The following is a 54,213-nucleotide window of genomic DNA, read 5'->3' on the forward strand; positions in this document are numbered from 1 at the left end:
CCAGCTCAGCCTTCGGTCGGCCTGTTCTCATAGCCCCGCCTCCGCCCCTCAATACACTCGATTAATAGTAGTTATTTGAGGGACGGAACACTAGCCCGTTTCAGGTCCATACCCATGCGGCTCAAGATAAATAACCCGCAGTGTGCGCGGCCGACTGGTAAAGCCACGCAGCTCGGTTAACATGCGCACCTTTTTAGCGCGAACAAGGTTGTTGTGAGATGTTCTGCACCCGCCCTCTTCCCTCTGCGCCGGCTAACTGGATTAGCGGCCAGCAAGCTATCGGGTCGCGAGCCGTTGCCTGGCAGAACAATCACTGCGACGAGCGACACCTGTTGTATCTCGGAGCGGAGCTAGAGTTCTAGGATGCGTTGTAATCACTCACGGAAGAGTTCTTCGCGAGGCCCATGGATGTGCCATTGGCGCTTATTCTGCTGTTTACTCTGCGCAGCCCCTCTACGTGCCGCCGAGATCATCCTCAGCAGCGCCGACGACAACCCGACCTTACGCGCATTCTCGGTCGCCCTGGCGCAACGTCGCCCACAGGACCTGGTGCGTTTTCAGCCGTTAGCGCAGCTGCAACGAGCGGACAAACTGCCGCCCCACGCACGCCTGGTCCTGTTCGGTGCGAAAGCGCTCGAGTGGCGCCTGACCCGCCCTGCGGGTCCAGCAACCCTGGTTTACCCATTACCCGCGTATACGCCAACGCGCGCCTTGGCGATCGAGCTGGCCGATGACGCCATGTTGGCGCGACAAATTGCTCAAGGAGAGACGCCATGAACCTGCGCCTTAGCGGGGATATCCATACCCGCACGCAGTTAATCAGCCTGGGGCCTGCACTGCTGATAACCCTGTTGCTGAGCGGTTTCTTCACCTTCACCCGGTTGCAGGACCTGCGCCAGGAGGTCAACCACACCGGCCAACTGATTGCCAACCAGCTGGCCCCGGCGACCGAGTACGGGGTGATTTCCGGCAATCTGGACGTGCTCGACAACCTGTTGCAGGCCACTCTCAAGACCTCGCACGTGCGCTTTCTCGAGGTACGCGACAGCAAGGACAACATCCTGGTCTACGTCGAGCAACCCAACAACCAGGATCAAGGCAGCGCCCAGGTCGAGGTTTTCCAGGCACCCATACGACTGCAACGGATCGAGCTGAGCAACGACTTCTTCCTAGCACCCAGCACCCTGCATTCACCACCCGAAAATGCCGATCTTGGCCACGTCGTGGTCGGCATGTCCGCTGACGCCTTCAACACCCGCCAGCAGGAAATCCTCCTTAAAGCCACAGTGCTGGCGCTGCTTGCCTTACTTCTGACGTTCATGCTTGCGCGCCGCTTGGCGCGGCGCTTATCGCAGCCGCTGAGCGCTATGGCCAATGCGGTTGCGGCGATTCAGGCCGGCAACTACCGCACCGCCTTACCCGAGCTGGGCGAGGGTGAGCTGGGCGCACTGGCACGGCACATCAACGAGCTGGCCAACGGTCTCGACCGCGCCAGCCATGAGCAACAGCAAGCCATGGCATTACTGATCAAGGCCCGCGAGGAATCTGAGCAGGCTAACCGTGCCAAATCAGACTTTCTCGCCATGATGAGCCATGAACTGCGTACACCGATGAATGGCGTACTGGGCATGTTGCAGCTGCTGGAAACCACTGAGATGACCCAGGAGCAGGAGGAGTATGCCGCGCTGGCCACTGAATCAACCGAGCACCTGTTGAAGGTGATCAACGATATTCTCGACTTCTCGCGGATCGAACGCGGCGCCTTGGAGCTGGAAAGCATCCCCTTCAATCTGTTGGAATTACTTCAGGGGTCGGTGCAAGTGTTCCAGCACAGCGCCCAGCAGCGTGGCCTGGCCCTGGAACTGGAGGCGCAAAATGACCTGGAGCAGCTGGAGGTTCAGGGCGACCCGACGCGCATCCGGCAGATTCTGGTAAACCTGATTGGCAACGCCCTGAAATTCACCGAAGAAGGCGGCCTGCGTGTAGAAACCCACTGGCAAGAGCTGGACGATCAGGTGCTCTGGTTCAGCTGTGCGGTACACGACAGCGGCATCGGCATCTCGCCCGAGCGTCTGGAGCATATGTTCGACGCCTTCCGCCAAGCCGACAACTCAATCTCACGGCGTTACGGTGGCACCGGCCTTGGCCTGCCAATCGCGCGCACCCTGGCCGAACGCATGGGCGGCACTCTGCGCGCGGAAAGCCAAGAGGGCCGCGGTTCGATCTTCACCTTGGAAGTGCCACTACCCTTCTCCCGCCAACCCAGACCGACGGCGCAGGGTGTGCCGGCAGAGGGTGGCCAGGGTCAGGGCCAGGAGGTGCTGCTGGTCGAGGACAATCCGGTGAACCAGACAGTGATCGAGGCCATGCTGCGCAGCCTCGGCTACCAGGTCAGTCTGGTCGGCGATGGTGCCCAGGCAGTGCATAGCGCCGAACGTCAGGACTTTTCCGCAATATTGATGGATTGCCGTCTGCCGATCATGGATGGCTATGAAGCCACTCGACAGATTCGCCGGCTCGCAGGCCATGCCGATGTGCCGATCATCGCGCTCACCGCCAACGCCCTGCAGGGCGACCGCGAGGCCTGCCTGAATGCGGGGATGAACGATTACCTGGCCAAGCCCTTCAAACGTGCCGATCTGCAACGAATACTGCAGCGCTGGCTGCCCCCCCGACCATCGACGACTGTTCAGACTGGTTAAAGTGCTGCACCCTTGCTTGCAGCGCACAAACAGGGCATTTATGACAAGCTAGCGCGAGCGGAGTACAACTGTATTTATCGCGCTGTGACTTTCACCACAACGCAACAGTCTATGACTAGGCTGTTGGCAGGCGCACAGAGTGCGCCGCCGGCCAGGACGATTTGCCCAGCCTTGGCGCGTGGGGATTAATTAGGAGCTCGCATGACCAAACAAAACGCCTTCACCCGGGAAGACCTGTTGCGCTGCAGTCGCGGTGAACTGTTCGGCCCAGGTAATGCGCAACTGCCCGCCCCGAACATGCTGATGATCGATCGCATCACCCATATCAGCGATACTGGCGGCAAGTACGGTAAGGGCGAGATCGTCGCTGAACTCGATATCAACCCGGATTTGTGGTTCTTTGGCTGTCATTTCGAGGGTGACCCGGTAATGCCGGGTTGCCTCGGCCTCGACGCCATGTGGCAGCTGGTCGGTTTCTTCCTCGGCTGGCAAGGTAACCCCGGCCGCGGTCGCGCGCTCGGTTCGGGCGAGGTAAAATTCTTCGGGCAGATACTGCCGACTGCCAAGAAAGTCACTTACAACATTCAGATCAAACGCACCATCACCCGTTCGCTGATCCTGGCCATCGCCGATGGCACCGTTAGCGTCGATGGCCGTGAGATCTACAGCGCCGAAGGCTTGCGCGTCGGCCTGTTTACCTCTACCGACAGTTTCTAAAGGATTTTCTCCATGCGTCGCGTCGTGATTACCGGTCTGGGCATAGTTTCCTGCCTAGGTACTGACAAAGAAGCCGTCTCCGCCAGCCTTCGCGCCGGCAAGTCGGGTATCCGTTTCAACCCGGAATACGCCGAAAAGGGCCTGCGCAGCCAGGTATCCGGTTCGGTCGACTTGAATCTGGAAGAACTGATCGACCGCAAGGTCTACCGGTTCATGGGCGACGCCGCAGCGTTCGCTTACCTGTCCATGGAACAGGCTATCAAGGATTCAGGCCTCAGCGATGAGCAAGTTTCCAATCCGCGCACCGGGCTGATCGCCGGCTCCGGCGGCGCTTCCACGCTAAACCAGATGGAAGCCATCGATACCCTGCGCGAGAAAGGTGTCAAGCGCATCGGCCCATACCGCGTCACCCGCACCATGGGCAGCACGGTATCCGCGTGCCTGGCCACTCCGTTCAAAATCAAAGGTGTGAACTTCTCCATTTCCTCCGCCTGCGCCACCAGTGCTCACTGCATTGGCCAAGCCATGGAGCAAATTCAGCTGGGCAAGCAGGACATAGTCTTCGCTGGCGGCGGTGAAGAGGAGCACTGGAGCCAGAGCTGCCTGTTCGACGCCATGGGCGCCCTCTCCACCCAATACAACGAGACCCCGGAAAAAGCCTCGCGGGCCTACGATGCCAAGCGTGACGGTTTCGTCATCGCCGGTGGCGGCGGCATGGTGGTGGTCGAGGAACTGGAGCACGCACTCAAGCGTGGCGCCAAGATCTATGCGGAAATCGTCGGTTACGGCGCCACTTCCGACGGCTACGACATGGTCGCGCCGAGCGGTGAAGGTGCAATCCGCTGCATGCAGCAGGCGCTTGCCACGGTCGACACGCCGATCGACTACTTGAATACCCACGGCACCTCCACGCCCGTCGGCGATGTCGCGGAAGTTCGGGGTATACGCGCAGTATTCGCCGACCAGGCACCGGCTATCAGCTCGACCAAGAGCCTGTCCGGGCACTCGCTCGGCGCGGCTGGCGTGCAGGAAGCGATCTACTGCATGCTGATGATGGAAGGTAACTTCATTGCCGGCTCGGCCAACATCGAAGAACTCGACCCTGAAGTCGCCGACCTGCCGATCCAGAGCCAGACTCTCGAGAACGCCAAGATCGACACTGTGATGAGCAACAGCTTCGGCTTCGGTGGCACCAACGCCACGCTGGTGCTGAAGCGCTGGGCCGGCAAGTAAGCCTCCCCCGCACACGACAAGGGCGCCTAGATGGCGCCCTTGTCGTTTCTGGCCTCACAGCTTCGCGCAGCGTTAGGCCACTTCACCGCTGACCCCTGGCTTCTCTCGCCGGGTGATCCGCGGCACCAGCATAGGTACCTGGCGACGATAGTCACGATATTCTGGGTGTACTTCAGTCAAATCGCGCTCCTCCAGCTGAATCGCGATCAGGATATACAGACTGGTCAATACGGCGAACACAAAGTGCGCCCAGGACATGCTAGGCGTCGCCCAGAAGCACAGCAACCAGCCGGCGTACAGCGGGTGACGGACCAGTTTGTAGACCGCCGGCGTCTTGAACTCCAGGCCGGTGTAAGGCTTACCCAGCAGTTGCAGGCACACCTGGCGCAGACCGAACAGGTCGAAGTGATTGATCAGGAAAGTGCTGTACAGCACCAGCGCCCAGCCAAAGCCAAAGACTGCCGCCATCAGCAAGCGTCCGGACGGGTTGTCTATCCGCCAGACCTGCCCTCCCAGCGGCTGCCAAAAAACGAACAGCAGGAGCAACGCCAGACTGGAGAACAGCACGTAGGTACTACGCTCCGCTTCGACTGCGATATAGCGCGTCCACCAGCGCTTGAAAGCCGGGCGTGCCATCACGCTGTGCTGCACGGTGAACAGCCCCAACAACAGCACATCGATGAGCACAGCCTGCCCGAGCGGCATCTGTAGCGGACCATCGAGGGTATTGACCGCGAACGGCAGGTTGCCGACGAAACCGATCGCATAGACGAAGGTGGCGAGGAAAACCGCGTAGCTGAGAAGACCGTAGAAGAAGATCCCGATGCGTTTGAGATAACTGTTCATGATCCGATCCTGCCCAAGGAGACTGAAGGGGTGGCTGCAGAACGCTGCAGTCATGGGCAGGTTGCGCTTGGTCTGTATCTGAACGATGGCAAGTGCCGATCAGTTTGTATCGGCGCTGTATCAGTCCGTTCCGCTTGTCGCCAGATTGCTGCACAGCAAAGCATGCAGGCGCGACTGATCCAGCGGTTTGGTCAGCAGCGCCTTGAGCCCCTGCGTCATCACCTCGGCTTCCACCAGCGAATCACTGAAGCCGGTGTAGAGCACGATTGGCAGGTCAGTGCGAGCAGCCAATACCCGCCTGGCCAGTTGCAGCCCACTGAGCCGCGGCATGCTCTGGTCGAGAATGGCGAAGTCCCAGGCGTAAGGATCCGCCACCAGTAGCTCGCTGGCTTGCTCGGCATCGCAAAACGCCTGGGCTGACAGGCCCCAACCCTCAAGCAGCTCGACCATGAACTCGGCGACTTGCTGATCGTCATCGACCACCGCCACACGCCCGCGTAGCGCACTGCGCGGCATCGGCGGTAGTCGGTTGGCTGGCCGCTGTTGCTCGTCACTGTTCAGGCCATTCAATACCGGAATCAGAATGCGGAAAGTGGTGCCCGTGCCGGACGCCGTCTCCAGCAGGATATGCCCACCGTATTCATGGACGATGCCGTGCACCATCGACAGCCCCATGCCACTGCCCTGACCGCTGGGTTTAGTGGAAAAAAACGGCTCGAACATATGCGCACGCACCGTTGCGGCGATTCCCGGCCCACTGTCGCTCACGGTAAGCGCCACGAAACGCCCCTGAATGGGTTGCTGGCAGGACGCACAGGCATCCACCTGACGATCCTCAAGTCGCAGGCTGACGCGCAGCCTGCCGGTACTGCCCATGGCATCGCGCGCATTGATGCAGAGATTCATCAGCACCTGCTCCAGCTGCACAGGGTCAACCAGCACCTGCGGCAGCTCGTGGGTCAATTCGGTCTCGAGCTCAACACTGGCCGGCAGGGTCGACTCAACCAACTTGATGAAATCGCCCAGCACCAGGTCGAGCGCTACCACCTGCGGTTTGCCGCGGCTGCCCCGACTGAAGGTGAGCATCTGCTGGATCAGGTCACGGGCCTTTTCCGCCGAGCGCTGCACCCGCGTCAAGTATTTGTCGAGCCGTTCATTATGCAGTTGCTCAGCCTGCTCCTGAGCCATCACGGTGTACCCGAGCATGCTGGTCAGCAGGTTGTTGAAGTCGTGGGCGATACCGCCAGTCAAATGGCCTATTGCCTCCATGCGCTGAGCCTGGCGCAACTGCTGCTCCAGACGCACGCGCTCGGTCTCGGCCTGCTTACGCTCGGTAATGTCACGCAGGTAGCAAATGAACCGAGGCCCCTCATCGCCTCGCACCACCGTCAAGGCCAGCTCGGCGGGAAACTCCTCGCCGCTGACGCGCTTCGCGACCACCTCCATGCGTTTACCGAGAAATGAACCTTGTCCGGTCTCCAGGTAATGTTCGATGCCTCGTTCATAGGTCTCGCGAAAGCGCTCGGGGATAAACAACTCAAGAAACGGACGGCCTAACACCTCCTCCCGGTTCATACCGAAACACTGTTCGGCCGCCGGGTTGAAGGCCAGCACCCGTCCCAGCTCATCCATGCCGATGAAGCAGTCCAGCGCGGTATTGGCGATCGCCCGGTGCTGCATCTCGCTGGAGCGCAGGGCTTGCTCGGCCTCTTTGCGCTGGGTGATCTCGCGGGCAAAGGCGAGAATCCGCTCGACCCCGCCGATGGTGGCACGCTTGAGCAGCACTTCATCCCAATGCAGGCTGCCGTCGCGGTTGCGCCTGTGCCATTCGAAACGCTGAGTCTCACCCGCAGCAGCGCGGGCCAGATAGGTGGTGGCCTCCTTGCCGGTATAGGGCGAATCGCCCGCGCTGAAGTCGTCGATGCTCAGTTTGAGCATTTCCGCATGGCTGTAGCCATAGGATTGACAGGCCTTGGGATTGACGTCGACCAGAGCCCTGCTATCCAGATCGTGGACGAATATCGCGTCTTCGGAGCTGTCAAAGATCGCCCGGTAACTGGCCTCGGCTTCCAGTCGCTCGATTTCCGCCGCCGCGCGTACCGAGAAGATCCTCAGCACCGACTCGATACGACCGCGATCCTCCAGCGGCCCACAACGACCGGCGGCGATCAGGCCCAGCGGCCGACCATCGCTGGAGAACAACGGATAGCCCGCGTAGCTGTCCACACCGAAAGCCATCAGGGTTCGATCATTCGGATAGCGCTGGCTCAAACCACTGGGCACCCAATAAAACGCCTTACCCAAAACCTCCTGACAGGCCGTGCCCATTATTTGATAGGTGGCATTACTGTGCAGTTTGCCGCCGTAGTACAAGGCCAAGGTAGTCAGACTCTGGCCATCGGTATTGACCCGGCTGACGAACGCGAAATCGGCACCCAACGAGCGCGCCATGTAGCGCGCGATGGCCTCGAACACCTCGCCACTGGTGGCCGCTGAGACGCCCAATGCGACATACCGCAAGGCGTCCTCAAGATTCTTGCGTGAGCTGATATCCGTGGAAATGCCGCACACGGCAGTAACCCGACCCGCGTCGTCGAACAGCGGGAACTTGCTCGACAGGTAGGTGTACGACCCGTTGCCCAGCAGTACCTGCTCCTCGAACTCCATTGCCTCGCCACTGCGCGCTACGTGCTGATCGTTGCTCCGTAACACATCGGCCATCTCCCACGGAAATAGCTCATGGTCGGTTCGCCCCAGCACCTGTTCAGAGCGCAATTGGAACAGCTGCTCGAAGGCCCGGTTGACCAAACGCAGTCTGCCATCCAGATCCTTTACGTAGATCACCGCGTTACTGTTGTCGACGATCTGCCGTAGCTGGTGCTCGACAGCGCTTGGTGGCGCGGCAGGGATCGGCATTGGCTGGCTCACGTGGATAGCCTCCGGGAACGGCAGTCAAACCTCAGTATAGAGGCGCCCCCACAGCTCCCGGCGAACCTACAACAGTACTGAAACAATTGAAACAAAGGGCCGGTCAGCCGCTAGGCACGAACATATAACCGACACCACGCACCGTACGGATGATCTGCGGCTTGCCCGAATCTGGCTCCAGCTTGCGACGCAAGCGGGCGATGCGAATATCGATGGAGCGATCGAAGGGATTCCAGTCACGGTGTTGGGTGAGGTTGAGCAATTGATCGCGCGATAACGGACGATTCGGCCGCTGCGCGAAAGCCTGCAGCAGGTCGAACTCCATCGCCGTCAGGGCAATCTCGGTGCCCTGGCCATCGAACAACTGGCGCCGCTCGAGGTCGAGTCGGCAGCTTCCCAATTGCAGGCCGGACGAAGCTTGCTCGGCATCGGCCGCCGTCGGGACGCGGCGGTAGCGCCGCAGCACAGTTTTCAAACGCGCCAACAATTCGCGCGGATCGAAGGGCTTGGCCAGGTAGTCGTCGGCCCCCACCTCCAGGCCGACGATACGATCCAGGGCGCTACCCGCGCCGGAAATCATGATCACTGGCAGATCGTGACGCTCGCGCAGAAAGCGCGCCAGGCTCAAGCCATCTTCCCCCGGCAGACCGACATCCAGCAGCACCACATCGGGCAGCTGGCGCTCAAGTTCCGCACGCAGCTGCACGCTATCCGCGACAACATCCACCTGGTAACCGTGGTCACCGAGATAGTCCAGCAGCAACTGACGCACCTCGGCGTCATCGTCCACCACCAGAACCCGGATCGGCTCGGCCATTGCGCTGTCCCGTCTCGTCCACATTCAGGGACTATAGCTCGCGGCCACAGCCCACACACGACAAGGGCGCCGAGTGGGCGCCCTTGTCGTTGCAACTGGGAGTGTTAAGCGTCCGGGCTTAGACGGAGAAGCGCGCCACCAGCGTATTCAGGTCCACCGCCAGGCGCGACAACTCCTGGCTGGAAGCACTGGTCTGGTTAGCCCCGGCCGAGGTCTGCAGGGACAGATCGCGGATGTTCACCAGGTTGCGGTCCACCTCGCGGGCAACCTGGGCCTGCTCCTCGGAGGCGCTGGCAATCACCAGGTTGCGCTCGCTGATCTGGCCGATGGCGACTGCGATCTCATCCAGCGCCTTGCCGGCCGCACGGGCCACCTCCAGGGTGTCGCGCGCGCGTCCATTACTGCTCTGCATGGCCGCGACCGCCTTGTCCGTACCTTGCTGAATACCGCTGACCATCTGCTCGATTTCCTGAGTCGACTGCTGGGTACGATGCGCCAGCGCCCGCACCTCGTCCGCCACCACAGCGAAACCCCGTCCGGCATCGCCGGCCCGCGCTGCTTCGATAGCGGCATTCAGCGCCAACAGGTTGGTCTGTTCGGCGATTGAGCGAATTACATCGAGCACCTTGCTGATATCGCGCACCTTGTTGGCCAGGTCTTCCACCTCGGCGGCAGTAGTGGTCACGTCCTGCGCCAGGTGGCCGATGGAGTCGACGGTCTTGATCACCTGTTCACGACCATGTCGCGCCGTCAGGTCGGACTCGCGCGAGGCTTCTGAGGTGGTCACCGCATTGCGCGCCACCTCATCCACTGCGGCAGTCATCTGATTCACCGCCGTGGCGGCTTGTTCGATTTCATTACTCTGCTGATGCAGGCCACGGGTGGCGTCTTCGGTCACCACGCTGAGCTCTTCCGAGGCGGAAGCCAACTGACTGGAGGAGTCGGAAATACCTTGAATCGTCGTGCGCAGGCTCTGCTGCATGTTCTTCAGCGCGCTAAGCAAACGCGCCGGCTCGTCCTGCCCCTCGACCTCAATCTGCTGGGTCAGGTCGCCAGAAGCTATTACTTCGGCCACTTTCACGGCTTCGTTCAACGGCGTGACGATACTGCGGGTGAATAGCAGCGCCAACACCACGGTCGCCAGCGCCGCCAATACTATGGTCACGATCACCCCATTACGCGCCGTCTCAAATACCTTTTGAGAGCGCAAAGTAGACTCTTTAGCCCCCTTATCATTGAATGCCACCAACTCTTCCAGGGCACGGGCCATCTCATCGCCTTGTACTTGCATGGGGCCAGAGACCAAGACCTGAGCTTCATCCAACTCATTACGTCTGTTCAGTTCGATGACCTTATCTTGATCCTTCAGGTACAGATCTTTGGCCCGCACAAACTTAGCAATGAACGACTTCTCTACGGGACTGTCAGCCGTGAGTTCGAACGTAGACAGTGCCTTGCTAAGATCGCCGCGCAACTCTTCTGCACGGCTGTAGTCCTTCTCGTTCAGCGCAGTCTCACGCTGCAACAACAGGCGTACAGATACGGTGCGCAGGCGCAGAAAGTTCTGACTGACCTGATTCAACGCCACAATGCTGGGTAACCAATTTTGATCGGTCTCGTCAGACCGCTTTTGCATCTCCGACATCTGCAGCAAGGCAAAGCCACCCAAAATCAACACCAGCAAAGCAACCACAGCAAAGCTAAGCGCAGACCGGAGGGCGATATTCAGATTCCGCAGCGTCATCGAGAAGCTCCTTCAAAGGCTGCCGCTGCCGCACCAGACACTGGCTACAGTCAGACGCCCAAGCACCGTTGTGAGTACAACATTGATTTACACTCTAGTTGAGTATCGGCACTCGACCGCCCGTTCTTGAGAGCCACTCAAGAAAAAAGCCCAAGCCATTGACTGACTTGAGCTTTTTTTCATCACAAGAGCCTTAACGTACGTCGAAACGCTGCTCCAGTAGCTTACGGTCCCCTTGAAACACCATAAAACGCCACTCTCCCGGCACCACTTCATGGGGCTCGGTGAACTCGAACGCCATAACCTCCTGAGCCGCTCCCGGCGCCAGCTTTTGCATCAACTCGAACTTGTCGTGTCGTATGCCATCGGGGGTGACGACGCCTGGCGTGAGATAGAACAACATCAGGGGAGCCTCATCCGCACGCTTACCTACCAAGTTGTAGCGTACGCCAAACTTGGTGCCGAGTTTGGCTGAGATTACCTCAGTACGTTCGATCTGCTGGCTGCTGCGGGCCAATATCCGCTCGCCAGGTTTGAAGTCATGCAGGGGACTGGCAAACGTGCCGTACTCCACGGCCCCCTCGACTCGTACCTCGGCATGCGCCAAGCCGGTCATGAACATAAGTGCGGCTAACGCACTGAAACGGGTGTAGGGCATATCTCGCTCCTTGTTTGGGATGGCGCGAGGCTATGACACCCTTGTGACAGCCGAATGACAGCCTTACTTCGGCAACCCGTCCCGCACCCGACGCGGCAACACCGCCAGGAAATTATCGCGGGCGACCTGATGCGCCACCTTTTCCGGCAAAGCATCGAGGAAGGGTGCAAAACCGCTGAGGTACTCGTCCAAGCTGTCGAAGCGCCCGACCACATCGGAACCCAACATGAATCGGGTCGGGTAACGGCTGACCAAGCGTAGCCACTCGGGATCGGGGCTTCCCTGCTTATCCAACAGGTACGGCTTGAGTACGCTCCAGGACAGATCGATGTACAGATTCGGGTAGTCCTCAAGCATGCGTTGCAAGGTCGGTAAGAGAAAGTCCAACTTCTTCTGATGGCGGTGGATTTCCACACTAGTGCCAGCATGTGCCCAGATGAAGCGAACACTCGGATGGTTGCGCAGCGGATCTTCAATTTCTTGTAAATACAGTGGGTTACGCTCACGTTTTGAAGTGATATTGGAATGTAACATCACCGGTAAATCGTGCTCGGCGGCCAGGTGATAGACCCGCGCCAAAGCCTCATTATTCGCGCGGGGTACATCGCCGGAAATCAATGCGGTGAGATCGTCATGCCGGGTGAACACTTCGCCGATGCCCTGCCACAACCCCGGATCGAGTTCGAGCATGCGCTGGATATGCGCATCGGCGTTTTTGTCATTGGGGTTGAAGCCGGATAGAAATGGATGAAAGCGTTGCCGCTGTTTCTCCGATAACTGTTTATAGGCATGGGCGATCAGCACGTCGGTGGCGCTGTACCAGTAGGCGTCCGCATCATCACCGGCGTAATAGCGCGGCCGCTTCGGTTCGTTTTCATGCCATTTTTTCGCCACAGGGATACCGGAGAGCATCACATGGTCGACATTCGCCGCCGACATCTGTTTGAGCAAATCAGGCATGCCGGCGCTTTCCTGGAAGAAGTCCACGTAGTGCAGATGGGCATCGCTGTAACGGTATTCGCGTGCCTGTACAGCGCTGACAGACAGGCCAATGAGCAGGGCAAGGGTCAAATATAGAAAGCGCAAAGGGTGTCCTCCTGACAATCGAGCAGGGTAGACCCAGATAAGCCTGCGCGGGTTCAGTGCACGCTCACAGGCATTACCCGTGGCGTAGTCGGTGCATCTCGGCGCGCCAGCCCGTGGAAGCGGCTGAACGCACCAGCCTGGAAAGCCAGTCAGCCCCCTGCGTACAGGCGGCTATTGAGCGGCAAACACCTCATCGAACAACTCATCCATCGCCCGATAGGCGCGACTTGCGACTAGCGGATGGTATGCGTTGCGTCCTGGCACATTCGCCAGCGGGTTGGTGAAGGAATGCACTGCGCCGCCATAGCTGACCAGTTGCCAGTCGGTTTTTGCGGCTTTCATCTCGGCGATAAAACCATCGACCTGTGCCGGCGGTACCGAGGGATCATCCGCACCATGCAGCACCAGCACCGGCGCCTTGATGTTCTGGGCATCAGCCGGATTTGGCGTATCCAGGTTGCCATGGAAGGACACGAAGCCTTTCAGCGGCGCCCCCGAACGGGCCAACTCCAGCACCGTACCGCCACCGAAACAGAAGCCTATAGCCCCTAGTTTGTCGGCATCCAAGGCGACTTGATCACCCTGTTGCTTCATCACCTCGACCGCAGCCTGGGCGCGCTTGCGCATCAGGGCTCTATCCGCCCGCACGGCCCCGGCTGCCGCCCCGGCCTCCTCGGCGTTGGCAGGTCGTATCGCCTTACCGTACATGTCGGCCATAAACACCACGTACTTGTCGCCCGCGACGAGCGCCGCCTGCTTCACCGAGTTATCGGTAACACCGAGCCAGTCCGGCACCATCAATAATCCGGGGCGCTGACCGGTCACCGCATCGTCATAGATCAAACGGCCCTCGAAGGCCTGACCATCAATCTCATAAGGCACGGGTTTGACCACGACGGCAGCCTCAGCCAAACCGGCCAGGCCAACTAGAGCAAGGGGTATAAGTGATCTGTTCATCGAGCGCACTCCCGTTCAAGGGTTAACCCTTTCAACGGTAGCGCCTGTTATTCAATAGCCAAGAAAAAAGCCCGCATTGCGGGCTTATTCCTTACTGGGGGGGTATATCAGGCCGAAAGTTCGACCAGCAATTTGTTCAGCCGCTGCACATAAGCCGCCGGGTCCTTCAGGCTATCGCCCGCCGCCAGAGCCGCCTGGTCGAAGAGGATGTGCGACAGATCGCCAAAACGATCCTCGTCCGGCTCGGCATCCAGGCGCTCGATCAGCGGATGAGCAGGGTTGAACTCGAAGATAGGCTTGGAATCCGGCACTTTCTGCCCGCTGGCTTCGAGAATCTGGCGCATCTGCAAGCCAAGGTCCTGTTCGCCAATGGCCAAAATAGCCGGCGAATCGGTGAGACGGTGCGACACTCGCACCTCGGCGACTTGTTCGCCAAGGGCGGTTTTCAGACGCTCGACCAAACCTTCCTTACTCTTGGCCACTTCTTCCTGAGCCTGCTTGTCCTCTTCAGAGTCCAGCTTGCCCAGGTCCAGGTCGCCACGTGCGACATCGACGAAGTGCTTGCCGTCGAACTCGGTGAGGTAGCTCATCAGCCATTCATCGATACGGTCGGTGAGCAGCAACACTTCGATGCCTTTCTTGCGGAAGACCTCCAGGTGCGGGCTGTTCTTGACCTGGGCGTAGGATTCGCCGGTCAGGTAGTAGACCTTGTCCTGGCCTTCTTTCATTCGGCCGAGGTACTCGGCCAGCGAGACGACCTGCTCGCCGCTGGCATCCTGAGTGGAGGCGAAGCGCAGCAAACCGGCAATCTTTTCCTTGTTGGCGAAGTCTTCCGCCGGACCTTCCTTGAGCACCTGACCGAAGTTCTTCCAGAACGCCTTGTACTGCTCCGCATCGTTCTTCGCCAGTTTCTCCAGCATATCCAAGACACGCTTGGTCAGCGCCGACTTCATCGAGTCGATGATCGGATCCTTCTGCAGAATCTCGCGGGAGATGTTCAGCGACAGGTCATTGGAATCCACCACGCCCTTGATGAAGCGCAGGTACAGCGGCAGGAATTCGTCGGCCTGATCCATGATGAACACACGCTGTACGTACAGCTTGAGGCCCTTGGAGGCGTCGCGCTGGTACAGGTCGAACGGCGCACGGCCAGGCACATAGAGCAGCGAGGTGTATTCCAGCTTGCCCTCGACCTTGTTGTGGCTCCAGCTCAGTGGGTTCTCGAAGTCGTGGGCGACGTGCTTGTAGAACTCCTGGTACTCCTCGTCCTTGATCTCAGTACGCGGCCGAGTCCAGAGCGCACTGGCGCGGTTGACGGTTTCCCACTCAACTTCGGCCGGCTTGTCTTTCTCCTCACCGTGGTGTTCTTTTGGCAGTTCGATCGGCAGGGCGATGTGGTCGGAGTACTTCTTGATGATGTTGCGCAGGCGCCAGCCATCGGCGAACTCTTCTTCGCCCTTCTTCAGGTGCAGCACGATGCGGCTGCCGCGCTCGGCTTTTTCGATGGTCGCAACCTCGAAATCACCCTCACCTTTCGACGACCAGTGCACGCCCTCGCCTGCTGTCAGACCGGCGCGACGGCTGAAGACATCGACCTTGTCGGCGACGATAAACGCGGAATAGAAGCCCACGCCAAACTGACCGATCAGGTGCGAATCCTTCTTCTGATCGCCCGAGAGGTTCTTCAGGAAGTCGGAAGTGCCCGATTTAGCGATGGTGCCCAGGTGGGTAATCGCTTCCTCGCGGCTCATGCCAATGCCGTTGTCTTCGAGGGTGAGGGTCTTGGCTGCTTTGTCGAAGCTGATGCGGATCTTTAGCTCGGCCCCACCTTCCAGTAACTCGGGCTTGGCCAGCGCTTCGAAGCGCAGCTTATCGCTAGCATCCGAGGCGTTGGAAATCAGTTCCCGGAGGAAGATTTCCTTATTCGAATACATCGAATGAATCATCAGGTGAAGCATTTGCTTCACCTCGGTCTGGAAGCCCAGGGTTTCTTTTTGAGTTTCCACACTCATGGTCGTTTAACTCCACATTGTTGACGTGAGCCGCAGCGCGGCGGATGTCATGCAGATGGGGGCTTCGACTGGGATTTCAAGTGTTTAGTCAATTCATGGCTCAGGGTTCGAGCAGCTCGATCCGGTTGACCTCATCTGGGCTCAGGCTGTAACTGGCCACGCCCTGGCTCTTCAGGCGTTGGCGAATGACGATGCGACCGTCTTGATCGACGCCCTGGAAACGCCCTTCGGCATTGCTGCCACGTACAGTCGACACCCGCATCGTCAGGTTCTGGTAACGACTGGGGTTGCGCAGCAAGGCGTTCAGGCTGAAACGCACTCGGCGATCCAGTGGGCGACCGACACGCTCGCCGCTTGGCTCTTTGACCGCCTCGGCGGATACCTGGCTGGCGACTGGTGCCGGGGCACGGCTGATTTCCGGCAATGACGCGAAGCGATCGCCCCGGACAGACCAACCCTCGACCTCGCTCTTGCTCAGCAGAATCGGCAGGGTCTGCAGTTGCCCCTTGATCTTGGCCTCGACCTGCAGTTCGACACTCTTCGCCGGCAACGTGATCGGCGGCAGCTTGCTCAGCCGCACCCTGCGGGTAACAAAGCGGCGTTGTAAGTAATCGCTGATGATGAAGGCCAGGGTATCGGCAGAGTCGACATGTCGATCGACCTTGCCGGCACGGTAGCGCAAGCCATCGCTGAACAACTCGACCTTACCGCTCAAGGTGGTCTTGAACTGTGCCGGTAGCACCAGATGGAAATCGCCGATCAGCTTGTTCGGCGGCAGCGGCTTGAGGTCCAGGTGCAGGGTGTAGCCGCGAGCCAGTCGGCGCGCCTCGGGCAGATCTTGCTCCGGCAACAGCCAGCTGACCTCGACTTCCGGCAAGGGTCCCTTATCGCCTGGTAAAACATCCAGACGCACAACATCGTTCACCGGCTCGACCAGGCGGATAACGATCTCGCGCCGCGCGAAGAAATCGCCCCCTTCGCGCAGACTGAGCACGCCATCGATCAACTCGCCCTGCTGCGGCGAGAAGGGTTGGCCATGCAGTTCGCCACGCAACTCGATGGCCAGGTCAGCAGGCAACTGCGCCTCGGCCTTGAGCCATTGCAGGCTAAGGATGGCTTGCAGGCGTTGTGAGTCCTGACTGGCCAGCAGCGTCAGGCCGACAATCAAGGGAATCAGGCCCAAAGCGCTGAGTCCCACGGCCTGGCGCGCCATGCGCCAGTGCCGCAGGACATACAGCAGGGTCAGCGGCGGCAGCAGGCTGGCCCAGCCCCACAACAGGCTGGTACCAAACGCGCGCGTCACCAGCCAGACCAGCCCGGCGAGGATTAGCAGCAAGCCGCCGAGGATCAACAACGCAGACATTCGTATTCCTTGTGGGTAGGTCGGCCTGCTCTCACGGTCAGCCGCACCTAAGGCTCATCGACCTTGAAGTGCGCACGGGCCGTGGCGATGGGCTCGGTTTGCTTGGTTTGCCAGGCCGTAATTGCGACGTTGGCCACGCGACGCCCCTGGCGCCACACCTGACACTGGGCATAGGTGTCACGATAATGACCTGCGCGTAGGTAATCTATCGAGAAGTCGATGATTTTCGGCAAATGTGGCGTACCCATGAACATCAGCAGATGAAGCATGGCAGCCTGTTCCATAAGACCGGCGATCACCCCGCCATGAATCGCCGGCAAAATCGGGTTACCGATGTTGTCCTTGTTCGCCGGCAGGCGAAAGACCATGTCGTCACCCAGGCGCAGACATTCGATGCCGAGCAGCTTGGCATAGGGGATCAGGTTGATTAGCGGGTCGTAATCATTCTGATCATGGGCCTGGCGCACCAGTTGATCGAGGTTCAAGCCGCTCATGCGCCAGCGCCTTGAATAGTGCGCTGCAGTTCTTTATTGCCTTGAAGACCCTTGCCCATGCGCATAAAGGTGCCGACCACGTGGGCGATCGGTTGCTGGGGGTCATCCTGGTAGGCATAGCCGCGGGTGAAGATGATGTTCGGCGTAACCCGGTAACACTCGGCAAAACCGTAGACATCCTTATCCGGCTCGGCTGGGTGCATGTAATCGATGCGCAGGTCGAGTGTCGGGCATGCCTCGAATTCGGGCAGCGCGCAGACAATGGAGATACCGCAGGTGGTGTCCATCAGGGTGGTGATGGCCCCGCCGTGAACAACCCCGGTTTGCGGATTGCCGACTATCTGCGGGCTGTAAGGCAAGTGCAGGGTCAGGCCCTGCGGATCGGCACTCAGGACCTGGATACCGAGCACCTGACAATGGCGCAAGGCCGACAAAAAACGCTGCGCTCGCTCGAGAATAACGGTATCGCTCATTGATTCAGTCCCATAACACCGACATAGGGGGCGCGCATAATAACGCCTGGCAGCGACTGCGGCACTTCAGAGCGACTAGAGCAGTGAGCACTTCCCAGTAAAACGCCGGGAACTTCATAGAACTAATGATGTTCAAAAGGCCATGTCTGGGGCCCCCAGCGATAACGAACACTTACAAGGAGTACTGACTGTGCAAAAACCATTTACTTATGCCCTGCTTCTCGCCGCTACTTTGGCGTTGGCTGCCTGTGATGACACCCCGAAAGACAAGATGGAGTCCGCTAAGGAGTCTCTTTCGGAAGCCACCGAGTCCATGGGCGATGCTATCGAGCAGAAAGCCGATCAAGTAATGGGCACTGAACCGACCACCGGCGAAAAAATCGAAGACTCTATGAATGACGCCGCTGACGAGGTGAAAGACGCAGTCGACGGTCAGTAACCGAGCTGATTGAACGACAAGGCCCGCATGATGCGGGCCTTGTCGTTTCTGCAGCAGCTACAGCGCCGGGCTGAGCATCAGCAGCAGGCTGCAGAGTAACCCCAGTGCCCATACCAGGCTGCGCTGCCAATGCAGGTCGGCCCAATAGAACAGCAGGTAGAGCACGCGCGACACCACAAAAGTCACCGCCAAAACATCCACCAGCAAGCCTTGGGTCCCGGTCACATGGGCCATCAGCACGCCTGCGGCAAACAACGGAAATGCCTCGAAGCTGTTCAGGTGCGCGGCCAAAGCCCGTGCGCCGAAACCACTGAGCCGGGCTTGCTGACTGCGCGGGTGACGGTTGTCGTAGGTGCCGCTCTCCTGCTGCATGGCTCTGGCAACCGGCGCCTTGGCCAGGAAAATCAGCAGTGCACTGATGAAGATGCACCAAAATGGCAGGCTCATTCACTTTTCTCCTTGAGCGGTTCGAGCATTGGCGTCTGGGTGTAGACCATCACCTCCAGCACGTCGGAGTGGAACTCGCGGCGGTACAGCACCAGCACCACACCCGCGGTCACCAGCATGAAGAACCAGGGATTGATAAACCATGCCAGGGTCGACATGCCGAAATAATAGGCACGCAGGCCATAGTTGAATTCGTTGGCGGCCATCGAGATCACCCGCGCGGTTCGCTCGGCGTAGGCCTTGCGCTCCTGCGCGGTCACATGCCGTTCACCTATCATGGGCGCAGAGCCGACCAGCACCGCAGCAAAATTGTACTGACGCATACACCAACTAAAGGTAAAGAAGGCGTAGACAAACACCACCCCCAGGGCCAGCAACTTGACCTCGGACATCTCGCGACTGGCGGCCTGGACAAAGGGCAAGTCCGCCAACAGCGACAGCGCGCGGTCCGAAGCACCCAGTACTGTGAGGATACCCGCGAGAATGATCAGGGTGCTGGAGGCGAAGAACGAGGCGTTGCGCTCCAGGTTGCCGATCACGCTGGCATCGGCGATGCGGTTGTCGCGCAGCAACATGCGGCGCATCCAGTCTTCCCGATAGAGGTGCAGCACACTGGCCAAGCACGGTGTAGTGCGACCCTTGTAATAAGCATACCGGCTATAGCCGGCCCAGCAGAGCACGAACCAGAGGACGGCAAGCAGATGCGGCAGGTAGATGTCACTGATCGGCATGGAAACTCCTTGTTAGCACGCGCCGATTATAGCCAGCCATCGCCTGCAACTGACCAACAAAATGGCCGCCTGATGAGGCGGCCATTTTGTGGTGGACAGTGCTCAAGCCAGTTGCGGACTCGGGCTGCCCAATACCCGGTCGAGTGCGGCCGTCAGCAGCAACGTCACCAGTACGGGCACCAGCCAGCCCAGGCTTTGTGCAGCCAACGGCAGTTCGCTGAACAGCGTAGGCAGCAGGTGCTTGAACCCCGCGGCGGCGAAGCCATCGACCAGACCAAATATCAGCGCCACCGTCATCACCGGTACAAACACCCGGTGCGGCGACAACCACAGACCACCCAGCAGATTAAGCGTCACCAGCACGATCGCCAGCGGGTAGAGCCCGACCAACACCGGTACCGAGACGCTGATCAACTGCGTCAGCCCCTGATTGGCCACCAACAGACTGAACAGACCGAACACCAGCACGACCACGCGATACGAGATCGGCAGCAAGCCGCTGAAGAACTCGCCGCAGGCCGTGAGCAGGCCCACCGCGGTGGTCAAGCAGGCCAGCGTGATGACGATGGCCAGCAGCAGACTGCCGGCGATGCCGAAGGTGTGTTGCACGTAGGCGGAGAGTATCTGCACGCCATTCTGCGCCTCACCGGCAATCTCCTGGCTGGTGGCACCCAGGTAGAACAACGCCAGATAGACCAATGACAGCCCGGCCGCCGCAATTAGGCCGGCAATTACCGAGTAACGGGTGATCAGCGAAGCGTCGGTCACACCGCGATCACGGATTGCAGTGGCAATCACGATGCCAAACACCAACGCACCCAGGGTATCCATGGTCAGATAGCCCTGCAGAAAGCCCTGCACGAAAGGTGCAGCCTGATAATCCGCTGACACCTGGCCGATCTCGCCGGCCGGAACGACCAGCGCGGCGCCGCCGAGCACCAATAGCGCCGCCAGCAATACCGGGGTGATGAACTTGCCGATACGGTCGACCAGTTGCCCCGGATTGAGCGACAGAAACATCACCGCAGCGAAATACGCCAGGCTGTAGACCAACAGCGGCGTGCCACCATTCCCGGTAAAGGGGGCTACGCCCATCTCGAACGACACCACCGCCGTGCGTGGCGTAGCGAACAGGGGACCGATGGCCAGGTAAACCGCCACGGCAAAGAGCACGCCGGCACGCTTGCCGAGTGGCGCGGTGAGCAGCGGCATGCCGCCGCCTACCCGGGCCAGAGCCACGATGGTGAGCAGTGGCAGACCGACACCCGTGAGCAGAAAGCCCAGTGCAGCCAAGCCAATATTCTCCCCCGCGGCCATACCGGCACTGGGCGGGAAGATGATGTTACCGGCGCCTAGGAACAGCGCAAACGTCATAAAACCGAGGGCCAGGAGATCCGAGCCTTGCAAACGAGTCATAGAGGGGAGTACCACAGGCAGAAGGTCAAAAAAATCGAGAGCTTCCCGACGGTTTGGGGAAACGTCGCCCTGCCGGTTAAGCGGAGCCAGAGATGAGCCACTCACCTCTTGTGAAGGCGTGGCCGGATAGTTGCAAGCCTATCGAATTTATCGCTTTTAGAGGCATAGGCGTAGATCAGGCTGTCGAACCGACGCAATTTGCTGTCGCATTGGCAACAGTTACCAGCGCTAACGTACGAGTAAACGCATGCCGTTATCGACTCGAGCAAAAGCTGCTGAGCCATCGGAGTCCGATCATTGGCCGCAGAGCCAGACGCTTCGTCCTACCTTATTAGTAGCGCGCATCCACCTGCAGATATTGGCCACAGCAGTCCTGACGAGTTCATGGATGGCGGCGACATTTCGGCGCATCGGGCAACTGCCTGGCTCGGCCATGAGCCAGCGCATTCTTGTAGTTTTGCCCTGCCCACCTGGAAGCCGTATTAGAGCCGCTCCCGGCATGACCGGCTAACCTGATACAACTCGCTTCCCGCACTTCGTGAGCTCATAACCTAATCGCATGACAACTACCTGACTATAAGGTCAAATATTTGTTGACCCAAAAGTCAGAAAACTCTAGATTTGCACCATACGAGCCGCCCGTTCAAAACAATAAAGTGCCTGGAGGTCTTCCTTGATCCAGTTTTTACTCAACCGAGAGCTGCGCACCGAGCAGCAACTCGACCCTAACGTCACCGTACTCAACTATTTGCGTGAACATCTGGGCAAATCCGGGACTAAAGAAGGCTGCGCTTCTGGCGACTGCGGTGCCTGCACCGTTGTAGTCGGCGAATTGGAGGGGGAACGTGTGCGTTACCGCACCCTCAACTCCTGCCTGACCTTCGTTTCTTCCCTGCACGGCAAGCAATTGATCACCGTCGAAGACCTCAAGCACCAAGGCAAGCTGCACAGCGTGCAACAGGCCATGGTCGACTGCCACGGGTCACAGTGCGGCTTCTGCACCCCCGGCTTTGTCATGTCGCTGTTCGCCCTGCAGAAGAACAGCCAAGACTTCGACAAGGCCGGCACCCTGGAAGCCCTGGCCGGTAATCTGTGTCGCTGCACCGGCTATCGCCCGATCATCGACGCCGCCGAGCAGGCCTGCTGCCAGAAGCAGCCGGACCAGTTCGACGCTGCCGAAGCCGAGACTGTCGCGCAACTGAAGGCCATCGCCCCACGCGAAACCGCCGAATTGAACAGCGGCGACAAGCGCTGCCTGTTACCGCTCACCGTCGCCGACCTGGCCGACATCTACGCGGCTAACCCGCAGGCCCGTCTGCTGGCCGGTGGTACCGACCTGGCCCTGGAAGTCACCCAGTTCCACCGTGAACTGCCGGTAATGATCTACGTCGGTCATATCGAAGCCATGAAGCGCGTCGAGGTCAGCGCCGACCACATCGAGATCGGCGCCGCCACTTCGCTGTCCGATTGCTACGCCGCGCTGGCCAAGGACTACCCGGACTTCGGCGAGTTGCTGCACCGCTTCGCCTCGTTGCAGATCCGTAACCAGGGCACCCTCGGCGGCAACATTGGCAACGCCTCGCCCATCGGCGATGCCCCGCCGCTGCTAATCGCCCTTGGCGCGCAGATCGTCCTGCGCAAAGGCAGCGAGACCCGCACCCTGCCGATCGAAGACTACTTCCTCGATTACAAGGTCACCGCCCGCCAGGAAGCCGAATTCATCGAGAAGATCATCGTACCCCGCGCGAAAAGCACCCAGGCGTTCCGCGCCTACAAAGTGTCCAAGCGCCTGGACGATGACATTTCCGCAGTCTGCGCCGCCTTTAACCTCGAGGTTAAGGACGGCGTGGTACAGAACGCACGCATCGCCTTCGGTGGCATGGCGGCGATCCCCAAGCGTGCCGCCGCCTGCGAGGCAGCGCTCAACGGGGCTGCTTGGTACCCAGGGGTGATAGAGCGCGCGTGCGCAGCCCTGGCCGAAGATTTCACCCCGCTCAGCGACTTCCGTGCCAGCAAGGAATATCGCCTGCTCACCGCGCAGAACCTGCTGCGTAAATTCTTCCTCGAGCTGCAAGCTCCCGAAGTCGAAACCCGGGTGACCGCCTATGTCTAACCATCACGAAACTCCGAAAACCCAGGCGGAGCTGGCCGAATTGTTCCGCGCCGGCATCACCAGCGGCGTCGGTCGCAGCGTCAAGCACGAGAGCGCCGACAAGCACGTATCCGGCGAAGCCGTCTACGTCGATGACCGCCTGGAGTTCCCCAACCAGCTGCACGTCTATGCGCGCATGAGCGACCGCGCCCACGCCCGTATCGTTAAGATCGATACCGCGCCTTGCTATGCAGTGCCAGGCGTGGCCATCGCCATCACCAGCAAGGATGTGCCCGGGCAACTGGACATCGGCCCGGTAGTCGCCGGTGATCCGTTGCTGGCGGACGGCAAGGTCGAATATGTCGGCCAAGTGGTCATCGCGGTCGCGGCCGACAGCCTGGAAAACGCCCGTAAAGGCGCCATGGCGGCGGTCATCGAATACGAAGATCTGGTGCCGGTACTGGACGTCGAAGAGGCGCTGCGCAAGAAGCATTTCGTGCTCGACAGCCATCAGCACAAGATCGGCGACTCCGCCGCGGCCCTGAGCACTGCGCCACACCGCCTGCAAGGCAAACTGCATATCGGCGGCCAGGAGCACTTCTACCTGGAAACCCAGGTGTCGTCGGTGATGCCCAGCGAAGATGGCGGCATGATCGTCTATACCTCGACGCAAAACGCCACCGAAGTACAGAAACTGGTCGCCGAGGTGCTCGGCGTACCGATGCACAAGATCGTCATCGACATGCGCCGCATGGGTGGCGGCTTTGGCGGTAAGGAAACCCAAGCCGCCGGCCCCGCCTGCCTGTGTGCGGTGATTGCCCACCTCACCGGCCGCCCGACCAAGATGCGCCTGCCGCGTGTCGAGGACATGCTGATCACCGGCAAGCGTCACCCCTTCTATGTCGAGTATGACGTCGGCTTCGACGACAACGGCCTGCTGCATGGCATCCAGCTGGAACTGGCCGGCAACTGCGGCTACTCGCCCGACCTGTCCGGCTCCATCGTCGACCGTGCCATGTTCCACGCGGACAACGCCTATTTCCTCGGCAACGCCACCATCAACGGTCACCGTTGCAAGACCAACATCGCCTCCAACACGGCGTACCGCGGTTTCGGCGGCCCCCAGGGGATGGTCGCCATCGAGGAGGTCATGGATGCCGTCGCCCGCAGCTTGGGCAAAGACCCACTGGAAGTGCGCAAGCTCAACTACTACGGCAAGGAAGAGCGCAACGTCACCCATTACCACCAGCCGGTCGAGCACAACATGCTCGCCGAGATGACCGCCGATCTGGAGGCCAGCAGCGAGTACGCCAAGCGCCGCCGTGAAATTCTTGAATTCAACAGTAAAAGCCCGGTGCTGAAGAAAGGCCTGGCGCTGACCCCGGTCAAATTCGGCATCAGCTTCACCGCCACCTTCCTCAACCAGGCGGGGGCGCTGATCCACATCTATACCGACGGCAGCATCCACCTGAACCACGGTGGCACCGAGATGGGTCAAGGGCTCAACACCAAGGTCGCGCAAATCGTCGCCGAAGTGTTCCAGGTCGACATCTCGCGCATCCAGATCACCGCGACCAACACCGACAAGGTACCCAACACCTCGCCGACCGCAGCCTCCAGCGGCACCGACCTCAATGGCAAGGCCGCGCAGAACGCCGCGCAGATCATCAAGCAACGCCTGGTCGACTTCCTCGTGCGCGAGCACAAGGTGAGCCCGGAAGATGTCGAGTTCCGCAATGGCCAAGTCCGCGTGCGCGAGCAGTTTCTCTCCTTCGAGGCGCTGATTCAGCAGGCCTACTTCAATCAGGTTTCGCTCTCCAGCACCGGCTTCTACCGCACACCGAAGATCTTCTACGATCGCGACAAGGCCCGCGGTCGCCCCTTCTACTACTTCGCCTACGGCGCCGCCTGCGCGGAAGTGATAGTCGACACCCTGACCGGCGAGTACAAGATGCTGCGCACCGACATCCTGCATGACGTCGGCGCCTCGCTGAACCCGGCCATCGACATCGGTCAGGTGGAAGGCGCGTTCGTCCAGGGCCTGGGTTGGCTGACCATGGAAGAGCTGGTGTGGAACGACAAAGGCAAGCTGATGACCAACGGCCCAGCCAGCTACAAGATCCCGGCCATCACCGACATGCCCATGGACCTGCGCGTGAAGCTGGTGGAAAACCGCAAGAACCCGGAAGACACGGTGTTCCATTCCAAGGCCGTGGGCGAGCCGCCGTTCATGCTCGGCATTGCCGTGTGGTGCGCGATCAAGGACGCCGTCGCCAGTCTCGCCGATTACCGGGTCCAGCCCGCAATCGACGCGCCAGCCACCCCCGAGCGCGTGCTCTGGGGCGTTGAACAGATGAAGAAATTGCAGACGTCGGCCAAGCCCTCAGCAGCAGTGACTGTCGAACCGGCCTGAAGCGAATCGTAGCCCGGACAAAGTCCGGGAACCCATCAGCCCCGGATTACATCCGGGCTACGGTTAAGCCAAACGCCCAACTTACGGTGCACAACAATGACAACACACACCGAACATACACAGGAGGCAGCGACGCCACAGGGCTTCGATAGCCTGTCGCCGCTGCTGTTGCTGGAGCCGCTGAACCGCAAGCCCGACCGCCCGAAGAAGGACGAGGACTGGCGCCTGTCGCGCTCCGCCAAGCCCCTACGTACCTGGAGGCTGAGTAAATGAGCTGGATCAGCGCCCTCGCCGAATTGCACCAACAGGGGCAACCCTGCGTGTTGGTGACCATCATCGAAGAGCGCGGCTCGACGCCACGCAATGCCGGTTCGAAAATGGTCGTGACGGCCGAACGCATCTTTGAAACCATCGGCGGTGGCCACCTGGAATACAAGGCGATGCAACTGGCCCGCGAGATGCTCGAAGGTCGCAGCCAGGACACGCGCCTGGAGCGCTTCAGCCTCGGCGCCAGCCTCGGCCAGTGCTGCGGCGGCGCCACCGTGCTGCTGTTCGAGCCGATGGGCCAGCCGCAGGCGCAGATCGCCGTGTTCGGCGCCGGTCACGTTGGCCGCGCCCTGGTGCCCCTGCTCGCCAGCCTGCCGTGCAAGGTGCGCTGGATCGACTCACGCGAGAGCGAATTTCCCGAGGTGATGCCTGCCGGGGTTGAGAAGGTGGTCAACGACGAAGTGGTCGATGAAGTCGAGGCCATGCCAGCCGGCAGCTACTACATCGTCATGACCCACAACCATCAGCTCGACCTGGAACTGACCGCCGCCATCCTCAAGCGCAACGATTTCGCCTACTACGGTTTGATCGGCTCTAAGACCAAGCGCGTCAAGTTCGAACACCGTCTACGCGATCGTGGCTTCGCGCCTGAAGTGGTGCAACGCATGCGCTGTCCGATGGGTTTGGCCGAGGTCAAAGGCAAGCTGCCGGTCGAGATCGCCGTGTCCATAGCCGGCGAAGTGATCGCCACCTACAACGCCGCCTTTGGCCAGGACGTGAAAAAAGGCGAGACCAGCGTCGCCAAGCTGCTGCCAGCATCGCGCAGAAACCAAGCCTGACCCCAAGCTGCTGCGCTTACACAGATTCCTGTAGGAGCGGCCTTGGCCTCGATCAGGTTCAATCGCGGCCAAGGCCGCTCCTACATAGCCCCATCCAACGATTGATAGAGACAACCATGAGTACCACGACACACGCCTACCGCGCCGCCATCCTGCACAGCATCGCCGACCCGGCCGTGGTCGGCGTCGAACAGTCCTACGAGTATTTCGAGGATGGTCTGCTGCTGGTCGAGGATGGCCGGGTTGTCCAAGTCGGCCACGCCGCCGACCTGCTGTCCAACCTCAACGGCGTTGACACCACCGAGTACCACGGCGCGTTGATCACCCCCGGTTTTATCGACACCCATATTCACTACCCACAGACCGGCATGATCGCCTCCTATGGCGAACAACTGCTCGACTGGCTGAACACCTACACCTTCCCCACCGAACAGCAGTTCGCCGACAAGGCCCATGCCGCCGACGTGGCGGGCATCTTCCTCAAGGAACTGCTGCGCAATGGCACCACCACCGCGCTGGTGTTCGGCAGCGTGCACAAACAGTCGGTCGATGCCTTCTTCGAGGCGGCCGAGGCATTGAACCTGCGGATGATCGCCGGCAAGGTGCTGATGGATCGCAACGCCCCGGACTACCTGACCGATACAGCGGAGTCCGGCTATGCCGACAGCAAGGAACTGATCGAGCGCTGGCACGGCAAAGGCCGCCTGCACTATGCCGTCACTCCGCGCTTCGCCCCGACCAGCACCCCGGAACAGCTGGCCCTGGCCGGCAAGCTGTATCAGGAATACCCGGGCCTGTACATGCACACCCACCTGTCCGAGAACCGCAAGGAGATCGAGTGGGTGCAGGAGCTGTTCCCCGAGCGTAAGGGCTATCTGGATGTTTATGACCACTACCAATTGATCGGCGCGCGCTCGGTGTTTGCCCATGGCGTGCACCTGTGTGACGACGAGTGCAAGCGCCTGGCCGAAACCGGTTCGGCGGTAGCCTTCTGCCCGACCTCTAACCTGTTCCTCGGTAGCGGCCTGTTCGACCTGCAGAAGCTGGAACAGCATGGCGTACGCGTCGGCCTGGGTACCGACGTCGGTGCCGGTACCAGCTTCTCCCAGCTGCAGTCGCTGAACGAGGCCTACAAGGTGATGCAGCTGCAGGGCAAGAAGCTCGACCCCTTCAAATCGCTGTACCTGGCGACCCTGGGCGGCGCCCAAGCGCTGTATCTGGACGACAAGATCGGTAACTTTGCGAGCGGCAAGGAAGCCGATTTCGTCGTGCTGGACTACCAAGCCACCCCCCTGATCAGCTACCGCATGCAGCAGGCCAAGACGCTCGCCGAGAAGCTGTTCGCCCTGACCATGCTCGGTGACGACCGTGCGGTGAAGGAAACCTTCGCCGCTGGCCAATCGGTGCATCGACGTTAAGTGAGCACAAATAAAAAAAGCCCTGCAACGCAGGGCTTTTTTTATTAAGCAGACTTGACCGTGGTAATCACCTATTGGCTGCGTTGCGCCCCGGTTTTTTCTTGGGTTGCAGCAAGTGCGAGAACACCGCGTGGAGATCGTCCGATGCGCTTTCCTCATCGAGGTTGAGCTTACTGTCGATATGGTCCATGTGGTGCATCATCAGGCTCACCGCCTTGGCCGTATCGCGCGCTTCGATGGCATCGATCAACTGGTTGTGCTCGTCATAGGAGCAGTGCGCGCGACTACCACTCTCGTACTGAGCGATGATCAACGAGGTCTGCGACACCAGGCTGCGCTGGAAGCTGATCAACGGGGCATTCTTCGCCGCCTCAGCCAACTTCAGGTGGAACTCGCCGGACAAGCGAATACCCGTCCCCCTGTCGCCACGCGAAAAACTGGCCTGTTCATCCTCGACCATCTGCCGCAGCTCGTTCAGCTGCTCGGCGGTGGCGTGCTCTACCGCCAATTCGGTAATGGCGCGCTCGACCATGCGCCGTGCATAGAAAATCTGTCGCGCTTCATCCACGCTCGGACAGGAGACCACTGCGCCACGGTTGGGTCGTAACAGCACTACGCCCTCATGGGCCAAGCGCGACAGTGCACGTCGAATGATGGTACGGCTGACGCCGAATATTTCGCCGAGTGCCTCTTCGCTCAGTTTGGTTCCCGGCGCCAAGCGCTGTTCGAGGATGGCATCGAAGATGTGCGCGTAAACGACATCGTCCTGAGTCCCGGTACGGCTGCTCTTGCCGGCATTCGGCTGCTTTTTAAGAGGCTGTAATTGTTCGTTCATTCTGACTCACGTTAAAGATATCCGGCGGATTCAAGCCGCAGAAAAGGTAGCAGACAAAGGCTAGGAACAGCCAAACCAAGCATAGAAGCGGAGTGTCCGCCCCTTCAGGGCCGCACCAGAGTGTGTTAGCAGCAAACTCCCTTCTGAGACCGATTCCACGTGGCGTAGCCCAGCGCAATAGCTCTCAACAGTCTTGACCCTATGACTCTGCTGCGTTCTGCCCCCTATCGGGCCGACAGGCAGTGGCTAAAGCCAGAGGAAAATTCTCGGGCATTGTACACAATATGACCAACTCACACACTAACCACTATGCGTCCTCCAGCTACCCAGGACCGCTGTGCTACTACATCTGTCGCCCCTCCAACGTCTACTCAAACCTCGGTTAGGTAAATTGATTTCTTATATAAATCCATTTTTTCCTCATAAATCAGCTTAGCGCACCCAGGAGTGCAGATGAACTGGAGGGGAGAAATGTATCAAGCAGCTACGCCAAGCTGTCAGCAAAAAAATATGTACTCCTTTGTTTTTATTAGCTTTTATCTAGGTAAACCGACCTGAATCATCGCAAATATTCGTCTACTTCACGTGCAAAGATTCGATTAGCGCATTATTTGCAACAGTAAAAACATTATTTGCTTTTTTTGTATACAAACGCATAATCGGCGCCAGCAAGACTTTCTGACTCAACGGTCAGGAACTAGCCAACAAGCACACCCGAACGCACCACCTCCCTCAGAGAGTCAAACGCGCCCCGCATTGACTCTAGGTGGTACACAACAAGAGATATGAGGAGTACCCCCGTGGAAAGCGCTAAACAAGAACAACATGCGATGTACACCCAAGGTCTGGCGAAACGCGGTCTACTCGATCGCTTTTTCAAGCTGACCGAACACCGTACCAGCGTGAAAACCGAACTACTGGCAGGCCTGACGACGTTCGTCACCATGGCTTACATCATTTTCGTCAACCCCAGCATCATGGCCAACGCCGGCGTCGATCACGGCGCAGCCTTCGTCGCCACCTGTATCGGTGCCGCACTCGGTTGCTTCCTCATGGGCTTGTACGCCAACTGGCCAGTCGGCTTGGCGCCGGGCATGGGTTTGAACGCCTTCTTCACTTACACCGTGGTCGGTGAGATGGGCTATAGCTGGCAGATTGCCCTGGGGGCGGTGTTTATCTCCGGCGTCCTGTTTATGATCATGAGCTTGTCGCGCATCCGCGAATGGCTGCTCAACAGCATCCCGATGAGCTTGCGCTTCGCCATGGGTGCGGGGGTCGGATTATTCCTCGGCCTGATCGGCCTGAAATCGGCCGGCATCGTCGTCGACAGCCCTGCGACCCTGCTGACCATGGGCTCCTTCGGCGAACCCTCGGCCCTGCTGGCTGCCGTGTGCTTCCTGCTCATCGCGGTGCTCAGCCACCGCAACGTGTTCGGCGCCATCCTGTTCAGCATGCTCGGCGTCACCGCCATCGGCTGGTCGCTGGGTCTGGTCGAGTACACTGGCCTGGTGTCGATGCCTCCGAGCCTGGCGCCGACCTTTCTGGCCATGGACATCGCTGGCGCTTTCAACGTGAGCATGATCAGCGTCATTCTGTCGTTCCTCTTCGTCAACATGTTCGATACCGCTGGCACCCTGATGGGCGTTGCCCACCGCGCCAAACTGGTCGATGAAGACGGCCAGATCCAGAACCTGTCCAAAGCCCTGAAGGCCGACAGCACCTCCAGCGTGATTGGCGCCATGGTCGGTTGCCCGCCGGTCACCAGTTATGTCGAAAGTGCCTCGGGCGTTGCTGCCGGCGGCCGTACCGGTCTGACCGCGGTCACCGTCGGCGTACTGTTTCTCGCGGCGATGTTCTTCGCCCCGCTGGCAGGGATGATTCCGGTATACGCCACCGCCGGCGCGCTGATTTATGTGGCCATGCTGATGATGAGCGGCATGGCCCACATCGACTGGGAAGACCTCACCGATACCATCCCCGCCATCGTCACCGTGGTCATGATGCCGCTGACCTTCTCCATCGCCAACGGCATCGCCCTGGGCTTCTTGACCTATGCCACGCTGAAGCTGCTGACCGGCCAACGCGACAAGGTCTCCGTCAGCCTGTACGTGCTGTGCATCATCTTTATCGCCAAGTTCGCCTTCCTGTAAGGTTGGCATAGCTGTACCCGGCTCCAGCGTTATGCGCTGGGGCTTTTCCACATCTGGAGAGACCTGTAATGAGCCTGGAAACCTGGTTGCTGTTCAGCAGCGCCGCGCTGATCGTGATTCTGATCCCCGGCCCCCTATCGCTGCTGATGGTCAGCAACAGTCTGAATTATGGGCTGCGCCGTTCCTTGCCTGCGTTCCTCGGCGGTGTCAGCGCCTCCATCTGCCTGCTGAGCGCCTCCGCTCTTGGCCTCGGCGCCCTGCTATTGGCCTCGGAACAGTTGTTTGGCGTGCTGAAAATCGTCGGTGCGCTGTACCTGTTCTACCTGGCCTGGCAGAGCTGGCAGGCCTCGCGCCAAGCCGCCAAGCCGGTGAGTAGTGAGGAGCAAGCGGTCAACCCGAGTTTTCGCAGCATGTTCTGGAAGGCCTTCGGCCTGGGTGCCAGCAACCCCAAGGACATTCTGTTCTTCGCCGCCTTCCTGCCCCAGTTCATCAGCGCCGAGCAAGCGATGTTCAACCAACTGCTGGTGCTGATTCTGACCTGGGCCGTGCTCGATCTAAGCTGCAAACTGTTCTATGGCCTCAGCGCGCACGGCGCCGCCCGCTACCTGCGTTCCGGCAAAGGTCAGGTCTGGTTCAACCGGGTCAGTGCCGGGCTATTTGCAGCGGCCGGTAGCGCCTCGTTGCTGAGCCGGTAATTCCAGTCAACGAATCCCGCCAACGCCATCGTTGTTTCCCGGATTAGCGGCATCGCTACCAAGTTGCCGTCGCCGGCGTCGACTCGGCCGAGTGCTCTCGCTCGGCCCAACGCTCGCCATCCGCCTTGACCACACCCCAGACACTCACCGCCGCGGCCAGCGCGCACTCCGCCTCGCTACAACCCCAGCCCGACATCAGGACCTAAGCGCCCTGCATCCCTCTGCATCCTTGGTAACGGCCACGGTTCGACATCGGCACGACGCAATGCGCGCGGTCGATCGAACGAGCGTCGCGCCCAGCAGAAACAACGCGCCGTAGCACTGCAGACAAACCCGGGAAACTTCGTCGGCAGCCAGTTCAGCCGCCAGGAAGTGGCCACGGGCGAGTATGGACAAAAAAATCTATTGCAGACGATAAAGCCCGCTCCCATGCTGCCGACAAATATCGGCGCACCCTCCTCCGACCGTATCGCCCTTCGACCAAGGAACACCGGATGAACATAAAACAAAAATTGACCTGGGCCTTCGCCATCATTGCCTGCGTACCGATCATGCTGGTCGCGGTCATGGTCATTTTCAATCTACGCAGCGATGCACGGAGCCAATTCGTCGACGGCAGTGACCGCGAGATTCGCCAAGTCGAGAACGCCATGCAGCTGTTCTTCGACGGCATTAGCCAGAACGTCGAATACCTGGCCAAGCACCCCCTGATCACTGGCATCGACGGCAGCCTCAAGCAGTATGTCAGTGCTGATGCGGCCAGCCTTCCGCTGGGTGAGTACGGCGAACAAGTTCTGGCGCTTTTCACCCGCTTTGCCGCCGACCATCCGGGCTATGCCTATATCACCACCGGTAGCATCGACGGCGGCTACGTCAGCTGGCCCGACGACGCCAAACTGAGCAATTACGACCCGCGCAAGCGCCCCTGGTATCAGACCGGCATGGCCAATCCAGGCAAGACTGTGCGCACCGAAGCGTACGCCTGGGCAGCGGATAACGCGGTGCTGGTCGGCAGCGTCCGCAGCGTCACCAACACCCTGGGCAATCCGGGCGGGGTGATCGGCATCGACGTGTCGCTCAACCAGCTCACCAACATAGTCAAAGAGATCAAGCTAGGTGCAAGCGGTTACCTGATGCTGATGGAGAACAACGGCACCGTGCTGGTCGACCCTAGCCAGCCCGAGCACAACTTCAAAAAGCTCAGCGAACTCGGTGGTGGTTATGCGGACCTGGCCAAGGCCCAGAAAGGCCTGGTCGAGGTGGAGCTCAATGGCGAGCGCTACATGGCCAACGTCTGGCCGTCGGAGCGACTGGGCTGGCGCTTCATCGGCCTGATCCGCCAGGACGATGTGATGAGCAACGTGACTCATCTGACCTGGATTATCGTCGGCATGGCGGCACTGCTGGCCTTGATCTTCGCCTTCGTCGGCGCGAGCTTTGCCGGTTTGATCGTTAGTCCGATTCGCGCCGTGGCCTCCGGCCTGGAAGGGATCGCCCAGGGCGAAGGGGATCTGACCCATTCCCTGACGATCCGCGGACAGGATGAAACCGCGCAACTGGCCGGCTGGTTCAATCAGTTCCTCGCGAGCATTCGCCAACTGATTCTGAATATCGGCCAGGCTGCCCAGCAGATCCACCAGACATCAGGCACTTCGGCCAAAGTGTCCGGAGATATGGCGGAAGTCGCCGGACGTCAGCGTGAGTCGGTCGACATGGTTTCCACCGCGTTTCACGAGATGGTGGCCACGGCCAACGAAGTGGCGCGTTCCTGTAATCAGGCCGCCGAATCCGCCGACCAGGGGCAACGGCAGGCACGCGAAGGGCAACAGCAAATCGATAGCGCCGTAAGCAGCGTCGAGCAGCTAAGCCGCGAAATCTCCCAGTCTGCCGCGGCCATGCAGCAACTGGAGCAGGACAACAACAATATCCAATCGATTCTCGGCACCATCCGCTCCATCGCCGAGCAGACCAACCTGCTGGCCCTGAACGCGGCCATCGAGGCCGCCCGAGCCGGCGAACAGGGCCGTGGTTTCGCCGTGGTGGCCGACGAAGTGCGGGCCCTGGCCAAACGCACTGCCGACTCAACGGCGGAAATCGATGGTTTGCTGAGTAACCTGGCGCAACGCACTCGGCAGATGGCCAAACAGATGCATGCCAGCCTGGAGGTGTCGCAGCACACTGTCACCAGCATCAATCAGGCGAGTTCGCGCTTCGACCTTATCCGCGAGTCAGTCGATGTGATCCGCGACATGAACGCGCAGATCGCCACCGCCGCCGAGGAACAGCATCAGGTGGCCGAAGACATCAATCGACACATCAGCCAGATCCATGGCGATGCGCAACTGGCGGCCAACCTGGCGGAGTCGGCGCGCGGCGACTCGCACAGCCTCGCCAACCTGTCCGAGGAGCTCAACGGCCTGGTGCATCGTTTCCGTACATAAGTAGAGCGCGCCTGGCGGCGCGCAGGGAGCCGCTGTCGGCGGGACTGCACGCATACCTGGCTGCCCGCCAACCAACAGCGCCGCATATTCACAGCCGTACACCTCGCTGGCGACCTGGCGGAAACCCGTTACAACGCAATAAAAAAAAGCCCGCAGTGTCGGCGGGCTAAGGACTCTCTAATCGAGCCAGAGGGTTACAAGCATTCGCTTCAGCTACCGCGATACGTGGAATAGCTGTATGGAGAGATCAGCAGCGGTACATGGTAGTGATCCTGCCCGGCATCAATGCCGAAACGCAGCACCACCACATCGAGAAAAGCCGGATCAGGCAGCGCCACACCACGGGCGCGATAATAGTCGCCCGCGTGGAAGTGCAACTGGTAGACCCCACTGCGGTAGTCATCGCCTTGCAAAATAGGCCCATCGCAACGGCCATCGTCGTTGGTCACCACCGTGGTGACCAGCTCTTGCTGCCCCCCCTCGATCCGATACAACTCAACCTTGATCGCACTGCCAGGGCAGCCGTGCGCAGCGTCTAGAACATGTGTCGTTAGTCGTCCCATTGGTTATGGGCATCTACAGCGGCAAAGGCCCCGCAGACGCCTCACCTCCTCTACTTGTGTTGAATTCAGCAGGTCGCGCAGGCTTTGCTAGCCTCGACGTGACAGCAGAATAACACGACACAGACAATACAAGACAATTTTTTAGATTTTTGTACACAATTAATTCATCTCCACTGCCTGGAGCCTAAGCCATTGCTCCACCCAGCTAACACAGTGGCCTGGGCAAAGCCCACGCGCCCGCCAGGAGACCTGGGCACCGTGACAGTTGCTCGGCGCAGCTTATTTAGCAAAAAAGATAATTTTTAGATTTACAAACCACAACTCATTTTGTATACAATTACTCATCACGGTCGCCAGCCCTGAAATCCAAGGGCTACCTAATGGCCGCAACGACGTTAAGAAGGAAGACTGCAGTGAGCGCTGATTACCCTCGCGACCTGATCGGTTACGCCGACACTCCACCCCACCCGCACTGGCCGGGCGACGCCCGTATCGCCCTGTCGTTTGTCCTCAACTACGAGGAAGGCGGCGAGCGCAATCTGCTGCATGGCGATAAGGAGTCCGAGGCCTTCCTCTCCGAGATGGTCTCTGCTCAGCCGCTGCAAGGCGCGCGCAACATGAGCATGGAGTCGCTCTACGAGTACGGCAGTCGGGCCGGCGTATGGCGTCTGCTCAAGTTGTTCCAGAAGCATGAAATACCCCTGACGGTATTTGCCGTGGCCATGGCTGCCCAGCGCCACCCTGAGGCGATTAGAGCCATGGTCGCGGCCGGCCACGAAATTTGCAGCCACGGCCTGCGCTGGATCGATTATCAGTACATGGACGAAGCCCAGGAGCGCGAGCATATGCTCGAAGCGATCCGCATCCTCACCGAGCTTACCGGCGAACGCCCGCTGGGCTGGTACACCGGGCGCACCGGGCCGAATACCCGACGTATTGTCAGGGAGGAAGGTGGCTTCCTCTACGACTCCGACACCTACGACGACGACCTGCCCTACTGGGACCCGGCCAGCAGCGCGGACAAACCGCACCTGGTGATTCCCTACACCCTCGACACCAACGATATGCGCTTCACCCAGGTGCAGGGCTTCAACACCGGCGACGACTTCTACCAGTACCTGAAAGACGCCTTCGACGTGCTCTACGCCGAAGGCGTGGAGGGTGCACCGAAGATGCTCTCCATCGGCATGCACTGCCGCCTGCTCGGCCGTCCGGCGCGCCTGGCCGCCCTGGCGCGCTTCCTCGAGTACGTCAAAGGCCATGACAAGGTCTGGTGCGCGCGTCGCGTCGACATTGCCCGACACTGGCACGCCACCCAGCCCTTCTCCTCGACCCCGCAACAGGAGAGCTCCAAATGAGCCGCTTTCAGACCTTGACCCCGTCCCGGCTGAACCGTGACGAATTCGTCGCCACCTTTGCCGATATCTACGAGCATTCGCCCTGGGTTGCCGAGCAAGCGTACGACCTGGGCCAGGACGACAGCCTCGACGACATCGACGGCCTGCATCAGCGCATGGCCGACCTATTGCTCAGCGCCAGCCATGCGGCACAGCTGGCGCTGATCAACGCTCACCCGGACCTGGCTGGCAAAGCGGCGGTACGCGGCGAACTGACCGCCTCCTCCACCTCGGAGCAGGCTGGCGCGGGCATCCATGCCTGTACCGCCGAGGAGTTCGCTCGCTTCACCGAGCTGAACGACGCCTACAAAGCCAAGTTCGGCTTTCCCTTCATCATGGCGGTGAAGGGCAGCAATCGGCACCAGATCCTGGCGGCCTTCGAGGAGCGCATCCATAACTCCCCGGAGCAGGAATTCGCCTGCGCGCTGGCCGAGATCAACAAGATTGCGCTGTTCCGTTTGCAGCAGCTCTAGCTCCGCCCGGAGCACTCTGCAAACACCAACGCCATCCGTCCCCTACGCCCTCATTAAAGGCAGACATCCATGAAAGCTTACGCCGTACCCTTCGAGAAATACGTCAACCTCGCCGACGCGCGCCTTGGCACCAAGGCCATCTCGGTCACCGACGATTGGTTCGCAGACGTCAACCGCCTGTTCCAGCCAACCCCGGCCGTCTGGAAGGAGGGCGTTTTCGATGATAACGGCAAGTGGATGGACGGCTGGGAATCGCGCCGCAAGCGCTTCGAGGGCTTTGACAGCGCCGTGATCCGCCTCGGCGTACCGGGTTCGATCAAGGGCGTGGACATCGACACCAGCTTCTTCACCGGCAACTTCCCACCGTCGGCGTCCCTGGAAGCCTGCTTCGTTGCCGAAGGCGACCCAACGGATGCCACCGAGTGGACCGAGGTGCTGGCGGCTGTCGAACTGCAAGGTAACAGCCACCATTATCACGAGATCAGTAACAGCCAGGCCTTCACCCACCTGCGCTTCAATATCTACCCGGATGGCGGTGTTGCACGCCTGCGCGTGCACGGCATCCCGTTCCGCGACTGGTCAGCAGTGGGCGAGAACGAACAAGTCGACCTGGCTGCCGCACTCAATGGCGGTCGCGCCCTCGCCTGCTCCGACGAGCACTTCGGCCGCATGAGCAACATCCTCAACCCGGGCCGTGGCATCAACATGGGCGACGGCTGGGAAACCGCACGCCGTCGCACACCGGGCAACGACTGGGTAATCGTCGCCCTCGGCCACCCGGGCGAGATCGAGCGCATCGTCGTCGACACCCTGCACTTCAAGGGCAACTACCCGGACAGCTGCTCGATCCAGGGCGCCTATGTAAAAGGTGGTACCGACAGCCAGATCGAGACCCAGAGCCTGTTCTGGCGCGAACTGCTGCCGAGCCAGAAGCTGCAGATGCACGCCGAGCACGAATTCGTCGAGCAGATCAAAGCCTTCGGCCCGATTACTCATGTGCGCGTTAACGTGTTCCCGGACGGCGGTATCAGCCGCCTGCGCCTGTTCGGCAAGGTAAGCAAGTAAACCTAACCCTTGTAGGGGCCAGCTTGCTGGCGATCAATGCCCGAAAGGCATCGCCAGCAAGCTGGCTCCTACAAACACAACGATATTAGCGAGTCACCATGCGCAAACTGATCATCGAACCCTTGAGCAAAGAAGCCTTCGCCCCCTTCGGCGACGTCATCGAAACCGAGGGCAGCGAGTTCTTCATGATCAATAACGGCTCCACGCGCCGCTATCACAAACTGGCCACGGTCGAGACCGCGCAGCCGGAGGATAAGGCGATCATCAGCATCTTCAGTGCCGAAGCCCTGGAGCTGCCATTGACCGTGTGCATGCTGGAGCGCCATCCGCTGGGCAGCCAAGCGTTCATACCGCTGCTCGGCCACCCCTTTCTGATCGTGGTCGCGCCAGTTGGCGATGCACCTGTATCAGGACTTGTCCGCGCCTTCCGCAGCAACGGTCGGCAGGGCATCAATTACCATCGCGGCGTCTGGCACCACCCGGTGCTGACGATCGAAAAGCGGGATGACTTCCTGGTGGTTGATCGCAGTGGTTCTGGTAACAACTGCGATGAGCATTTCTTTACCGAGGATGAGCAACTGCTCCTCGACCCCCACCAATAAGAGAAGGCCAGGAGGCCGGCGTGCCGGCACTGGAAAGAGGTAAACACTGTGGAAGCACACTTGACTGAATGGCTGAACCTGAGCATTCGCTGGGTTCACATGATCACCGGTATCGCCTGGATCGGCGCATCCTTCTATTTTGTCTGGCTGGAGAACAACCTCAACCGGAAGAACCCGCGTGACGGCCTGGCCGGCGACCTGTGGGCGATTCACGGTGGCGGTATCTACCATCTGGAGAAATACAAACTGGCCCCACCAAAAATGCCGGACAACCTGCATTGGTTCAAGTGGGAAGCCTATTGGACCTGGATGTCCGGCGTTGCCCTGTTGATGGTGGTGTACTACCTCAACCCGAGCCTGTACCTGATCGCCCCCGGTAGTGACATGGCACCCGCCGTGGCCATCGCCATCGGCCTCGGTTCGCTGGTTGCCGGCTATGTGGCGTATCACTTCCTTTGCGACTCGGCCCTGGGCAAGCGTCCGGCGCTGCTCGGTGCGGTGCTGTTCGTCCTGCTGATCGCGGCGGCCTATGGTTTCAGCCTCATTTTCAGTGGCCGCGCCGCCTACCTGCATGTCGGTGCGATCATCGGCACTATCATGGTCGGCAACGTGTTCTTCACCATCATGCCGGCACAACGCGCGCTGGTTAAGGCCATCGAAGACAACACCACCCCCGACCCAAGCCTGCCGGCCAAAGGCCTGTTGCGTTCGCGCCACAACAACTACTTCACCCTGCCGGTGCTGTTCATCATGATCAGCAACCACTTCCCGAGCACCTACGGTAGCCAGTACAGCTGGCTGATCCTGGCGGGCATCGCGATCTTCGCAGTGTTGGTGCGCCATTACTTCAATACCCGCCACGACAGCAACAAGTTTGCCTGGACCTTGCCGGCCGCGGCCTTGGGCATGATCTGCCTGGCTTACGTCACCTCCCCCATGCGCCCCGCTCCGAGCGCTACCCCGGTCGCCGCTCAGGCCAGCCAGCCGGCTGCGGTTGTGGCACAGGCTGAACACGCCAGTGAGGCGCCTCTGGCCGCGACGCAGACCGAGACACCAGCGGCCGCGGGCAACCCGGACTTCACCAAGGTCAACGGCGTGATTCAGGAGCGTTGCGCCGTGTGTCACTCGGCCACACCGAGCAGCCCGATGTTCAGTGCGGCGCCAGCCGGTCTGATACTCGACACCCCGCAACAGATCCAGCAGCAAGCCGCGAAAATCCAGGCCCAGGCAGTGGCTTCGCAAGTCATGCCGCTGGGTAACATCACCCAGATGACCCAGGAAGAGCGCAACCTGATCGGCGCCTGGATTGCTCAAGGCGCCAAACTCGACTGACCCCCTGCACCCCTGCTGCACCCAACAACGTTCAGCGTTACCAGCCCGCCATCAGGCGGGCTTTTGCTTTCCATCGAGCGCAATTGGCTACGCTCAGGCAACGCACTCATGGCGCCGAGACGCAATGCCTTGAGGCCGATCATGGCATTGCTCAGGCCACCACCCAGCCCGCCCGCTACAATTGACACTGCCAGCTTTGAGCCAACAGGGACTGCCAATGATCGAAGCCACCTGGATTGCTGTCGCATTCGTCATGGGCCTGGCTGCACGCACTATGGGCTTGCCCCCGCTGGTTGGCTACCTGGGCGCAGGCTTTACCCTAGCGGGGCTCGGTGCACATATAGGCATTGGTCCACGCGACAGTGTGGTGCTAGAGCATATTGCCCACCTCGGCGTGCTCCTGCTGATGTTCACCGTTGGCCTGAAGCTCAAACTGAGTAACCTGGTCCGCCGCGAGGTCATTGGTGGCGGTCTCCTGCATTTCTGCATTTCCAGCCTGCTGTTCCTCCCGGCAATCCTGCTTTTTCTGGATTTACCCTGGCAGCAGGGTGCACTGCTGGCCATCGCCTTGTCCTTTTCGAGCACCGTATTGGCGGCCAAGGTGCTGGAAAGCAAACGCGAACTGCGCGCGTTCCATGGTCGGGTCGCTATCGGCGTGCTGATCATCCAGGACCTGATCGCCCTGGTGGTGATGAGCCTGGCCAGCGGTGCAGTGCCCTCCCCATGGGCCTTGCTGGTGTTCACCCTGCCCTTGTTGCGGCCACTACTGTTTCGCCTGCTCGATGCCAGCGGCCACGAGGAGCTGATGGTACTGCTGGGCTTGCTCATGGCCCTGGCGGTCGGTGGTTATGGTTTCGAATCTGTTGGCCTCAGTTCGGAGCTAGGCGCACTGGCCTTCGGCGCCATGCTGGCCAAGCACAAGCGAGCTATCGAACTGTCCAACTCCCTGTGGAGCATCAAGGAAATCTTCCTCGTGGGGTTTTTCCTGCAAATTGGCATTGGCGGCCTACCGGGCGCCGACGCGCTGGCTTTTGCCGCCGTGATGACGCTTCTCCTGCCCCTCAAAGGCCTGCTGTTTTTCTCCCTCTTCCTCAGGTTCCGCCTGCGCGCCCGCAGCGCATTCCTCAGCAGCGTGAGCCTGACCAACTACAGCGAATTCGGCCTGATCGTAGCCAGCGTGGTTCTACCGCAATGGACAATCCCCCTGGCCATTACCGTTGCCTTGTCTTTCGTCATTTCGGCCCCCCTTAACCGCCACGCCCACCCACTCTATGAAAAACTCGCCAAGCGCTTGATCCCGCTAGAACGCGATACCCGCCACCCCGATGAGCAACCTGTTTCAGTGGGCAACTCCCAGATTCTGATAATGGGCATGGGCCGTACCGGTCGCGCCGCCTATGACTACTTGCAGGAGAAGGGGTTTGAAGTGGTCGGCCTGGACTCAGATCCAGTTGTCATCGAGTTCAGCGCCAAGGTCGGCCGCCGGGTATTGTTTGCCGATGGTGAGGACAAAATGCTCTGGCAGATGCTCGAGATGCCCGCCGTAGAGGCCGTCATCCTGGCGCTCAATGATGTCGAAACCAAAATTATCTCCACCCAGAAACTGCGTGAGCGCGGCTTCCGCGGCTTGATCGTTTCCCATGCCTTGTATGAGGACATCGCCCAGCGCATTCAAGACGCTGGCGCTGATCGCACCTACCTGACCATGAGCGAAGCCGGTGCAGGTTTGGCCGAGCACGTGGCGCGCGACCTGCAACCGAAACCCTGACGCCAGGTCCTGTCTCTGCGCACTCTTGCGCCTGACGAAACAGGCTGAACGCCTACGGCCACGGCAACAGCAGCAGGTGCTGGAACAGCGCAACCGGCTGGCATATTTGTACACAATATATAAAACAGTTGTTCACAAAACTAAAACCAACTTGTTATAGTCGATCTATTCTGACCAATCAGACAACTCTGTATCGATCAGATAGAGGCGCCGTGAAGCCTCGCTCAAGCCCACGACCGAATAATTAAAACTGGCAGGCTCTGACATGACCACGACTAGCAACCCGAATACCGCGGCTCCGTCCGCGGGCAACAACGACCTGATCTACCAACTGGATGACCGCCCTGCGTTCGCCCCAGCCATCTTCGCCGCCCTGCAGCACGTACTGGCAAGCTTCGTCGGCATCATCACTCCTACCCTGATCGTCGGTAACGTGCTCGGCCTCGGCGCCTATGTGCCCTACTTGGTGAGCATGGCGCTGTTCGTCTCCGGCCTCGGCACCTTCGTCCAGGCCAAGCGCATAGGCCCGATCGGCTCCGGACTGCTGTGCCTGCAAGGCACCAGCTTCGCCTTCTTGAGTGCAATCCTCAGCGCCGGGATGATCGTCAAATCACGTGGCGGCAGTCCCGAGGAGATTCTCTCGACCCTGTTTGGTGTGTGCTTCTGCGCGGCCTTCGTCGAGATAGCCTTCAGCCAGGTGATGACCAAGCTGCGCAAGATAGTCACCCCCGTGGTCACAGGCACCATCATCTGCCTGATCGGCTTGTCCCTGATCAAAGTGGCGATGACCGACATTGCCGGCGGCTTCGGCGCAGCGGATCTCGGCGCGCTGCATCACTTGGGGCTGGCCGCACTGGTATTGACCACCATCATCGTACTCAACCGCTTTCAATCGCAGGTGGTGCGCCTGTCGGCGGTGATCGTCGGCCTGGCCCTGGGTTTCGCCGTGGCCTGGTACACCGGCCGGGTCGATTTCGCCAGCATGGCCGAAGTGCCACTGATCAGCGTGCCGGTACCCTTCAAGTTCGGTTTCAGCTTCGATTGGCTGGCCTTCGTACCGATCGCGGTGATCTTCCTGATCACTCCACTGGAGACCGCTGGCGACCTGACCGCCAATTCGATCATCTCCAAACAGCCGGTCAAAGGTCCGTTGTACCTGCGCCGGATCAAGTCCGGGGTGCTCGCCGACGGCTGCAACTCGGCGATGGCGGCAGTGTTCAACAGCCTGCCGATGACCACCTTCAGCCAGAACAACGGGGTGATCCAGCTCACCGGCGTCGCCAGCCGCCACGTCGGCTACTACATTGCCGCGATCTTCATCATTCTCGGCCTGTTCCCGACTCTCGGCGCGGTGCTGCAGCTGATGCCCAAACCGGTACTCGGCGGCGCTACCCTGATCATGTTCGGCACCGTCGCCGTGGCCGGCATCCGGATTCTCGCCGAAGCCGGTTTGCATCGCCGCAACGTGCTGATCGTGGCCATCTCCCTCGGCCTCGGCCTCGGCGTGGCCGCAGTCCCGGGCGCCCTGTCGCAGATGCCGGACTTCCTGAAGAACATCTTCGGCTCGCCGATCACTATCGGGGCCCTGAGCGCCATCCTGCTCAACGTGTTCCTGCCGGAAGAGGATCTGGAACAGGAAGATGACGACTACGAGCCCGAGTCGCACCTGCACACCGTGCTGCAAAATCCGCAGGACGATGAGACTCAAGCGCTCGTGCCGAACCTCGAACCTGCCGCCAAACTCAGCTAAAGCCGACCCTCTTCCCCCGCGGTTCGCCGCGGACGGAGCAGCCTGTTGCTCCTAGAAATAAGGAAATCCAATGAACCTGAAGTACGCGTCTCATTGCCTCGCCCTGTCAGTCGCTCTGCTTGGCGGCCAGCAAGCCATCGCTGGCGACATGCTGCTGTGGCAGAACAACAGCCTGTCCTACCTCTACGGCGAGATGTTCAATCGGGGTCAGTTCAACGCCGAGCAACAGAAAACACAAACCACCTTCACCTTCGAGCACGCCAGCGGCTGGGCCTGGGGCGACATGTTTGGCTTTGCCGACTACGTCCTCGCCGACAACAAGCAATCCCGTCGCGGCGACTTTGGCCATGAGAAGGAGAACTTCTACTACATGGAGCTCTCACCACGCGTCAGTCTCAGCTGGCTGAGCGGACACAAACTCTCCGCCGGTCCGCTAAAAGATGTGTTTGCAGCCTTTACCTATGAAAAGGGCGATGGCGGTGCAGGCACCGAGAACTACCTGTACGGCATTGGCACGGCCTGGAACGTACCGGGCTTCGCCTACCTGAACGCCAACCTGTACCGCGTGAAGGTCAACAACAACGTTTACTTCGACCGTGCACACGGCAACAACAACGCCCACACTTATCAACTGACCGTGTCCGGCGCCTACCCCTTCGCTATCGGCGAGCAGGACTTCGTCGTCGACGGCTTCGTCGACTGGCGCGCAGGAACCTCCACCTCCAATACCCGGACGTCGGTCGGCTCCTCGATCCAGGTCAAATGGGATGCCGGAAAAGCCTTATTTAACGAGGGCCGCAAACTCTACGTGGGCACCGAAGTGAACATGTGGAATAACCGCTACGGTGCAAAACCTATCGACGGGTCGGGCCACGGCTTCGACCAAGCTGCCTTCCAAGCCTTGGTGAAGTACCACTTCTAGGGCTCGGTAACCAAGCGAACCTGGACGGTGCAGGGTAGACGGCATCCGACCAATAGGGGGATCACGCTTAGCGTGATCCCTTTTTTTGTGGCGAACGTCCGTACAGAGCCCATCGGTGCTGCGCGGTAGTGCCAACACCGGTAAATGCGCAACTGGATTCGCTTGATTCGCCGCCATCGACCTCAACCGGCATGCGACGTGCCGACTCTTGTCGCTGCACTCCCGCCAACAGACCTCAGCGCGCCCTGCCCCTCGCAGGTCTACCAATACGCGCCCTGACGTCCCTCCTCCCCTTCAAATAACTCGCGCAGCAACATGGCCAAATCATTGTGCACAACCCATAAAAAAATTGTTTTTAATCGTGTCCACACATTGTATAGTCAGCTCATCCTGACCATTGAGTCAGTTTTTAGCCAAATCAGCTAGAAACACTGCACGCCTCGCACCAGCCCATGACCGTATAAGAACAACCGGCAGGCTCTGAGATGACCACGACTAGTACAACCGACAACACAATTCCGCTCGCTGGTAGCGACGAGCGCATCTATCCGCTGGGTGATGGCTCGGTCTTGACCCCCGCCACTTGCGCCACCTTGCTGGGTGTATTGGCGAGCTTCGTCGGCATCCAGCCCTTCAGCGCAACCGCTCTACAGCGCCTCAGCCTGTTGACCCTGAGCATTTCACTCTGCCTCGGCGTGGCGACCGTCCAGCAGGCCTCGCTAGAAAATCTTCAGCGCGAAGTCGTGCGCGCTGCCGTGCCGATCACCCTCAAGCCAGCCCTCAGGCCGAGCCAGGCACCTTAGAGGTCACAACCCTTTCCCTCTGTACCCCCCGCAGCTCGCTGCAGGGTTATGCCCCTTAGTAAGTCCAAAAAAATAAGGAAGATCCGATGAAGCTGAAATACCTGTCACACGGCCTCGCGTTGTCCGTCGGCCTGCTCGGCGGACAACAGGCCATCGCCGACGATATGTTGTTCTGGCAAGACAACAGCCTCACCTACCTCAACGGCAGCAACTTCCAGCGCCTCAATTTCAACGGCGAAGAACAACGCTCGCAAACCACCTACACCTTCGAACATGCCAGTGGCTGGAAGTGGGGCGACATCTTTGCCTTCTACGACTACATCGATGCCGACAACCTGCAATTTCGCGGGAGCAACTTCGGCAACCTCAGCGCCAAAGAAAAAAACCACTTCTACTACATGGAGATTAATCCTCGGGTCAGCGGCAGCTGGCTGACCGGCCAAAGCCTCTCGGTCGGCCCGCTGAAGGACGTTCTGGCTGCCTTCGTATACGAAAAAGGCAACGGCGGCCCCGGCACCGAGAATTACCTGTATGGCCTGGGCTTCGACTGGGACGTACCCGGTTTCGCCTTCCTGCAGACCAACCTGTACCGGGTGAAGATCAATAACCACATCCTCTTCGACCACGACTTCCGAGCCAGCGATGCCGGCAACGGCTACGCCACCCAACTGACAGTGGCCGGCGCGTACCCTTTCGCCATCGGTGATCAAAGCTTCGTGGTCGACGGCTACGTCGACTGGCGCTCACCCTCCAAGGAGGCCGGCACCCAGACTTCGGTCGGCTCCTCGATCCAGGTCAAGTGGGACGCCGGCAAGGCCCTGTTCGGCGAAGAGCGCAAGCTCTATGTCGGCACCGAGCTGAACATGTGGCACAACAAATACGGCATCAAGCCCATCGACGGCTCCACCGACGGCTTCGATCAGACCGCTGTACAAGCACTGGTGAAATACCACTTCTAATACCGCCAAACTGAACTCAGTCGGTGCCGGGTGGGCGGCACCGACGAGTAGAAAAGGGGGGATCACGTTTGACGTGATCCCCCCTTTTTTGTTCTACCCGCTGCCCCCTTCCTCCCAGATACAGCGCTATACAGCCAGCCGGCCTATGCATTACTGAAATTCCCCCTTCCAGCGAACGCGAGTTAGCTGACCAAGCAACGCCTAGTTGTGGGCGCCGCGCTCCACGACGCCCACACAGCAGCGCCCAACAGGCCTGCAGTAGCGTCACACCCAACACACTATGGATACAATACATGGCGCACATAGAATACAAAAAATCAAATACAACCTTATGAATATATTATATTTTTAGTCAATGACCGATCAATAACCTGACCAAAAAGTCAACAAAAACAACGACCTGAAAGCCAAATTTGCCGACAATTATGCAAAAAATAATTTCATTGATTGATTTTATTGTGTACAACTATGTTCACAAACAGCAGCCGAGAGCCTCTCCATGAAAATTCGCGTGATCAACCCCAACACCACGGCCAGCATGACCGAAAAAATCGGAGAGGCCGCCAGCCGAATTGCCGCGCCAGGTACGCAGATAATCGCGAGCAACCCGCACAGTGGCCCGGTGTCGATCGAGTGCCATTTCGATGAGGCCATTAGCGCGGTGGGCGTCCTGGAAGAAGTCCGCGCCGGGGAGCTTGAACAAACCGATGCCTACATCCTGGCCTGTTTTGGCGACCCCGGTCTGCTGGCGGCCCGCGAACTCACCCGTGCACCCGTAATCGGCATCGCCGAGGCGGCTTTTCATATGGCGACGTTGATCAGCACCCGCTTTTCCATAGTCACCACCCTGGGCCGTACCGGAATCATCGCCGAGCACCTGCTGCAGAGTTATGGCTTTGCCCATCACTGCCGCCGGGTGCGAGCAGCCGAGATCCCCGTGCTCGACCTCGAGAGCAGCGGCGATCAAGCGCTGGACAGGATCATCGACGAGTGCCTCAGGGCCAAGGCCGAAGACAACATCGGCGCCATCGTACTGGGCTGCGGCGGAATGGCCGACCTGACCGCGCAAATCCGCGATGCCGTCGGGCTGCCGATCATCGAAGGCGTCACCGCGGCGGTGAAACTGGCCGAGTCGCTGGTAAGCCTGGGCCTCGGCACCAGCAAACACGGCGATCTGGACTTCCCGCGGGCAAAGACCTTCACCGGGCAGTTCAACCACCTCTCCAGCGCCAACTAATTCGGACCCGTCACACCAGGAGGAACAGTCTCGAACACAGCGCTGCTCAGAGAAGGCTTAGCGCTTTACGGCAAAGGACTCAGGTAACCACACAACAACAATAACGGGGACAGCAGCGCGCGTCCCTGCACTGAGGTTCACACCATGCACAATGAAAACGCAACGTCACAAACCATGCTTTACGCAGAACCCGAAGCGACCAAGGCAGCAGGCGAAGAGTCGCTGGCACCCCAGAAACACCGCATCATGGGACGGGTTTCCTATCTGCTGGCCTGGTTCGGCGGCTGTGTATCGATTGGTACATTCGCCATGGGCTCCAGCATCGTTGGCACGCTCAACCTGCTGCAAGCGACGCTGGCCATCGCCATCAGCTGCTTTGTCATCGGTATAGCCCTGGCCTTCAATGGTGCCGCCGGGTACAAGTACGGCATCCCGTTCATGGTCCAGGCACGCAGCGCCTTCGGCTTCGCAGGCACGCGCTTCCCTGGACTGGTGAGGGCCGTTCCCGCCATCGTCTGGTACGGCTTCCAGAGCTGGATCGGTGCCGGAGCATTGAACGCGGTCTCCAGCACCCTGTTCGGTTTCGACAACCTGGTGTTCTACTTCATCGTCTTCCAATTCCTCCAGATTGCCCTGTCGATGTTCGGTTTCCAGGGCATCAAGTGGCTGGAAAACGTCGGCAGCGCCTTTATCCTGGCCTCCCTGGTCTACATGTTCTACAGCGTGATCGATCGCTACGGCTCAGAGATCACCACCAACCTGGTGAACATCGAAGGCACCTGGGGCCTGCCATTCTGGGGTGCCACCATGCTCTTTCTCGGCATCTACAGCACCATGATGCTCAACGTCAGCGACTACTCGCGTGAACTGGAAGAAGGCACTCGCCCCAGCCTGCTGACGACCATCTACGCCATGTCGATTTTACCCTGCACCCTGTTCATGGGCCTGATCGGCCTGATGGTCTCCGGTGCGACCGGCGCATCCGACCCGATCCAGGTATTCTCCAGCGCTGTCGATAACACCCCGCTGCTGGTCGCCACCCTGCTATTCATTGCCTTCGCCCAGGTGACTACCAACGTGCTCAACAACGTAGTGCCACCGACCTACATCCTGATGGATGTGTTCAAACTGCGTTTCCGTACCGCCACCATCATCGTCGGCCTGCTGGCCTTCTGCACCTTTCCCTGGGAAATGGTCAAGCCGGAGTCCTCTGCCGGGTTGCAAGTATTCGTACAAACCTATTCGGCGTTTCTCGGCCCCATCTTCGCCGTAATGGTTGTGGACTACTTCATCCTGCGCCGCCGCACACTCGACCTCGTCAAGCTGTATGACGAGAACGGCCCGTATCGTGGGGTGAACTACGCGGCGATCATCGCCTCGCTGCTGGGCGCGGTGGTCGCCCTGAGCTTCTCCTCCATATCCTGGTACGCAAGCCTGATCCCGGCAGGCCTCAGCTATTATCTGCTGATGCGCCACTGGCCTGCCTGTCAGCGCTTTCGCAGCTGAGAGCTCGTGATTTAAAGAGCGCCTGCTGCCCCATCCTCACCGACCCCGCGTCGGCGAGGATGTACTCGAGTGATGAATGCCTCTTGGGCGAGCGCCTCCTCAAGCTCGCCAAAACAAGATTCCAGGAGCTGCCCATGGCTACCGATGACTTCCACATCAAGCAAATCGACACCTCGCTGCACAACGCCGACTTGGCTCCCCTGCCGCCCGCGCAACGCAAATGGGGCTGGTTCGAGATCTTCAATGTCTGGTCCAACGACATCCAGAGCCTATTCGGCTACACCCTCGCCGCCACCCTGTTCATCTCCTATGGGCTGAACGGCTGGGCCGTATTGGCCGGGATCGTCCTGGCCGGCTTCATCGTCATGGGTCTGGTGCAGCTGACCGGTAAGCCCAGTGTCAAATACGGCATCCCCTTTCCGGTCATGGCCCGCGCCAGTATGGGCGTGCGTGGCGCCAACTTCCCCGCCGTGGTGCGTGGCATCGTGGCGATTTTCTGGTACGGCGTGCAGACCTATTTCGCCTCCACCGCCGTCACCCTGCTGATCAATTCGCTAATGGGCAACCCCACTGGTGCGGGCGCCACCTTCCTTGGCATGACCGCGGTCGGCTGGCTCGCCTATGTGATCGTCTGCGTCTTTCAGGTCGCCCTATTCATCCGCGGCATCGACTGGATCACCAAGTTCCTCAATTGGGCCGGACCGCTGGTTTACCTGGTGATGATCGCGCTGATGCTGATGATCTGGTACAAAGCCGGCCCCAGCCTGCTGAGCGAACTGGGCAGCATTTTCCGTGGCACCGGCGAATACGCCGGCGGCCCGATCGCCGCTTTTATCGCAGTGGTCGGCACCATGGTCGCTTACTTCGCCGCAGTGGTGATCAACTACGGCGACTTCGCGCGCTTCGTGAAAAGCGAGAAGCAGATGACCCTCGGCAACCTCCTCGGCCTGCCAGTCAGCCTGGCGATCTTTTCGATTATTGCCTTGGTCATCACCGCCGGCACGGTGGTGGTATTCGGTGAGACCTTGACCAACCCGACCGATATTGTCGCCCGGGTGGACAACCTGACCCTGACCGTGATCGCCGCCCTGACCTTCTTCGCCGCCACAGTCGGCATCAACCTGGTGGCCAACTTCATTCCGCCGGCCTACGACATCGCCAACCTGGCCCCCGCGCATATCAGCGCACGCACCGGCGGCTTCATCACCGCGGCGATTGCCTTCTTCATCGGCGCGCTGTGGGTCGCCTTCATCAGTAACGTCGGCATCGCCGCCTTCGTCGACACCCTGGGCGCGGTGCTGGCGCCGCTGTACGGCATCATCGTCGCTGACTACTACCTGGTACGCCGGCAGCAACTCGACCTGCAACATCTGTTCTCGGCCGAAGCCGGCACCACCTACCACTACGATGGCGGTTGGAACCGCAAGGCGATGGTCGCCTTCGCCATCGCCTCGGTGTTTTCCGTCGCCTCGGTCTGGGCGCCCGGCCTCAGCAACTTGTCCGGTTACTCCTGGATCTTCGGCGCCATGCTCGGCGCTCTGTTCCATTACCTGCTGATGCGCAAACACTGCGCCGCAAAGAGCCCAGCTGTGACACTGAGTTCGCGCAACTGAAGTCGTGATGCATCTGTCGAGTGCGGATTCCAAGGGTATGCCCTCGACAGGACCCGCTACGTACCAACGCCACGGCCATGGCTCAAGCCATCACTCGGCAAGGCCACTAGCCCCCCGCGGCCTTGGCCTTCTGCCGTTTGAGGAAGTCCACCTTCCACTGCTCCATCCCCATGAACTCGGAGCCAAGATTGGCCTCGACCCGATACTTGCTCTTCAACGCATCCACCGCAGCCTGCTGCTCAACTAGAAAGCGATCGAAGCGCTGGATCAGTTCCGGGTGTTTGAGACTGGACAGATGAAAACTGCCCTGGGTATGCGGCAGCTTGGGGTCGAACACCAGTGCGCCGGGGCGGGCACGGACATTGTCGAGATAGTGGGTGGCGACCACGACATTGAAATAAACCCCGTCGGATTGTTTCTTCAGCGCCTGGTGGATCATCTGCCGCAGATCGTCGCTGTGGATCAGCTGGATCTGCTGAGCATCGATGCGCTCCTGATAACCTCGGGGCGTCCAGCCATCGACGATGGTCAGACGCTTGAGTCGCTCGATGGGGTGGCCCTGATACTGCGGGGCGACCAGCACGCCATCCACATAACTGACCACCGCCTGGCTGTAGTGCAGATTGACTCCAGTTTTGCGTGACAGCGACCAGTTGCCGCTGTCCGGATATTTGAAGTCCACCTCACCTTGCAGCAGTGCCGGCAGCAGGCGCTCCACCGAAAGCGGTTTGTAGCTCAACTGCACGCCGCTTTGCGCGGCGAACAAGTCGAACAACTCACGGGCAAAGCCCTGATACTGACCTTGCGCATCGATGCTGTAATGCGGGGCAAAGGCCAGATCTTCCACGCCAATCACATAGCTTTCGGCGCTGGCGCCAGTGGCGAACAGAACGGCTAACAAACTGCAGACGCGTGTGGGCTTCACAATAACCCTCCAGGTTGGTGTTGAATCGACAAAGCAGTGGGATGGCGAGCCATTGCACGCCGCAAGGGTTTAACCGGGTGGTTCAACCACCGGTCATGCTCATGAAGCGCACCACTTGCACCTGCTCACGGGTGTCGAAGTGATGACGCTCGGGCTTGAGTTGCAAAGCCTGTTGCAAGGCCTCGCGCAGGCGCTGGCTATCGCCGGGGTGGGCGCGCATCAGGCGTTTCAGATCCAGCGCGCCGTCGTCTCCCAGGCATAGCACCAACTTGCCTTCCGCGGTGACCCGCACGCGGTTGCAGTCGCCGCAGAAGTTGTGGCTGTGCGGCGAAATGAAACCTATCCGAGTATCACTGCCTGCCACTTGCCAGTAGCGCGACGGCCCACCGGTGACCGTGCTGCTGCGCACCAGGGCATGGCGCTGCTCGATGCGCTGGCGCACTTCGTCACTGGAGCAGAAGGTCTGCTCGCGCCGATGACTGGAGATGCTGCCCAGGGGCATTTCTTCGATGAAGCTGATATCCAGGCCGCGACCCATGGCGTACTCGACCAGGTCGAGCACTTCGTCGTCGTTACGCCCCTTCTGTACCACGCTGTTCAATTTGATCCTGGCAAACCCGGCAGCGCGCGCCGCATCGATCCCGGCCAGCACCTGATCGAGCTTGTCGCGTCGGGTAAACGCCGCGAAACGTTCCCGCCGCAGGGAGTCGAGACTGATGTTCAGGCGTTTGACCCCAGCCGCGCGTAATTGCGGCGCCAGTTCGGCCAGTTGCGAGCCATTGCTGGTGATCGCCAGATCCTCCAGCTCGGGACGCTCGCCGAGGCGCGCCAGCAAACTGAGCAGATTCTTGCGCACCAAAGGCTCGCCGCCGGTGATGCGGATGCGCTTGACCCCAAGACCGATGAAGGCGTCGGCCACGGCATAGAGCTCTTCCAGACTGAGGATCTGCTCACGTGGAGCGAACACCATGTCCTCGCTCATGCAGTAGGTGCAGCGAAAGTCGCAGCGATCGGTGACCGACAGCCGCAGGTAGGTGATGCGCCGACCGAAGGGGTCGACCAGCTGGGAGTTGTGCACAGTGAGTCTCCTGGTGCTCTGGGAGCCGAGACGTTTTTGTTATGGACTGCATGGGCACAGATAGAAACAGAAAAACAGAATCCTGTATACAGCAACCTGACTGTAAAGTCAGGTAAACTGCCAGCAGGCCCGCCGGCCGCCAGCTTGAGGCACCCGCGGAGCCGGTGCTACCATGCCCGACCGCCGCCCGGCGCCGGGCGACACAAGGAAATCGACAGGGCTTATGAGCAGTATTCGCGAACGCAACAAAGAGCTGATCCTGCGCGCGGCCAGTGAAGAGTTCGCCGACAAGGGCTTTGCTGCAACCAAGACCAGTGATATCGCCGCCAAGGCCGGTCTGCCTAAGCCCAACGTCTATTACTACTTCAAGTCGAAGGAAAACCTCTACCGCGAGGTGCTCGAGAGCATCATCGAGCCGTTGCTCGCCGCCTCCACCCCGTTCAACCAGCCGGGCCATCCCGCCGAAGTGCTCAAGGCCTATATCCGCTCGAAGATCCGCATCTCGCGCGAACTGCCCTCAGCCTCCAAGGTGTTCGCCAGCGAGATCATGCACGGCGCACCGCACCTGAGCAGTGAGCAGGCCGAGCAACTCAACGCCCAGGCCAAGCACAACATCTCCTGCATCCAGCGCTGGATCGACCAGGGCCTGATGGCCAAGGTCGACCCGCATCATCTGATGTTCAGCATCTGGGCCGCGACCCAGACCTATGCCGATTTCGATTGGCAGATTGCAACTGTCACCGGCAAAGCCAGCCTCAGCGACGAAGACTATGAAGCCGCCGCGCAAACCATCATCCGCCTGGTGATCAAGGGCTGTGAGATCGAGACAAGCGTGGCCAGCCCCTCGGAGCAGGTCAGCAACGCCTAACTACTGAAGGCCAGGCATGCACCTGAGCCAATCGGCTCTCGACTGCATCACCTGCAGGCTCCAGCCGCATTGTACTGCTGGGCCTGGCCAAGGGCGTATGCACTGCAATGTACTTCCCGGTGAGCCGCATCCCTGCTTGCCAACCCGGGGAACAGACCCTGCCCGTGACGCTTTCGATTGTCGCGGACATAGCCTGCTGCTACAGAGCTAATGCAGCACTGCCTGTTAGTGGCGGTTAAGCCACGACGCCGGGATCGGCCTGCAAGCCCACCGACTCCACCGCGATAATGGCGCACTGCTCATCGATGTCCGAGGTATCGCCGGTGATACCGATGGCACCGATCACCTCGCCCCGCTCGTCACGAATCAATACACCGCCCGGCGCCGGTACCAGGTTGCCGTCGGCCAGGTTGTTCACCGCACCGATGAATGCCGGGCGCAACTGCGCATCGGCAGCGATCAGGCGCGAGCCCTTACCCAGCGCCACTGCGCCCCAAGCCTTGCCGATGGCGATCTGCGGACGCAGCAGGCTTGCGCCATCTTCACGCTGCAGGCTGATCAGGTGACCGCCGGCATCCAGTACCGCAACGGTCAGAGGCGCCGCGGAAATTTCCCGCCCCATAGCCAGGGCGCGGTTACTGATGGCGGTTGCGGTGTGCAGAGTCAACGTACTCATAGGTAGCCCTTCTTCAATAGTGATAAGTCGAACGAAACACCTGACGGAACGCTGTCGCCGATACATGACGTCAGCCGCAGGCAATCAAAAGCTGACAATCACTATCCCACCAGAAACAAAAAACTCAACAATTAAATACAATCACATTACTCTTTGTATACACATAAATAGATAGTTCTCATGCCTTGCCGCGTCGCCTAGCTCAAACGGGCGTTTTAAAGATTTTCCGGCAAGCACCTTCGTTAGCCGAAAATTTGTTGACCTCTGAGTCATGAGCTGAATAGAATCCTTGCAAAGCATTTTTGTATACAATCTTATAACAAACGAGGCACAAGATAATGGCCAGAATGAGAGCAATCGAAGCCGCCGTACTGGTGATGCGCCGCGAAGGCGTTGACACGGCGTTCGGCATTCCCGGCGCGGCGATCAACCCGCTGTACGCCGCCCTGCAGAAAGTCGGTGG

Annotated in this window: 47 protein-coding genes and 1 pseudogene; 29 read left to right on the top strand and 19 right to left on the bottom strand. The window is 59.9% G+C overall.

The features are described from left to right. The first annotated feature begins 408 nt into the window (after positions 1 to 408). The 4 genes from FBY03_RS20060 (at position 409) to fabB (ending at position 4,652) form a co-directional block, all read left to right on the top strand. Positions 409 to 777 carry a hypothetical protein gene (locus tag FBY03_RS20060; protein ID WP_147174116.1) on the top strand — a complete coding sequence of 123 codons (369 nt, stop codon included), beginning with the start codon at positions 409 to 411 and terminating at the stop codon, positions 775 to 777. Then, the gene (locus FBY03_RS20065) at positions 774 to 2,702 is read left to right on the top strand and encodes an ATP-binding protein (protein ID WP_147174117.1); all 1,929 of its coding nucleotides are present in this window, start codon (positions 774 to 776) and stop codon (positions 2,700 to 2,702) included. The genes FBY03_RS20060 and FBY03_RS20065 overlap by 4 nt, the downstream gene beginning before the upstream one ends. 201 nt (positions 2,703 to 2,903) lie before the next feature. Continuing rightward, positions 2,904 to 3,419 carry a 3-hydroxyacyl-[acyl-carrier-protein] dehydratase FabA gene (gene fabA / locus FBY03_RS20070; RefSeq protein WP_147174118.1) on the top strand — a complete coding sequence of 172 codons (516 nt, stop codon included), beginning with the start codon at positions 2,904 to 2,906 and terminating at the stop codon, positions 3,417 to 3,419. Positions 3,420 to 3,431: 12 nt separating this feature from the next. Then, a complete protein-coding gene (gene fabB / locus FBY03_RS20075) occupies positions 3,432 to 4,652 on the top strand; it encodes a beta-ketoacyl-ACP synthase I (protein WP_147174119.1) in 1,221 nt (406 codons plus the stop codon). 72 nt (positions 4,653 to 4,724) lie between these two features. Here fabB and mddA read toward each other — a convergent pair whose 3' ends face one another. The 11 genes from mddA to FBY03_RS20130 form a co-directional block, all read right to left on the bottom strand. Next, positions 4,725 to 5,498 carry a methanethiol S-methyltransferase gene (mddA, locus tag FBY03_RS20080; protein ID WP_147174120.1) on the bottom strand — a complete coding sequence of 258 codons (774 nt, stop codon included), beginning with the start codon at positions 5,496 to 5,498 and terminating at the stop codon, positions 4,725 to 4,727. A gap of 120 nt (positions 5,499 to 5,618) precedes the next feature. Next, positions 5,619 to 8,426: a PAS domain S-box protein gene (locus FBY03_RS20085; RefSeq protein WP_256678006.1), complete on the bottom strand. Its 2,808-nt coding sequence runs from the start codon at positions 8,424 to 8,426 to the stop codon at positions 5,619 to 5,621. 103 nt (positions 8,427 to 8,529) lie between these two features. After that, positions 8,530 to 9,243, bottom strand: coding sequence for a response regulator (locus FBY03_RS20090; RefSeq protein ID WP_147174121.1), 714 nt, complete (start codon positions 9,241 to 9,243; stop codon positions 8,530 to 8,532). A gap of 118 nt (positions 9,244 to 9,361) precedes the next feature. Next, positions 9,362 to 10,987 carry a methyl-accepting chemotaxis protein gene (locus FBY03_RS20095; protein ID WP_147174122.1) on the bottom strand — a complete coding sequence of 542 codons (1,626 nt, stop codon included), beginning with the start codon at positions 10,985 to 10,987 and terminating at the stop codon, positions 9,362 to 9,364. 193 nt (positions 10,988 to 11,180) lie between these two features. Next, positions 11,181 to 11,645: a DUF3859 domain-containing protein gene (locus tag FBY03_RS20100; RefSeq protein ID WP_147174123.1), complete on the bottom strand. Its 465-nt coding sequence runs from the start codon at positions 11,643 to 11,645 to the stop codon at positions 11,181 to 11,183. Between the two features lie 63 nt (positions 11,646 to 11,708). Further along, positions 11,709 to 12,749 (bottom strand): amidohydrolase family protein, encoded by a 1,041-nt coding sequence (locus FBY03_RS20105; RefSeq protein WP_371920797.1) that lies wholly within the window; start codon positions 12,747 to 12,749, stop codon positions 11,709 to 11,711. Between the two features lie 153 nt (positions 12,750 to 12,902). Further along, positions 12,903 to 13,688, bottom strand: a complete 786-nt coding sequence (locus tag FBY03_RS20110; protein WP_147174125.1) for a dienelactone hydrolase family protein — start codon at positions 13,686 to 13,688, stop codon at positions 12,903 to 12,905. 107 nt (positions 13,689 to 13,795) lie between these two features. Continuing rightward, the gene (htpG, locus tag FBY03_RS20115; RefSeq protein WP_147174126.1) at positions 13,796 to 15,700 is read right to left on the bottom strand and encodes a molecular chaperone HtpG; all 1,905 of its coding nucleotides are present in this window, start codon (positions 15,698 to 15,700) and stop codon (positions 13,796 to 13,798) included. A 100-nt stretch (positions 15,701 to 15,800) separates the two neighbouring features. Further along, positions 15,801 to 17,063 carry an MFS transporter gene (locus FBY03_RS20120; protein WP_147174127.1) on the bottom strand — a complete coding sequence of 421 codons (1,263 nt, stop codon included), beginning with the start codon at positions 17,061 to 17,063 and terminating at the stop codon, positions 15,801 to 15,803. 47 nt (positions 17,064 to 17,110) lie between these two features. Further along, complete coding sequence (locus FBY03_RS20125; RefSeq protein WP_147174128.1) at positions 17,111 to 17,557, bottom strand: PaaI family thioesterase; 447 nt, start codon at positions 17,555 to 17,557, stop codon at positions 17,111 to 17,113. Then, the gene (locus tag FBY03_RS20130; protein ID WP_147174129.1) at positions 17,554 to 18,030 is read right to left on the bottom strand and encodes a PaaI family thioesterase; all 477 of its coding nucleotides are present in this window, start codon (positions 18,028 to 18,030) and stop codon (positions 17,554 to 17,556) included. Before FBY03_RS20130 ends, FBY03_RS20125 begins: the two co-directional genes overlap by 4 nt. Before the next feature lie 190 nt (positions 18,031 to 18,220). Here FBY03_RS20130 and FBY03_RS20135 point away from each other — a divergent pair, with 190 nt between their 5' ends. Further along, positions 18,221 to 18,469, top strand: coding sequence for a hypothetical protein (locus FBY03_RS20135; protein WP_147174130.1), 249 nt, complete (start codon positions 18,221 to 18,223; stop codon positions 18,467 to 18,469). Between the two features lie 57 nt (positions 18,470 to 18,526). Here the strand turns inward: FBY03_RS20135 and FBY03_RS20140 are convergent, their stop codons facing one another. From FBY03_RS20140 to brnQ, 3 genes are all read right to left on the bottom strand, one after another. Further along, positions 18,527 to 18,916, bottom strand: coding sequence for an MAPEG family protein (locus FBY03_RS20140; protein ID WP_147174131.1), 390 nt, complete (start codon positions 18,914 to 18,916; stop codon positions 18,527 to 18,529). Next, entirely contained in the window at positions 18,913 to 19,647 is a 735-nt protein-coding gene (locus FBY03_RS20145; RefSeq protein WP_147174132.1) for a DUF599 domain-containing protein, read from the bottom strand. Before FBY03_RS20145 ends, FBY03_RS20140 begins: the two co-directional genes overlap by 4 nt. Before the next feature lie 102 nt (positions 19,648 to 19,749). Further along, positions 19,750 to 21,063, bottom strand: a complete 1,314-nt coding sequence (brnQ, locus tag FBY03_RS20150; RefSeq protein ID WP_147174133.1) for a branched-chain amino acid transport system II carrier protein — start codon at positions 21,061 to 21,063, stop codon at positions 19,750 to 19,752. Between the two features lie 673 nt (positions 21,064 to 21,736). Between brnQ and xdhA the strand changes: the two genes are divergently transcribed. From xdhA to guaD, 5 genes are all read left to right on the top strand, one after another. After that, positions 21,737 to 23,176, top strand: a complete 1,440-nt coding sequence (gene xdhA, locus FBY03_RS20155; protein WP_147174134.1) for a xanthine dehydrogenase small subunit — start codon at positions 21,737 to 21,739, stop codon at positions 23,174 to 23,176. Beyond that, entirely contained in the window at positions 23,169 to 25,568 is a 2,400-nt protein-coding gene (gene xdhB / locus FBY03_RS20160) for a xanthine dehydrogenase molybdopterin binding subunit (protein WP_147174135.1), read from the top strand. The genes xdhA and xdhB overlap by 8 nt, the downstream gene beginning before the upstream one ends. Positions 25,569 to 25,664: 96 nt before the next feature. Beyond that, on the top strand, positions 25,665 to 25,841 hold the full coding sequence (locus FBY03_RS22995) for a hypothetical protein (protein ID WP_156088622.1): 177 nt from the start codon (positions 25,665 to 25,667) through the stop codon (positions 25,839 to 25,841). Then, the gene (gene xdhC, locus FBY03_RS20165) at positions 25,838 to 26,674 is read left to right on the top strand and encodes a xanthine dehydrogenase accessory protein XdhC (RefSeq protein WP_147174136.1); all 837 of its coding nucleotides are present in this window, start codon (positions 25,838 to 25,840) and stop codon (positions 26,672 to 26,674) included. The genes FBY03_RS22995 and xdhC overlap by 4 nt, the downstream gene beginning before the upstream one ends. A 116-nt stretch (positions 26,675 to 26,790) precedes the next feature. Beyond that, complete coding sequence (gene guaD / locus FBY03_RS20170; RefSeq protein ID WP_147174137.1) at positions 26,791 to 28,092, top strand: guanine deaminase; 1,302 nt, start codon at positions 26,791 to 26,793, stop codon at positions 28,090 to 28,092. A gap of 67 nt (positions 28,093 to 28,159) precedes the next feature. On the opposite strand, the gene FBY03_RS20175 is transcribed toward guaD, so the two are convergent. After that, positions 28,160 to 28,927 carry a GntR family transcriptional regulator gene (locus FBY03_RS20175; RefSeq protein WP_147174138.1) on the bottom strand — a complete coding sequence of 256 codons (768 nt, stop codon included), beginning with the start codon at positions 28,925 to 28,927 and terminating at the stop codon, positions 28,160 to 28,162. A gap of 800 nt (positions 28,928 to 29,727) precedes the next feature. Here FBY03_RS20175 and FBY03_RS20180 point away from each other — a divergent pair. From FBY03_RS20180 to FBY03_RS23595, 4 genes and pseudogenes are all read left to right on the top strand, one after another. After that, positions 29,728 to 31,077 carry an NCS2 family permease gene (locus tag FBY03_RS20180; protein WP_371920798.1) on the top strand — a complete coding sequence of 450 codons (1,350 nt, stop codon included), beginning with the start codon at positions 29,728 to 29,730 and terminating at the stop codon, positions 31,075 to 31,077. 68 nt (positions 31,078 to 31,145) lie between these two features. Continuing rightward, on the top strand, positions 31,146 to 31,772 hold the full coding sequence (locus FBY03_RS20185) for a LysE family translocator (RefSeq protein ID WP_147174139.1): 627 nt from the start codon (positions 31,146 to 31,148) through the stop codon (positions 31,770 to 31,772). Positions 31,773 to 32,338: 566 nt separating this feature from the next. After that, positions 32,339 to 33,358: pseudogene (locus FBY03_RS23590) on the top strand (cache domain-containing protein); the annotation flags it as partial. 126 nt (positions 33,359 to 33,484) lie between these two features. Continuing rightward, the gene (locus FBY03_RS23595; RefSeq protein ID WP_371920799.1) at positions 33,485 to 34,213 is read left to right on the top strand and encodes a methyl-accepting chemotaxis protein; all 729 of its coding nucleotides are present in this window, start codon (positions 33,485 to 33,487) and stop codon (positions 34,211 to 34,213) included. A gap of 209 nt (positions 34,214 to 34,422) precedes the next feature. Here the strand turns inward: FBY03_RS23595 and uraH are convergent, their stop codons facing one another. After that, on the bottom strand, positions 34,423 to 34,776 hold the full coding sequence (gene uraH / locus FBY03_RS20195) for a hydroxyisourate hydrolase (protein WP_147174141.1): 354 nt from the start codon (positions 34,774 to 34,776) through the stop codon (positions 34,423 to 34,425). 413 nt (positions 34,777 to 35,189) lie between these two features. On the opposite strand from uraH, the gene puuE reads away from it, so the two are divergent. The 13 genes from puuE (at position 35,190) to FBY03_RS20260 (ending at position 50,203) form a co-directional block, all read left to right on the top strand. Continuing rightward, positions 35,190 to 36,134 carry an allantoinase PuuE gene (gene puuE, locus FBY03_RS20200; RefSeq protein ID WP_147174142.1) on the top strand — a complete coding sequence of 315 codons (945 nt, stop codon included), beginning with the start codon at positions 35,190 to 35,192 and terminating at the stop codon, positions 36,132 to 36,134. Continuing rightward, positions 36,131 to 36,646 (top strand): 2-oxo-4-hydroxy-4-carboxy-5-ureidoimidazoline decarboxylase, encoded by a 516-nt coding sequence (uraD, locus tag FBY03_RS20205; RefSeq protein WP_147174143.1) that lies wholly within the window; start codon positions 36,131 to 36,133, stop codon positions 36,644 to 36,646. Before puuE ends, uraD begins: the two co-directional genes overlap by 4 nt. 69 nt (positions 36,647 to 36,715) lie before the next feature. Continuing rightward, positions 36,716 to 37,711 (top strand): allantoicase, encoded by a 996-nt coding sequence (alc, locus tag FBY03_RS20210; RefSeq protein ID WP_147174144.1) that lies wholly within the window; start codon positions 36,716 to 36,718, stop codon positions 37,709 to 37,711. 98 nt (positions 37,712 to 37,809) lie between these two features. Then, positions 37,810 to 38,313 carry an ureidoglycolate lyase gene (locus FBY03_RS20215; RefSeq protein ID WP_147174145.1) on the top strand — a complete coding sequence of 168 codons (504 nt, stop codon included), beginning with the start codon at positions 37,810 to 37,812 and terminating at the stop codon, positions 38,311 to 38,313. Positions 38,314 to 38,361: 48 nt separating this feature from the next. Then, complete coding sequence (locus FBY03_RS20220; RefSeq protein WP_147174146.1) at positions 38,362 to 39,645, top strand: urate hydroxylase PuuD; 1,284 nt, start codon at positions 38,362 to 38,364, stop codon at positions 39,643 to 39,645. Between the two features lie 217 nt (positions 39,646 to 39,862). Then, positions 39,863 to 41,413, top strand: coding sequence for a cation:proton antiporter family protein (locus tag FBY03_RS20225; RefSeq protein WP_147174147.1), 1,551 nt, complete (start codon positions 39,863 to 39,865; stop codon positions 41,411 to 41,413). Positions 41,414 to 41,678: 265 nt separating this feature from the next. Further along, a complete protein-coding gene (locus tag FBY03_RS20230; protein WP_178090727.1) occupies positions 41,679 to 43,163 on the top strand; it encodes a nucleobase:cation symporter-2 family protein in 1,485 nt (494 codons plus the stop codon). 70 nt (positions 43,164 to 43,233) lie between these two features. Beyond that, entirely contained in the window at positions 43,234 to 44,085 is an 852-nt protein-coding gene (locus tag FBY03_RS20235) for an outer membrane protein OmpK (RefSeq protein ID WP_147174149.1), read from the top strand. Positions 44,086 to 44,570: 485 nt separating this feature from the next. Then, positions 44,571 to 44,888: a hypothetical protein gene (locus FBY03_RS20240; RefSeq protein WP_147174150.1), complete on the top strand. Its 318-nt coding sequence runs from the start codon at positions 44,571 to 44,573 to the stop codon at positions 44,886 to 44,888. Between the two features lie 86 nt (positions 44,889 to 44,974). After that, positions 44,975 to 45,847: an outer membrane protein OmpK gene (locus tag FBY03_RS20245; protein ID WP_147174151.1), complete on the top strand. Its 873-nt coding sequence runs from the start codon at positions 44,975 to 44,977 to the stop codon at positions 45,845 to 45,847. Between the two features lie 499 nt (positions 45,848 to 46,346). Then, positions 46,347 to 47,084 (top strand): aspartate/glutamate racemase family protein, encoded by a 738-nt coding sequence (locus tag FBY03_RS20250; RefSeq protein WP_147174152.1) that lies wholly within the window; start codon positions 46,347 to 46,349, stop codon positions 47,082 to 47,084. Between the two features lie 174 nt (positions 47,085 to 47,258). Then, positions 47,259 to 48,590, top strand: a complete 1,332-nt coding sequence (locus FBY03_RS20255) for an NCS1 family transporter (protein ID WP_218570808.1) — start codon at positions 47,259 to 47,261, stop codon at positions 48,588 to 48,590. A gap of 134 nt (positions 48,591 to 48,724) precedes the next feature. After that, positions 48,725 to 50,203, top strand: coding sequence for an NCS1 family nucleobase:cation symporter-1 (locus FBY03_RS20260; RefSeq protein WP_147174154.1), 1,479 nt, complete (start codon positions 48,725 to 48,727; stop codon positions 50,201 to 50,203). A gap of 106 nt (positions 50,204 to 50,309) precedes the next feature. On the opposite strand, the gene FBY03_RS20265 is transcribed toward FBY03_RS20260, so the two are convergent. Then, the gene (locus FBY03_RS20265) at positions 50,310 to 51,128 is read right to left on the bottom strand and encodes an ABC transporter substrate-binding protein (RefSeq protein ID WP_147174155.1); all 819 of its coding nucleotides are present in this window, start codon (positions 51,126 to 51,128) and stop codon (positions 50,310 to 50,312) included. A gap of 82 nt (positions 51,129 to 51,210) precedes the next feature. After that, a complete protein-coding gene (moaA, locus tag FBY03_RS20270; RefSeq protein WP_147174156.1) occupies positions 51,211 to 52,206 on the bottom strand; it encodes a GTP 3',8-cyclase MoaA in 996 nt (331 codons plus the stop codon). Between the two features lie 223 nt (positions 52,207 to 52,429). Between moaA and FBY03_RS20275 the strand changes: the two genes are divergently transcribed. Next, positions 52,430 to 53,074, top strand: coding sequence for a TetR/AcrR family transcriptional regulator (locus FBY03_RS20275; RefSeq protein WP_147174157.1), 645 nt, complete (start codon positions 52,430 to 52,432; stop codon positions 53,072 to 53,074). Between the two features lie 235 nt (positions 53,075 to 53,309). Here FBY03_RS20275 and FBY03_RS20280 read toward each other — a convergent pair whose 3' ends face one another. Continuing rightward, positions 53,310 to 53,750, bottom strand: coding sequence for a heme-binding protein (locus tag FBY03_RS20280; protein ID WP_147174158.1), 441 nt, complete (start codon positions 53,748 to 53,750; stop codon positions 53,310 to 53,312). Positions 53,751 to 54,088: 338 nt separating this feature from the next. On the opposite strand from FBY03_RS20280, the gene FBY03_RS20285 reads away from it, so the two are divergent. Next, the coding region (locus tag FBY03_RS20285) for a thiamine pyrophosphate-binding protein (protein WP_371920800.1) at positions 54,089 to 54,213 on the top strand (125 nt) is incomplete at its 3' end.

Origin of the sequence: Pseudomonas sp. SJZ079, assembly GCF_007993865.1 — a bacterium.
Lineage (GTDB): Bacteria > Pseudomonadota > Gammaproteobacteria > Pseudomonadales > Pseudomonadaceae > Aquipseudomonas.

What these genes read in the sequence shown, in the direction of transcription:
- FBY03_RS20060 (WP_147174116.1), top strand. Translation starts at nt 409, where the DNA reads ATGTGCCATTGGCGCTTATTCTGCTGTTTACTCTGCGCAGCCCCTCTA.
- FBY03_RS20065 (WP_147174117.1), top strand. Translation starts at nt 774, where the DNA reads ATGAACCTGCGCCTTAGCGGGGATATCCATACCCGCACGCAGTTAATC.
- fabA (WP_147174118.1), top strand. Translation starts at nt 2,904, where the DNA reads ATGACCAAACAAAACGCCTTCACCCGGGAAGACCTGTTGCGCTGCAGT.
- fabB (WP_147174119.1), top strand. Translation starts at nt 3,432, where the DNA reads ATGCGTCGCGTCGTGATTACCGGTCTGGGCATAGTTTCCTGCCTAGGT.
- mddA (WP_147174120.1), bottom strand. Translation starts at nt 5,498, where the DNA reads ATGAACAGTTATCTCAAACGCATCGGGATCTTCTTCTACGGTCTTCTC.
- FBY03_RS20090 (WP_147174121.1), bottom strand. Translation starts at nt 9,243, where the DNA reads ATGGCCGAGCCGATCCGGGTTCTGGTGGTGGACGATGACGCCGAGGTG.
- FBY03_RS20095 (WP_147174122.1), bottom strand. Translation starts at nt 10,987, where the DNA reads ATGACGCTGCGGAATCTGAATATCGCCCTCCGGTCTGCGCTTAGCTTT.
- FBY03_RS20100 (WP_147174123.1), bottom strand. Translation starts at nt 11,645, where the DNA reads ATGCCCTACACCCGTTTCAGTGCGTTAGCCGCACTTATGTTCATGACC.
- FBY03_RS20110 (WP_147174125.1), bottom strand. Translation starts at nt 13,688, where the DNA reads ATGAACAGATCACTTATACCCCTTGCTCTAGTTGGCCTGGCCGGTTTG.
- htpG (WP_147174126.1), bottom strand. Translation starts at nt 15,700, where the DNA reads ATGAGTGTGGAAACTCAAAAAGAAACCCTGGGCTTCCAGACCGAGGTG.
- FBY03_RS20120 (WP_147174127.1), bottom strand. Translation starts at nt 17,063, where the DNA reads ATGTCTGCGTTGTTGATCCTCGGCGGCTTGCTGCTAATCCTCGCCGGG.
- FBY03_RS20125 (WP_147174128.1), bottom strand. Translation starts at nt 17,557, where the DNA reads ATGAGCGGCTTGAACCTCGATCAACTGGTGCGCCAGGCCCATGATCAG.
- FBY03_RS20130 (WP_147174129.1), bottom strand. Translation starts at nt 18,030, where the DNA reads ATGAGCGATACCGTTATTCTCGAGCGAGCGCAGCGTTTTTTGTCGGCC.
- FBY03_RS20140 (WP_147174131.1), bottom strand. Translation starts at nt 18,916, where the DNA reads ATGAGCCTGCCATTTTGGTGCATCTTCATCAGTGCACTGCTGATTTTC.
- FBY03_RS20145 (WP_147174132.1), bottom strand. Translation starts at nt 19,647, where the DNA reads ATGCCGATCAGTGACATCTACCTGCCGCATCTGCTTGCCGTCCTCTGG.
- brnQ (WP_147174133.1), bottom strand. Translation starts at nt 21,063, where the DNA reads ATGACTCGTTTGCAAGGCTCGGATCTCCTGGCCCTCGGTTTTATGACG.
- xdhB (WP_147174135.1), top strand. Translation starts at nt 23,169, where the DNA reads ATGTCTAACCATCACGAAACTCCGAAAACCCAGGCGGAGCTGGCCGAA.
- FBY03_RS22995 (WP_156088622.1), top strand. Translation starts at nt 25,665, where the DNA reads ATGACAACACACACCGAACATACACAGGAGGCAGCGACGCCACAGGGC.
- xdhC (WP_147174136.1), top strand. Translation starts at nt 25,838, where the DNA reads ATGAGCTGGATCAGCGCCCTCGCCGAATTGCACCAACAGGGGCAACCC.
- guaD (WP_147174137.1), top strand. Translation starts at nt 26,791, where the DNA reads ATGAGTACCACGACACACGCCTACCGCGCCGCCATCCTGCACAGCATC.
- FBY03_RS20175 (WP_147174138.1), bottom strand. Translation starts at nt 28,927, where the DNA reads ATGAACGAACAATTACAGCCTCTTAAAAAGCAGCCGAATGCCGGCAAG.
- FBY03_RS20185 (WP_147174139.1), top strand. Translation starts at nt 31,146, where the DNA reads ATGAGCCTGGAAACCTGGTTGCTGTTCAGCAGCGCCGCGCTGATCGTG.
- FBY03_RS23595 (WP_371920799.1), top strand. Translation starts at nt 33,485, where the DNA reads ATGGTTTCCACCGCGTTTCACGAGATGGTGGCCACGGCCAACGAAGTG.
- uraH (WP_147174141.1), bottom strand. Translation starts at nt 34,776, where the DNA reads ATGGGACGACTAACGACACATGTTCTAGACGCTGCGCACGGCTGCCCT.
- uraD (WP_147174143.1), top strand. Translation starts at nt 36,131, where the DNA reads ATGAGCCGCTTTCAGACCTTGACCCCGTCCCGGCTGAACCGTGACGAA.
- alc (WP_147174144.1), top strand. Translation starts at nt 36,716, where the DNA reads ATGAAAGCTTACGCCGTACCCTTCGAGAAATACGTCAACCTCGCCGAC.
- FBY03_RS20215 (WP_147174145.1), top strand. Translation starts at nt 37,810, where the DNA reads ATGCGCAAACTGATCATCGAACCCTTGAGCAAAGAAGCCTTCGCCCCC.
- FBY03_RS20225 (WP_147174147.1), top strand. Translation starts at nt 39,863, where the DNA reads ATGATCGAAGCCACCTGGATTGCTGTCGCATTCGTCATGGGCCTGGCT.
- FBY03_RS20230 (WP_178090727.1), top strand. Translation starts at nt 41,679, where the DNA reads ATGACCACGACTAGCAACCCGAATACCGCGGCTCCGTCCGCGGGCAAC.
- FBY03_RS20235 (WP_147174149.1), top strand. Translation starts at nt 43,234, where the DNA reads ATGAACCTGAAGTACGCGTCTCATTGCCTCGCCCTGTCAGTCGCTCTG.
- FBY03_RS20240 (WP_147174150.1), top strand. Translation starts at nt 44,571, where the DNA reads ATGACCACGACTAGTACAACCGACAACACAATTCCGCTCGCTGGTAGC.
- FBY03_RS20245 (WP_147174151.1), top strand. Translation starts at nt 44,975, where the DNA reads ATGAAGCTGAAATACCTGTCACACGGCCTCGCGTTGTCCGTCGGCCTG.
- FBY03_RS20250 (WP_147174152.1), top strand. Translation starts at nt 46,347, where the DNA reads ATGAAAATTCGCGTGATCAACCCCAACACCACGGCCAGCATGACCGAA.
- FBY03_RS20255 (WP_218570808.1), top strand. Translation starts at nt 47,259, where the DNA reads ATGCTTTACGCAGAACCCGAAGCGACCAAGGCAGCAGGCGAAGAGTCG.
- FBY03_RS20260 (WP_147174154.1), top strand. Translation starts at nt 48,725, where the DNA reads ATGGCTACCGATGACTTCCACATCAAGCAAATCGACACCTCGCTGCAC.
- FBY03_RS20275 (WP_147174157.1), top strand. Translation starts at nt 52,430, where the DNA reads ATGAGCAGTATTCGCGAACGCAACAAAGAGCTGATCCTGCGCGCGGCC.
- FBY03_RS20280 (WP_147174158.1), bottom strand. Translation starts at nt 53,750, where the DNA reads ATGAGTACGTTGACTCTGCACACCGCAACCGCCATCAGTAACCGCGCC.